This window comes from Diaphorobacter sp. MNS-0 (assembly GCF_019602835.1).
Taxonomy (GTDB): domain Bacteria; phylum Pseudomonadota; class Gammaproteobacteria; order Burkholderiales; family Burkholderiaceae_C; genus Diaphorobacter; species Diaphorobacter nitroreducens.
Genome location: NZ_CP080761.1, coordinates 55,475 through 111,883, shown reverse-complemented (window position 1 = coordinate 111,883; position 56,409 = coordinate 55,475). Strand labels below are relative to the sequence as shown.

Genomic DNA, 56,409 nt, shown 5'->3' with positions numbered 1-56,409 from the left:
CTACTTCCCCGCCGTGCTGGCCGACCTCACGGCGCGGGCGCAGTCGGACAACGTGGTGGCGCACGAAAGCACCCGCCTCTACGATGGCCAGTACGTGTGCGTGATGCGCGCGGACCACCCGCTGGCCGCCGTGCCGATGACGCTGGACCTGTACTGCGCCGCGCGCCACCTGCTGGTGAGCTTCTCGGGCAAGCCCTTCGGCTTCATCGACGGGGCATTGGCCGCGTTGGGACGTGAACGCCGCATCGTGCTTACCGTGAACCAGTTCTTCACCGCGGGACGGGTGGTGGCCACCACGGACCTGCTCACCGTGCTGCCGCGCCACTTCGTCGGCGTGGCCAGCGTGCGCGACGAACTGGTGTGGCGCCCGCTGCCCATGACGCTGCCGCCCGTGCACGTGGACGCACTGTGGCACCGCCGGCGCAACCACGACCCCGCCCACCGCTGGCTGCGCGAGGCGATTGCGCGCGCCGCGCGCAACACGCCCGCCCCCATCCACCGCCAGGATTGACCCCACCCACTCACCCATGAAGCTGCAACTGCTGTCCGACCTGCACCTGGAAGCCCACCCGCATTTCACCCCCAGCCCCGCCGTTGGCGCCGATGTCCTGGTGTTGGCCGGCGACATCGGCTCTTACCAGGCCGGCTCGCTGCTGTCGGACGACGACTTCGGCCTGGCGCGCTTCTCCCCTCTGCCGCAGTACGCCGGATGGCCCACGCCGGTGGTCTTCGTCCCTGGCAACCATGAATACGACACGCAGGACTTCGACGCCGCGCATGCGCGCCTGCGCCGCACCTGCGACCGGCTGGGGCTGATCTGGCTGGAGCGTGAGAGCATGGTGCTGCAGGGGGTCCGCTTCGTTGGAACGACGCTGTGGAGCGACTTCGACGCGCTGGCCGACCACGCGGGGATCACCGACCCGGGCCAGCGACTGCAGCGGCGCGAGAAGGCGTTCCGCGCGGCCAACTTCTATCTCTCCAAGACTGGCAGCACCCGCCAGGGTGTGCCCTTCCTGGCCGCCGAGGTGCGCGAACAGGCCCTGGTTTGCCAGGCCTGGCTACGCAACGCGCTCGCACAGCCCTTTGCGGGCACGACGGTGGCCGTCACGCACTTCGCGCCCAGTCTGCTCAGCGCCGACCCGCGCTACGGCCTGGTGCCGGGCACGGCGGGGTTTTGCAATGCGCTGGACGACTGCCTGCCCCACGCCCAGCTATGGCTGCACGGCCATCTGCATGCGCCCAGCGACTACCTGGTGCGCGGGGCCCGCGCGGACGGCGCGCCCTGGAGCTGCCGCATAGTGGCCAACCCGCTGGGCTATGCCCGCAAGGGGGAGCAGGCAACCTTTCAGCCGCACTGCGTGCTCACCGTATGATGCGTGCGGGCCCTGCGCCCGCCACCGCGTACCGCATCAAAAATATGACTGAAGTCAAGACAACAGGCGCCAGCGCGGATTAGTCTGATTTCTCGTTTCCGGAGCACTTCGAATGAACATCCTGCTTGCTGTCGACGGCAGCACCTACACCAAGAAAATGCTGGCCTACCTGGCCGCTCACGACGAGATGCTGGGCAGCTCGCACACCTACACGGCCATCACCGTGCAGCCCCAGTTGCCTCCCCGCGCGCGCGCCGCGCTCGGCAAGGAAGTCGTGGACAAGTACCACGCTGAGGAAGGCGAAAAGGTGCTGTCGCCCGTCGTGAAGTTCATGGCGCGTCATGGCGTGCAGCTCAAGACCATGACCAAGGTGGGCCCGGCGGGCGAGACCATCGCCAAGGTGGCCGAGTCCGGCAAGTACGACCTGATCGTCATGGGCACGCACGGCCACGGCTCGCTGGGCAAGCTGGTGATGGGCTCGGTCAGCACGCAGGTGCTGGCCAACTGCCAGGTGCCGGTACTGCTGGTGCGCTGATCAGGCCACCCGCATGGCGGGGCCGCTCGCCAGGCCGCTCAGGCAGGTGTCCGCGGCCCAGTCAATGATGCACTCGTCCGCATAGCCGCGGTCGCGCAGCATGCCGAGCATGGGATCGGCATTGCGCGCCAGCAGCGCACACAAGATCACATCGGGCGGCAACTCGCGCCGCAGCTGTCCCTGGGCCTGCGCCTCGACGATCCAGCCGAGGATGCAGGCATGCACCTCCTGCATCGATGCCCGGTAGGCGTCGCAGGCGCGCAGCGCCTGGGCCAGCGCGGAGTTGCGGCTGGGCAGCAGCGGCACCTCGTCGGCCAGTTGCAACTGCAGCGTCCAGCACAGCAGCGCGTGCAGGCGCTGCATGGCGCCCAGTTCGGCCGGCAGCGCCGCCAGAAAGCGCTGCAGGCGCTCCACCACATGCACCATGGCGGCCGAGCACAGGTCGTCCTTGCCGGCAAAGTGTTTGTACAGGCTGGCCTTGGCAATGCCCACGGCCGCGGCGACCTCGTCAACGGTCATGGTCTCGAAGCCTTTTTCGCCCAGCAGGCGGCTCGCGGCCTCCACGATGGCATCCTCACGCGCCCGGAGCATCTGCTCCTTGAAGGACGGACGGGGCGGCTGCAACGTGTTCATGCGGGCGATGTTAGCGAGCCTTCACCCCACGCAGGCCGATAACCCTAAAGACCCCCATCCGCGTGTGCCGTCAGGCCGACAGGCACTGCGCCGCCGCGCTGGTGAGCGCATCGGCCAGCGCATCCAGCACTTCCGACTCCAGGTTCCATGAGTGCCAGTACAGCTGGATGGGCAGCGTATGGCCTGGCGCCAGGTCCACCAGCCGGCCCTGCTGCAGCCAGGGGCGCGCGAGCAGCTCGGGCACCACGCTCACGCCCCAGCCCGCGGCCACGGCGCGCACCTGGCCCTCCGAGCTGGGCACGAACACGCGGCTGAGAGACACGCGTTTCAGGCCAAAGGTGCGCGTGACGAACTCGGCCTGCATATCGTCCTTGCGGTTGAACGAGACGAAAGGCACGTCGCGGAAGTTGTGCGCCGTGAGCCCTTGCGGCAGTTGTCGGCGCGCCAGCTCTGGCGCGGCCACGGCGACGTACTGCATCGCGCCCAGGGGCACCATGCGGCAGCCGCGCAGCGCGCTCTTCAACGTCGTCACGCAGCCCATGACCTGGCCCGAGCGCAGCCACTCCTGCGTGAAGTCCTGGTCGTCGGCAATGATCTCCAGCGGCAGGCGCTGGCGCACCAGGTCGCCGAGCGCGTCCACCGCCCAGGTGGCGATGCTGTCGGCGTTGATGGCGATGGCGATGCGCTCTTCCTCGCGGCCGCCGCCGCGCCCGCTGGGCATGAGGTCCTGCAGATCGCGCTCCAGGTCGGCGCGCAGCAGGCGCAACTGCTTGGTGTGCTTGAGCAACAACTGCCCGGCCGAGGTGGGCTTGAGCGGCCGGCTGCGCACGATGAGCACCGAGCCCACCTGCGCCTCCAGCGCACGCAGGCGCTGCGACACGGCGGACTGGGTGATGTTCAGGCGGCGCGCGGCGCGCTCGAAACCGCCCTCTTCGACGATGGCGGCCAGGCATTCCAATGCGGCGGGGTCAAATGTGCTCACGGTCGGTATCCATTAGTCATTCTGATGAATTCCGAAGAAGTTTAATCACGCTTTTGTTTTTCATTGGGCCGCAGCACACTGCGCGCCATGAAAACCATCGTCCTGGGCGCCGGCATCATCGGCATTAGCACCGCCTGGCATCTGCGCGAGCGCGGGCATGAAGTCACTGTGGTCGACCGCCAGCCCGACGCGGCGCTGGAGACCAGTTTTGCCAACGCGGCGCAGATCTCGGTGAGCTACTGTGAGCCCTGGGCCAACCGCGAGGCGCCATGGAAGGCCCTCAAGTGGATGTTCGACAAGGAAGCGCCGCTGCTGTTTCGCCCCCAGCTCGACTGGGAGCAATGGCGCTGGTGCCTGAAGTTCCTGGCGCAGTGCAACGACACGGCCTTCGCACGCAACGTGCAGCAGATCGTGGCGCTGGGCGCTTACAGCCATGCCGCACTCAAAGAGCTGGTGCGCGTCACAGGCATCGAGTACCACCGGCTGGAACGCGGCATCGCGCACTTCTACACCGACCAGAAGTCCTTTGACGACGCGGCCCACGCCGTGGAACTGATGCGCCGCTTCGGCGTGCAGCGGCGCGTGGTCAGTCGCGACGAGCTGCTCGCCATCGAGCCGGCCTTCCGCGCTTACGGCGACCGCATCACCGGCGGCACCTACACCAGCACCGACGAGAGCGGCGACGCGCGCGTATTCACCCAGGCACTGGCCCGCCGCTGCACCGAGCGCGGCGTGCAGTTCCTCTACGGTCACGACGTGCTGCGCCTGAACCGCTCCGGCGACGCTATTGAATCAATAGCTATTCGCGCTCGCCAGGAAAGCGCTACAGGCCAAAAAGACCAAATACTGAAAGCCGATGCCGTGGTCGTTGCATGCGGCAGCTACAGCGCACCGCTGCTGCGGGGCGTGGGCGTGCACCTGCCCATCTACCCCGGCAAGGGCTATAGCGCCACGTTCCCGCTGCTCAAACCGGAGGGCGCGCCCATGGTTTCCACCATCGACGATGGCAAGAAGATCGCCATGAGCCGCCTGGGCAACGTGCTGCGCGTGGCCGGCACCATCGAGCTGGGCGGCTACGACCTGTCGCTGGACAGCCCTGTGGCGCGCGCGCGCTGCCACATGCTGTCGCGCCGCATTGAGACCATCCTGCCCGGCGTGTGCGACACGCGCACGCCCGAGGAAGGCGGAGATCCGCAGTACTGGACCGGCCTGCGCCCCGCCACGCCCACCAACATCCCGTTCATCGGCCGTACGCCGCTGCACGGCCTGTGGGTGAACGCCGGCCACGGCACGCTGGGCTGGACGCATGGCGCCGGCTCGGGCAAGGCGATGGCCGAGCTGCTGAGCGGCGAGCGGCCAGCCATGGACTTCGCCTTTCTGGGCGACGACACGCCCGCTGCCGCCTACGGGGCGCCGCGCCTGGCCTGAGCGGCTCGCACCTCAGCGTTTGCGCTGCACCAGCAGGTTGCGCTTGGCATCCTCGGGGTAGGCGAAGGTCACCGCGCCGGCCTGCACCTTGCCCATCACCAGCATGTTGGGGGTGATGGCTTCTTTCTCCTCGGCCGAGAAGGGCCGCTCGTAGGTCGCCACCACGCCGTAATACACGCGCTGCAGGTTCTCCAGCGAATGCTTGAGGGCCGTGCCGTTGACCTGCCCGTCGCGGATGCCCAGCAGTGCATACATCAGCAGGTAGGCCGCGTCGTACCCTTGCGCCGCCGCCATCGGCACGGCCGGGCGGCCTTTGAAGGCGCGCGCGTAGGTGCTCAGGAACGAGGCGCGGCGTTCGTTGCTGGGCTCGGCGATGAAGGTCTGCGCCGTCAGCGCTCCCTCGGCGGCGTCCTTGCCGCCCTGGATGAAGAACGGGAACGACAGCGTCCAGCCGCCGACCTGCGGCACCTTCCAGCCCAGCTCCTTGCGACCTTGGGCAATGACAGCGTTCTCCGGCCCTACGGTGTAGCTGAAGATGACCTGTGCGCCCGCATCGCGCGCGGCCTGCAACTGGGGCGCCAGGCTCTTCACGCCCAGAGGGAAGTTGGTCGCGTACACGGGCGTGAGCTGGTGCGCGGCGAGCGCCGCTTCCACGTCCTTGCGCCCGGCCTGGCCGTAGCCCGTGTCGTCGGCAAAGAGGGCCACGCGCGTCCAGCCGCGGCGCAGGATGTCCTCCACCACGAAGGGCGCCTGGATGTTGTCGGGGGCCGAGGTGCGGAAGATGAAGCTCTGCGCCGCCGGATAGGTGCGTGTCACAGGGGTGCCCGTGGCGCACGGCACGATCAAGGGCAGCTTCGCCTGCTGGAACACGTCCAGCGATTTCATCGCCACGCCGGTGTTGCAAAAGCCCAGGGCCGCCACCACGCCTTCTCTGGCCAGTTCCTGCGAGCGTTGACGGCCGGTGTCGGGCGAGCCCTGGTCGTCCTTGACCACCAGCTCCACAGGCCGGCCCAGGTAGCCGCCCACGGCGTTGAACTGCTCCACCGCGAGCTGGATGCCCTGCAGCATGGGCGTGCCGAAGTCCGACGACGGCCCCGAAAAGGGGCCGATGACCCCCACCTTCACGGGCTGGGCGCCCGCCATGCCCGCCAACGCCCACAGCGCCAGCGCCAGCGCCCCTGCCCAGTGTCTGGGTCTCATGGCCATCATCGCGTCTCCGCAATGTTGTGAAAAACACTCCAGCCTAACCAAAAGCGCGGGCGCGCGATGTGGTTTATTGCGCAGCGGTGCGCGGTCGCGGTCAGGGGCGGGTAAGCGATTTGCGGTGAGGGACCGCGCACGCGTTCAGTGCAGCACTGGCGCCGGGCCGGCCAGGAAGTCCAGCAGCGCCGCCTCGAAACCCTCGGGGTCTTCAAGCTGCGGCCAGTGGCCCACGCCGGGCAGCAGCACGGCACGCGCATCGGGCAGCACATGGGCCAGGGCGAGCAGTGCCTCGGGCGGAGTGCAGCGGTCGTGCTCACCCCCGATGAGCAGCGCGGGCACCTGCAGGCGCACAAGTTCCGGCGCACGCCGCGCGAAAGCCGTCAGGGCCTCCAACGCACGGCGGTAGGTGGCGGGCGGCACGCGGCCCATGGCGTGCCGTGCAAGCTGCAGCCCCTCGGGCAGCGCGCCGGGGCCGGCGTCGCGCGCCACGGTAGGGTCGGCCAGCCGGGCCATGTCCCGTCCATCGTCCAGGCCCGCAAGGCGCGGCGCCACCCACACGGCGGTGGCGGCCTCGTCCAGCGCCGGGCCGCCGGCACACAGCACCAGCCGCCGCACGCGCAGCGGTGCCCGCACGGCGATCTCCAGCGCCAGCATCGCCCCCAGGCCGTGGCCGACCAGCACCACCTGCTCGCACCGCAGGGCATCGAGCAACAGCAGCGCACGCTGGGCCAGGCCCTTGAAGTTGTAGGGCTCCACCGGCGCACTGCCGCCATAGCCCGGCATGTCCCATGCCACGGCGCGATAGCCCGCGGCGGCCAGGGTTTCCAGCGTCGGGGCAAAGCCCAGGTGATCGCTATCGGCATCGTGCAGCAGCAACACGGTAGGGCCGGAGCCGAGCAGGGAAAAGCGTGGAAGAAGAGACATCGCAGGGTCCAGGGCCGCAGGGCATGCGCGCTGCAGGCGCGCAGGTGCAGACTGATAATAGCCCTCCCATTGCCCTACGCGGCGCGCCCAAGGCGCCGCCCCCCTTCGTGAACAGCCGCCTGCCCCACCCGCCCTCCAGCCAACCTCCCGTCTTCACGCCACGCGAGTTCCGCGACGCGCTGGGCATGTTCGCCACAGGCGTGACCATCGTCACGGCGCGCGGGGAAGGCGGCGCGCTGATCGGCATGACGGCAAACTCGTTCAACTCGGTGTCGCTGGAGCCGCCGCTGGTGCTGTGGAGCCTGGGGCACAAGACGTCGTCGCTGCCCGCTTTTTCCCGTGCCACGCACTACGCCATCAATGTGCTGACGGTGGAACAGCGCGCCCTGGCCGAGCAGTTCGCCACGCGCGGCATAGACCGCTTCGCCGGCGTGGCCTACCGCCTGGGACTGAGCGGCGTGCCGGTGCTGGACGGCGCGGCGGCCGTGTTCGAGTGCTTCAACCGCAGCCAGTACGTGGAGGGCGACCACACGATCTTCGTCGGCCAGGTGGAGCGCTGCAGCCACCGGGAAGGCGCCTCGCCCCTGCTGTACCACGGGGGGGTGTTCTACACGGAGCATCCGCTGGGAAGCCTTTCGGCCACCGTAGCCCGCCCGATGGAGAAATAGCCGCCCCGGCTTGCGCCGGAGCGCGGGCACGCCCGGCCGCTTCGGGGCTGGGCGGAACGGGCCGGATATCTGCCCGTTACTTGGCTGTCGCCTCGGGCAGTTCGATCTTCACTTCCAGCACTTCCAGGTCGTCCTGGCGCTCGAAGTGGACCTTCAGGTCGTCGGCGTTGATCTTCACGTACTTGGAGATCACCGCCACCAGCTCGCGCTGCAGCGCGGGCAGATAGTCGGGCTGGCCGGCGCTGCGGCCGCTGCGCTCATGCGCCAGGATGATCTGCAGGCGCTCCTTGGCCACCGAGGCCGTCTTTTTCTTCTCGCCTAGCAGGAAGGACAGCAGGGACATCTCGCTTACCTCCCGCCGAAGATGCGCTTGAAGAAGCCGGGCTTGGCCGCCTCGATGAAACGCAGGGGCTTGTCCTCGCCCAGGAAGCGCGCAACCACGTCCTTGTAGGCCTCGGACACATCGGTGCCCGACAGGTGGATGGCGGGCAGGCCCTGGTTGGAGGCCTGCAGCACGCTCTCGGACTCGGGGATCACGCCGATGAGCTTGATGCGCAGGATGTCCTGGATGTCCTCCAGGCTCAGCATCTGGCCGTCTTCCACACGATGGGGGTTGTAGCGCGTGATCAGCAGGTGTTCCTTGACGGGCTCGCCGCCTTCGATGGCGCGCTTGGTCTTGCTGCTGAGCATGCCCAGGATGCGGTCGGAGTCGCGCACGCTGGAGACTTCGGGGTTGGTGACCAGCAGCGCCTCGTCGGCGAAGTGCATGGCCATCAGCGCACCGCTTTCGATGCCGGCGGGCGAGTCGCAGACGATGTAGTCAAAGCCCATGTCGGCGAGGTCCTTGAGCACCTTGCCCACGCCGTCCTGCGTGAGCGCGTCCTTGTCGCGCGTCTGGCTGGCGGCCAGCACGAACAGGTTCTCGCACTGCTTGTCCTTGATGAGGGCCTGGTTCAGGTTGGCCTCGCCCTGGATCACGTTGATCAGGTCATACACCACGCGGCGCTCGCAGCCCATGATGAGGTCCAGGTTGCGCAGGCCGACGTCAAAGTCGATGACGGCGGTCTTGTGGCCGGCGAGCGCCAGGCCCGATGCGAAGGCGGCACTGGTGGTGGTCTTGCCCACGCCCCCCTTGCCGGAGGTCACGACGACGATTTTGGCCATGTTCTGAGAGGTCCTTGCGTTGCGGTCTGTGGAGTAAGAAAGGGTGGGGACAGTCACAGCGGCTCGATGAGCAGCTTCTCACCGTCCAGCCGCACCTGGGCCGGCTTGCCGCGCACGTTGTCGGGCAGCTCGGTCTCGGTGGTGCGGTAGATGCCTGCCACGGAGACCAGTTGCGGCTCCATGCAGGTGCTGAAAATCCGGGCGCTGGTGTCGCCGCGCGCGCCGGCGATGGCGCGCCCGCGCAGCGGTGCGTACACGTGGATGTTGCCGTCGGCGATCACCTCGGCGCCAAAGCTGACCACGGCCATCACCACCAGGTCCGAGCCGCGGGCATACACCTGCTGGCCCGAGCGCAGCGGCTTGTCCACCACCACGGTCCCCGGCGCCGGCGCGGGCACGGGGACCTCGCGCACGACCTCCACCTCGCGGATGACCTCGTGGACCACCTCGCGGGGAGTGCTCTCACGCGGCGCCTGCATGCGGGGGGGCGGCGCGTCGGGGGCGGCAATCAGGCCCGCGTCGTGCGCGTCCTGCCTCTGCGCGCTGCTGCCGCCGCGCACGGCCACGGGCTGCGTACGATGGCTGCGCAGCGTCTTGACCAGCGCGGCGAAGTCGATGGGCTGCGGCTCGTCCTGCACGGCCGAGAGGTCGATCAGCACCGGGTCGTTGTCGAAAAATTCGGGGTCGTCGGCCCTGCGGGCGGCCAGCTCGGCGGCGATGCTGGCCACGTCGGTGGTCTTGAGCACCATGGCCACCACGGGCAGCTGGGCACTCTTGAGGTCTAGGTGGGTGCGGGCCTGGCCCGCCGTATCAACGGCCATGAAGCGGTTCGGATGGGAAAAAAGACGCCGCGCACGGGCGCCGCCTCGAAGCCGCAAAGTGTACCTGCGCTGCGCCGCTGCCACCGTATCAGGACGTGCGGCGAACCCAGGCGCACCCCAGGCCTGGGCCGCCGCGGATCTGGCTTCGCCAGTCCACCGGCTGCGCCCCCCTTCCCGCCGCGCAGCGCGGCGAGAGAAGGGGAAAGGCGCGCCAGCGCCGCGGGGGGATGCTCAGAACTTCGGAATGCGGATGCGGCTGATCATCAGCGAGCCCGACAGCGCGAACAGCAGCACCAGCGGGTGCAGCGTGAAGCCGCCGATCGTCACCGACCCCAGCCACAGCTGGCCGCGCACCGCGCCCACGCTGGCGGCCACGGCCATCAGGCCCACGAGCACGATGGAGGTGGGGATCGGCGTGCCCTCGAAGTACTTGACCTTGCCCGACGGGCCCTCGGCCAGCGTTTCGGCCGTGATGTTGAAGCGCGCCAGGCGCGACACGCCGCAGGCCACGAAAAAGGCCAGCACCACGCGTTCGTACAGCCCCTGCATGCCGCAGGCGTAGGCGATGATGGCGGGCGCCACGCCGAAGGAGATCACGTCGGCCAGCGAATCCAGCTCGCGCCCCATGGCCGAGCTTTTCTGCCGCCAGCGCGCGATGCGCCCGTCCAGCACGTCAAACACCAGCGCCGCCAGCACCAGCGCACAGGCGAAGTACACATGGCGCACGTCCGACGTTTCCAGATAGGTCATCGACGAGAACAGTGCCCCGACGCCGCACACCGCGTTGCCCAGCGTGAACCAGTCCGCGAGGTGGAACTCGCGGATCATCGAAAAGCGTTTGTGGGGAGAAGCCATGGCGGCATTATCGAACGGCCGCCGGGCCTTTCCTTGTCCGCCGATGGCTGATTCGGTCTACTGGAAACGCGGGGCGCGCTTCTCGATGAAGGCGGTGACCGCCTCGCGGTGGTCGGCCGTCTTGTGGGCGATGGCCTGGTAGCCGGCGGAGATCTCCAGCAGCGAGGCCAGCGAGGCGTGCTCGCCCTCGCGCAGCAGCCGCTTGGTCATGCGCATCACGGCGCCAGGGTTGGCGGCGATTTTTGCTGCCAGCGCACGCGCGGTGGGCAGGAGCTGGTCGGCCGGCACCACGCGGCTCACCAGGCCGCAGGCCAGGGCCTCCTGGGCGCTGATGGCCTCGCCGGTGAAAGCCATCTCGGACGCCTTGGCCATGCCCACGGCCCGCGGCAGCAGCCAGGCGCCGCCGTCGCCGGGCACGATACCCACGCGCACGAAGCTCTCGGCAAAGGTGGCGTTCTCGGCCGCGATGCGGATGTCGCACATGCAGGTCAGGTCCAGCCCCGCGCCGATGGCCGGGCCGTTGACGGCGCAGATCACCGGCACGTCGAGCTGGTACAGCGCGTTGGGGATCTGCTGGATGCCCTGGCGGTATTCCTCGCGGATCAGGTCGGGCGTGAGCGCATCGTCGAAGAAGCGCTGCATGTCCTTGACGTTGCCGCCCGAGCTGAAGATGGGCCCGGCGCCGGTGAGGATCAGCACCTTCACGCTGGCGTCCTTGCGCACGGTGTCGCACAGCTGCACGAACTCCTGCACGGCCGTGTTGCCGGTGAGCGCATTGCGCGTCTCGGGCTGATTCATGGTGGCGGTCAGGATGCCGCCGTCGCGTTCAATGGTCAGGAAGGCCATGGTGTCTCTCCGTAGTCAAAAATAGGAGCTTCCAGCGCACATTACTGCTTGATTTCAACATGAAAACACATTGAATTCCTTGATTGATATGCGCAAACAGCTATGGTTTTCAGAGCGCCATTTCCACATCGGTGATGCGGCGCACGAGGTCCAGCGTCAGCCCGCCGTGCGCCAGCAGCGCCTCGCCGGCCACGCCGTGCCAGTAAGACTCGCTGCCGGCCGTCTGGCGCCAGGCGTGCAGGCGGCGGGTAAACAGCTGCAGGTCGTATTCCGCGGTGAAGCCGATGGCGCCGTGGATGGCATGGGCGAACTCGGCCACAGCCAATGCGGCCTCGCTGCAGCGCGCCTTGGCGGTGGCCACACGCAGCCGGTCGGGCAGCACACCGGCGCCGTTGCAGCCCAGCTGCGCAGCCATGCGCGCGGCGAACACATGCTCGCTCATCACCGCCAGCTGGTGCTGGATGGCCTGGAACTTGCCGATGGGGCGGCCGAACTGCTGGCGCTCGTTGGCGTACTGCAGGGTGCGGCGGAACACGTCGCCCAACGCGCCGGCCATCTGCGGGGCCACCACGGCGGCCTGCAGGGTGCGTGCGTCTTGCGCGGCGTCCACCGGCACCCCGGGCGCGGCCTCCACCTGGGCAGCAGACCAGGCCAGGGCGGCATCCAGCGCCAGCGCCTGGGGCGCAGCCTGCGCATCGGCCGTGGCCAGCAGGTGCCAGGCGCTGCCAGCCTGCACCAGCACATGATCGGCCACCTGGCCGCCGCGCACCAGGGCGCAGCGCACGCCGCCATCCGGCAGCTGCTCGCCACGCGCCAGCGTGATACTGCCGGCGGGGCGAGCCACGCCGCCCTGGGCCAGCAGCGCGCGCGCCACCATGGTCTCGCCCAGCGGCAGCGGCAGCGCATGCGCGCCGCATTGCTCCAGCACGCCGAACACCTGTGTCAGCCCCAGCCCGGCGCCGCCGTCGTCCTCGGGCAACAGCGCGTCGGCCAGCCCCGTGGCCTCCAGTTGCGCCCACAGCAGCTGCGTCGCAGGCGCGGCGCGCCCGCCGGATTCGATGGCGCGCACCACCGGGGGGGTGCACTGGTCGGCCAGCACCTGGCGGGCCGCGTCGGCAAACAGATCGTTGTCTTGGCTCATGTCGTGGCTCCGTTTCAGCGCAGGCCCAGGCCCCGGGCGATCATCCCGCGCAGGATGTCGCGCGTGCCGCCGCGCAAAGAGAACGAGGGCGAGGCCTCGGTCACGTATTTCAGGGTCATCAGCAGCTCCACGGGCACGTCTTCCGCCTCGCGCGCAAACAGGTCGTCGGCGATGGCTGCGGGAATCATCTGCTCCAGCGTGGTGCCCAGCTCCTTGACCAGGGCGGCCTCCACGACGGGGCTGGCGCCCTGCACCAGCTTTTCCTGCACGGCCACCGACATGGCGCGCAGCGGTGCCAGCTGCGTGAGGACCTTGCCCGCCAGGCGCACCGCCGATTCGCTGCGGCCCTGGGGCGTGCGCACGTAGTCGAGCCACTGGTCGAACAGCACGATGGAGGAGAACAGGCGCTCGGGCCCGCTGCGCTCGAAGGCGAGTTCCGCCGTCACCTGCTCCCAGCCCTGGCCCTCGGCGCCGATGAGGGCATCCGGGCCCAACTGCACGTTGTCGAAGAACACCTCGCAGAAGTGGCTGTCGCCCGAGAGGTCTTCGATGGGGCGCACGGTCACGCCGGGCAGCGACAGGTCGACGATCACCTGCGACAGGCCCTTGTGGCGGTCTTCCGCCGTGCCCGAGGTGCGTACCAGCGCAATCATGTACTGGCAGTGATGGGCGTTGGTGGTCCAGATCTTCTGGCCGTTGAGCACAAAGCCCTGGTCGTTGGGCACGGCGCGCGTCTTCACGCTGGCCAGGTCGGAGCCGGAATTGGGCTCGCTCATGCCGATGCAGAAGAACGCCTCGCCCTTGCACACGCGCGGAAGGTAAAACTGCTTCTGCGCCTCGGTGCCGTATTTCAGGATCAGCGGCGCGCTCTGGCGGTCGGCGATCCAGTGCGAGCCCACGGGGGCGCCGCAGTTCAGGTATTCCTCGACCAGCACGTAGCGCGCGAACGCGCTGCGCCCGCCGCCGCCGTATTCGCGCGGCAGCGTGATGCCGATCCAACCGCGCTCGCCCAGCCGGCGGCTCAGCTGTGTGCTGTAGCCGCCCCACGAACGTGCCCGCACATGCGCGGGCAGGTCGCGCACCGCCTCTGCGAGGAAGGCGCGCACTTCGGCGCGCAGCGCCTCATCTTCCGGCGGAATGCGCGTGAGCGCGAGTGAATCCAGAACCGACATGGCCTATGCCCTTTTTCCTTGCTTAATCCAGCGATACGCCGGTGCTCTTGACCACTGACGCCCAGCGCGCCAGCTCCTTTTCGATATATGCGCCGTACTCGGCCGGCGTGGATCCCAGCGGCTCGGTGCCCTGGATGCGCAGCTTCTCCAGCACCGTGGGGTTCTTGAGCGCCTGCAGAAAGGCCTGGTTCAAGCGCTCGATGATGGGCGCGGGCGTGCCGGCCGGCACCATCACGCCCTGCCACGCGCCGGCCTCGAAGCCGTTCATGCCGCTTTCGGCCAGCGTGGGCGCTTCAGGGAAGTTGGGCAAGCGCTTGGCCGTGGAGACGGCCAGCAGGCGCAGCTTGCCGTCCTTGATGAAGGGGGCGACGGAGTTGATCGTGTCCGTCATGAAATGGATTTGCCCGGCCACCAGGTCGACGTCGGCCGGTGCGCTGCCCTTGTAGGGCACGTGCGTGGCCGCGATGCCGTAGTGCTGCGTGACCTGGAAGGCCGTGAGGTGCGTGACGTTGCCATTGCCCGCCGAGCCGTACGACAGCTTTCCGGGGTTCTTCTTGGCATAGTCCACGAGCTCGGCCACAGTCTTCACAGGCAGCTGCGGGTTGACCACCAGGCCCAGGGGCACCACTGCGGTGAGCGCGACAGGCGCGAGGTCCTTGCGCAGGTCGTAGCTCATCTTCTTGTAGAGCGCGGGGCTGAGCGCGAGGGAGGAGGTGTTGTAGAGCACCGTGTAGCCGTCGGGCGCGGCCTTGGCGACGAAGGCGTTGCCGATGTTGCCATTGGCGCCGGGCTTGTTGTCCACCACAACCGACTGACCGAGCTGCTCGCCCACGGCCTGCGCCAGCACGCGCGCCACCATGTCGGTGGGACCGCCGGGCGGGAACGGCACGACGAGCGTGATGGGCTTGTCCGGCCAGGCTGCGTGCGCGGCGCCGGCCAGAAGGGCTGCGCCGGCCAGTACGGCCAGGCGGCGGGTGATGCGAGCAGTCATGGGTGTCTCCTTCTTTGTGGTGAAAATCGGCTCTAACCCTTGCGCAGCAAGCGCAAGCAGCTATGTTTCATGTAGCTTCACGGCCGGCGAGCAGGCGCGTGGCCGTGTACTCCATCACCGGCTCGCCGCGCTGGTTGGTCACCGTGATGAGCGAGGTGACCACGGCGCGGTTGTTCTTGGAGGTGGGGCGGATGTCGGTCACTTCGACCACGGCGCCAATGCTGTCGCCCACGACGACGGGCGCGAGGATCTTCTGGCGCAGCTCCAGCATGGCCAGGCCCGTGCCCTGGATCATGCTTTGCAGGATGAAGCCTTCGATGAAGGTGTAGGTCAGCGCGCCCGGCACCGGGCGGCCCTGGATGGCGCCGCCCTCGTAGCCTTCCTCAATGAAGATGGCCTCCAGCATGCCGGTGGTGCTGATGAAGTTCACCAGGTCGGCCTCGGTGATGGTGCGGCGGAAGGTGCGCCAGCGCAGGCCCACCTTGAGGTCTTGCCAGTACAGGCCCTGGCCCATGCGGGGAATGTCTTGGTTCATGCGGTGCTCGGTTCGGAAGGTTGCAGGGCAGCAAGCTGGGCGTCGTCCAGGCCGGCGGCGCGCAGCAGCTCCTCGGTATGCTGACCCAGGCGCGGCGGCATGCCGATGGGCACCTGCGCGCCGTCGAAGCGCACGGACGAGCGCGGAAAGCGCACCTCGCCCATGGCCGGGTCGCGCACGGTGGCAAAGAACCCTGTGGCCACCAGGTGCGGGTCCTGCGGCAGCTCGTCCATGCGCGCCACGGGCGCGGCGGGAATCTCCAGCTGCGCGCAGGTGCGCAGCCAGTGCTGCGTGTCGTGCCGGGCCACATGCTCGCTCAGGATCTCCAGCAGCTCGGCGATGTGGCGCGTGCGGCTGGCCTGGTTGGCAAAGCGCGGATCGTCGGCCAGCTGCGGCTGCCCCACGGCGCTGAAAAAGCGGCGCCAGTGCGCGTCGGTGTAAGGCATCATGCAGACATGCCCATCCAGCGTCCTGTAGGGCTTGCGCCAGGGCGCCATCACGCGCGGGTAGCCTGCGCCGCTGAGCTTCGGCGTGAAGTGCATGCCGTAGAAATGCTCGACCAGGTTGAAGCCCACCATGGTCTCGAACATGGGAATTTCCACAAAGCTACCCTGTCCCGTGCGCTCGCGCGCGAACAGCGCCGCCAGGATGGCGTGTGCCGCCACCAGCGCGCAGGTCTTGTCCGCGGCGATGGTGGGCAGGTAGCGCGATTCGCCCGTCTGGCGCTGCATGAGATCGGCCAGGCCGCTCATGCCCTGGATCACGTCGTCGTAGGCCGGCAGGCCGGCGTAGGGGCCGTCCTCGGCAAAGCCGTGCAGCCCGGCGAACACCAGGCGCGGGTAGCGCGCGCGCAGCTGCTCGGGCGCCAGCCCCAGCTTGCCGAGCTTTTGCGGGCGCATGCTGTGCATGAACACGTCGGCCGTGGCCAGCAGCGCGTGCAGGGCCTGCTGCGCGGCAGGCTGCTTCAGGTCCAGCACCACGCTTTTCTTGCTGCGGTTGCAGCCCATGAACACGGCCGCCATGCCGGGCTCCACGGCGGGACCGGTGTGGCGCGTGGAGTCGCCCGCGGGCGGCTCGATCTTGATGACCTCGGCGCCGTAGTCGGCCAGCACCTGGCTCGCCAGCGGGCCGAACACCACGCTGGAGAGGTCGAGCACGCGCACGCCGGCCAGCGGTCCTTGGAAGCCGCTCATGCCACCACCCCCTGCGCGCGCAGCGCATCGATGGCCTCGGGCGCCAGGCCCAAGTGTTCGCGCAGCACGGTGTCGGTGTGCTGGCCGAGCTGCGGCGGGGTGTGGCGATAGGTGACCGGCGTGTCCGACAGGCGCATGGGGCTGGCCACCAGCGGCACGGCGCCGGCGCGCGGATGCTCCATGCGGATCTGCAAGCCACGCGCGCGCACCTGCGGATCTTCGAAGACCTCGCGCACGGTGTTGATGGGCCCGCACGGCACGGCGTGCTGCTCCAGCAGCGCGATCCAGTCGCGCGTCGTGCGCGTCGCCGTCACCTCGCGGATCAGCGGAATCAGCGCATCGCGGTGCGCGATGCGCGCGGCGTTGGTGGCAAAGCGCGCATCCTGCGCCCAGCCGAGCTGGCCCGCGGCGTGGCACAAGCGCGCGAACTGCCCGTCGTTGCCCACGGCCAGGATCATGTGGCCGTCCTGCGTGGGGAAGTCCTGATACGGCACGGTGTTGGGGTGGGCGTTGCCCATGCGCGGCGGCACCTGGTTGCCGTACAGGTAGTTCATGCCCTGGTTGGCCAGGCACGCCACGCCCACGTCCAGCAGCGCCAGGTCGATGTGCTGGCCGCGGCCGGTGTGCTCGCGCGCCTGCAGCGCGGCCAGGATGGCGGTGCTGGCGTACAGGCCGGTGAGGATGTCGGTGAGCGCCACGCCCACCTTCATCGGGCCGCCGCCGTCCTCGCCGTCGGGGCGGCCGGTGACGCTCATCAGCCCGCCCATGCCCTGGATCAGGAAGTCGTAGCCGGCGCGGTGCGCATACGGCCCGCTCTGCCCGAAGCCGGTGATGGAGCAGTACACCAGGCGCGGGTTGAGCGCGCTCAGCGAGGCATAGTCCAGCCCGTACTGCGCCAGACCGCCTGTCTTGAAGTTCTCCACCAGCACGTCGCACTGCTGCGCCAGGCGCCGCACCAGCTCCTGCCCTTCGGGGCGGGTGAAGTCGATGGTCACCGACTGCTTGTTGCGGTTGGTGCACATGTAGTAGGCCGACTCGCCCGTGGGCTGGCCGGCGGGGTCGGTCACGTAGGGCGGGCCCCAGGCGCGCGTGTCGTCGCCGCTGCCGGGGCGCTCCACCTTGATGACCTCGGCGCCCAGGTCACCCAGCGTCTGGGCGGCCCAGGGGCCGGCCAGCACGCGCGACAGGTCCAGCACCTTCACGTGCTGCAGCGCGCCGGGTTGCAGGGCGGCCGACGAGGTCATTGCAGCGGCACCTTGGCCTGGGTGACGATGCGCTTCCACAGCGCGATCTCGTTCTTCTGGAACTCGTGCATCTGGGCGGGTCCGCCGGTCATGGGCGTGGCGCCCAGGCGCTCGTAAAAGGCGCGGGTCTCATCCATCTTGGAGATGGTGGTGAACAGCTCGGCCAGCTTGGCGGTCTCGGCCGGGGGTGTCTTGCTGCTGACCATCGCGCCCACCCAGGTGTAGGCCTCGAAGCCGGGCAGGCCAGCCTCGCTGGCGGTGGGCACGTCGGGCGAGGTGGCCACGCGCTTGTCCGCCGCCACGGCCAGCACCTTGACGCGCCCGCCCTTGGCCAGCTCCTGCACGGCCGTGACTTCGGCAAAGGCGTAGTCCACGGTGCCCGCCGCGAGGGCGGTCATGGTCTCGCCGGCGCCCTTGAACGGCACATGCACGGTCTGCACGCCGGCGCTGTCGTTGAGCAGCTCGCCCATGAGCTGGTAGCCGGCCGAGCCCGCGCCGAAGTTCACCTTGCCCGGGTGGGCCTTGGCATAGCTGACCAGCCCCTTGAGGTCGGCAAACGGCGCCTGCGGGGCCGTGGCCAGCATGGCGGGCGAACGCATCATCATGGTCAGCGGCGCAAAGTCCTTCACCGGGTCGTAGGGCAGCTCCTTGAACAGCGCCGCGTTCACCGCCAGCGTGGAGTTGCTGCCGATGAAGACGGTGTAGCCGTCGGCCGGGGCCGAGAGCACCTGCTTGACCGCGATAAAGCCGTTGGCGCCGGGCTTGTTCTCCACCACCACGGACTGGCCCGTGAGGTCCTGCAGCTTGCGCGCAAAGTAGCGCGCCGAGGTGTCGGTGCCGCTGCCGGGCCCGAAGGGCACGACGAACTTGAGGGTCTTGGACGGGAAGGCCTGCGCCTGCACGGCGGGCGCGAGGGTGGTGCCCAGGGCCACGAGGCTGGCGCCCGCGAGGGCGCGCAGGGTGGTTCTGCCGTGGAATGCCATGTGCAATGTCTCCTTGGAGTCTCTGCTCCGCTACGGTGCCCCGCAAAGGGGTCGGAGTTGGCACTCTAGGCAGCACCTTGCATGCTGTCTAATATTAAAAGTTTTGATTTCAATACTTTTTTCATATCGCATGAACCTCCGGCAACTCAGCCAGTTCGTCGCATTGGCGGAAACCGGCAACTTCCACCGCGCGGCCGAGCGCCTGCACATGGCGCAACCGCCCCTGTCGGTGTCCATCCGCAAGCTGGAGGAAGAACTCGGCAGCCCCCTGTTCGAGCGCACCACCACGGGCGTGGTGCTCACCCCGGCCGGCGAAGCCATGCTGGGCGACGCCCGCCGCGCGCTGTTCCACGCCCAGCAGTGCCGCCAGGCGGTGCAGGACGCGCGCGAGGGCGAAGGCGGGCTGCTGCGCCTGGGCATCATCGGCTCGGCCACCTATGCGCTGCTGCCGCAACTCATCCCCTCGCTGCGCCAGCGCTATCCGCAGATCGAGTTGGAGCTGAGCGAAGCCACGTCGTCCGAGATCCTGGAGGGGCTGGTGTCGCGGCGCTTCGATGCCGGCCTGCTGCGCTACCCGGTGCTGGACCCGTGCGGCTTCGAGCTGCTGCCGCTGGACCGCGACGACTTCGTGCTGGCCGTGGCCGAGAGCAGCCCGCTGGCGCAGCGCGACGCCATCGCGCTGGCCGAGGCCGCGCACGAGCCCTTCATCATGTACCCGCAGCACAAGGTGCCCAGCCTCTCGGCCCTGGCCATGATGCGCTGCCAGTTCTCTGGCTTTGCGCCGCGCGTGGCACAGGAGGCGATGCAGGTGCAGACCATCATGAGCCTGGTGGCCTCGGGCCTGGGCGTGGGCCTGGTGGCCAGCGTGGCGCGGCAGGTGGTGCCGCGCGGCGTGAAATGCCTGGCGCTCACCGACAACCCGCCGGGCTTTCACGTGGGCATTGCGCTGGCGCGCCTGGCCGGCGGCACCAGCCGCGTGGTGGAGCGCTTCACGGAGCACGCGCTGCGCTTTGCCAGCGTGCCGCGCGTGGAAGGAGAGAACTGGGACAAACCGGGCTGAACCGCCCGTCCATCAAGCGTGATTAGCTATCTTTTATGAAGCACCACCGGCCGCACGCCGCGCGGCAAAGTCCACGTACCACGCCAGGCAGCCGGGATTGGCCATCGCGTCCGGGTTGACCACCTTGTCCATCGGCTGGCCCAGCAGCAGCTTCTTGACGGGCAGCTCCTGCTTTTTGCCGCTCAGCGTGCGCGGCACCTCGGCCACCTGCACGATTTCGTCGGGCAGGAAGCGCGGGCTCAGGCTGGCGCGGATGGCGTCGTTGATCCGCGCGCGCAGGCCGTCGTCCAGCACCAGGCCGCTGCGCAGCACCACGAACAGCGGCATGTAGCTGGCGCGGCCCAGGTATTCCAGGTCCACCACCAGGCTGTCGAGCACCTCGGGCAGGGCCTCGACGGCGCTGTAGATCTCGCTCGTGCCCATGCGCAGGCCGTGGCGGTTGATGGTGGCGTCGCTGCGGCCGTAGATCACGCAGCCGGGGCGGGCGCTGGAGCCGATCTCGATCCAGTCGCCGTGGCGCCAGACGGCCCCGGCCTCGGGCCCCAGATCCCCGCCGCCGGGCCTGCGGCCATGGCCGGGCGGGTACATGTCGAAGTAGCTGGCGCGGTAGCGCGCGCCATCGGCGTCGCCCCACAGGAACAAGGGCATGGACGGGATGGGCTGGGTGCACACCAGCTCGCCCACGGCGTCCAGTACCGGGCGACCTCGTTCGTCCCAGGCCTCGACGGCTGCGCCCAGCATGCGGCACTGCATGCGCCCGGGCGTTTGCGGCAGCTCGCGATTGCCGCCGATGAAGGCGCCCGCGAAGTCGGTGCCGCCGGAGATGTTGCACCACCAGACCTGCGGCACGCCCGCGCTGGCCAGGAGTTGCGATCCCCACCGCTGCACTTCGGCAGGCAGCGGCGACCCCGTGGAGCCCAGCACACGGATCGCCGACAGATCGCCGCAGGCCGCAGGGGTGATCCCGGCCTTCATGCAGTGGCCGTAGAACGCGGCGCCAGCGCCGAAGAAGGTCACGCGCTCCTCGGCCGCCATGCGCCACAGCACCGCCCAGTCGGGCCGCTCCTTGTTGCCGCCGGGGTTGCCGTCGTAGAGCACGCAGGTGGTGCCGCCCAGCAGGCCGCCGACCTGGGCGTTCCACATGATCCAGCCGGTGGAGCTGTACCAGTGGTAGCGCTCGCCCAGGGAGTTGGGCGCGTAGCTGCAGCCGATGTCGTTGTGCAGCACCGCCAGCTGCAGCATCACCAGCATCATGCCGCCATGGCCGTGCACGATGGGCTTGGGCAGGCCGGTGGTGCCGCTGGAATAGACGATCCACAGCGGGTGGTCGAACGGCAGCCACGCCGGTTCAAAGGCCACAGTCTCTGCATCATTTCGGGCGATGACGCTTGCGTAGCAAGCGGTATCAGCTACTGTTTTTGAAGCATCCAGGTTGTTCACCAGCACCACGTGGCGCAGCGTAGGCAGTTGCGCGCGCAGCTCCGCCAGCACGTCGCAACGGTCGTGGTCGCGCCCCCCATAGGTGACGCCGTCCACGGCCAACAGCACCGTCGGTGCGATCTGGCGGAAGCGGTCCAGCACCGCGTGCGTGCCCATGTCGGGCGCGCACAGGCTCCACACCGCACCGATGCTGGCGCAGGCCAGGAAGGCGACGATAGTCTCGGGGATGTTGGGCAGGTAGGCTGCCACGCGATCGCCGGGCCGTACGCCTTGGGCCCTCATGTGCAGCGCCAGCGCCGCCACCTGCCGGCGCAGCGCGGGCCAGGACAGCTCGCGGCGCTCGCCGCGTTCGTTGCGGCCGATGAGGGCCGGCTGGCCCGCGGCCTGTGCGGCGTCCACATGGCGCAGCACCTGGCGCGCGTAGTTCACCTGCGCGCCGGGGAACCACTGCGCGCCGGGCATCACGTTCTTTGCGAGTACCGCGCTGTGCGGCGTGGGCGACTGCAGGTCGAAATAGTCCCAGACGCTCTGCCAGAAGGCGTCCAGATCGGTGGTGGACCAGCGCCAGAGCGCGTCGTAATCGTCAAAGCGCAGGCCGTGCTGCGCCTGCAGCCAATCCTGGTAGCGGCGTATCTGGGGCGCGTAAGGCGGGTGTGTTGGGGGGATGTTGTGGTGTGTCTCCATGCGCACAGCCTAGCGCGGTCGCTGCCTCCGTGCGCGCCACGCACGTGACAACTGGCCGGCCGCACCTCGCCGGTCGCACCTGGCCGGCGGCACCTCGCCGGCCGCACCTGGCCTCAGCGCCGCGGCTGCTCCGTCACGCTGGTGATGGCATAGCCCTTGTCGCGCAGCTGCCGTCCGGGCTCGGGAATACCAAGGTCGTTCCAGTGCGCCTGGGTTTCGTCCCGTTCCACGGCGCGGTGCTCGCAGTTCCAATCGGTATTGATGGCCTCCTGCGGTATGGGCTTGCCCTCGGGCACGGCCAGATGGGAATAACGCCCCTCGGCTTCGGATCGGCGGTAGATGTCCACGCGCATGTCGGGTCCTTTGCTTGCTGGTTGCAGGGTTCTCCACTGTAGTGAGACCATCGCCCGCCCGGCGTAGGAAGCGGCCGCATGGCCGCCGTGCTTGACGCAAGGCAAGATCGCCCCTTTCCGCCCTGCCGACAATTGCCCGCTGTTGCCACTGCCGGCGGCCTGTTTCTGAATCATGACAACACAAGACGTTTCCTCTCAGCGCAGCGACGTGCTCATCGTGGGTGCGGGGCCTGCCGGGCTGTCGCTGGCGGCCTCGCTGGCCCAGGCCGGCATGCAGGTCACGGTGCTGGAGCAGCAACCCGCTTCCACGCTGGCCGCGCCCCCGGCCGACGGGCGCGAGATCGCACTCACCCACCCCAGCGTGGCCACGCTGCAGCGCATCGGCAGCTGGCAGCGCCTGGCCGCGCACGAGGTCGGCCTGCTGCGCGAGGCGCAGGTGCACGACGGCCCCGTGGGCCAGCGCGGGGCCATGCAGCTGCACGCAGGCGGCAGCGGCGTCCAGCATCTGGGCTGGATCGTGCCCAACCACGCGCTGCGCCGCACGGCCTACGAAGTGGCCGCGCACACGCCCGGCGTACGACTGGTCACCGAGGCGCGCGTCACGCGCGTGGCCGTCACGCCCGCGCATGCCGAGCTGGAATACACCGACACCCGCAACCTCGACGCAGCGCCCCTGCGTCTGCAGGCCCCGCTGCTGGTGGCGGCCGACAGCCGCTTTTCCGCCACGCGGCGCCAGTTGGGCATTGGCGCGGCCATGCACGACTTCGGCCGCACGGTCATCGTCTGCCGCCTGCGCCATGAGCTGCCCCACCACGAGGTCGCGCACGAGTGCTTCGGCTACGAGCAGACGCTGGCGATCCTGCCGCTGCCGGGCGACCTGGTCGATGGCGCGCCGATGTGCTCGGCCGTGGTCACCACCGGCGCGGCGCATGCGCAGGAGCTGCTGGCACTGCCCCCTGAGGCATTCGCCGCACGCGTACAAGCCCAGTTCAAGGACCGCCTGGGCGCCATGCGGCTGGTGGGCGAGCGCCACGCCTACCCGCTGGTCGCCGTGTATGCGCACCGCTTCGCCGCCGCGCGCTGCGCGCTGCTGGGTGACGCGGCCGTCGGCATGCACCCGGTGACGGCGCACGGGTTCAACCTGGGGCTGGCGGGTGTGGACAGCCTCACGCGCACTCTCACCCAGGCACGCGAGCGCGGCGCGGACATCGGCGCCGCCAGCGTGCTGGAGGGTTACGCGCGCGGCCATCACCGCCACGCCTGGCCGCTGTACCAGGGCACGAATGCCATCGTGCGCCTGTACACCGACGACCGGCCGCTGCCCCGCCTGCTGCGCCAGGTGGTGCTGGCGGGCGCCAACCGGCTGCCGCCCCTCAAGGGCGCCATCGTGAGCCAGCTCACAGGCCGGCGCCCCGCCTGGCCCAGCGCCGCACCTTAGCGCGCACACCGTGATCCAACTGGAGGGGCAGGCGTTCGCTGCCTGTCCCGGCCTGCGTCCTGCGGCACACCCACCCATAATGGCCGCATGGACAACCTGTTGGACCATCTCAGCGAGACCGTCACCCGCGCACGCACCGTCGAAGAGCTCACCCGGCCGCTGCTGGAGCTGCTGGAAGACATCACCGGGTTCGAATCCACCTACCTCACGGTGGTGGACCTGGAGCGGGGTGTGCAACGTGTGCTGTACGCGCGCAACACGCGCCAGATGCAGATCCCCGAGGGACTGAGCGTGCCCTGGCACGACACGTTGTGCAAACGCGCGCTGGACGAGGGCCGACCCTTCACCGCCGACGTGGGGCAATGCTGGGGCGATTCGCAGGCCGCCGCCGCGCTGGGCATCCAGACCTACGCCAGCACACCGGTGCGCATGTCCGACGGCCAGCTCTATGGCACGCTCTGCGCCGCCAGCGACGAGCGCCAGGAGCTCACTTCACAGGCGCGCAATGCGCTGACGCTGTTCGCGCGGCTCATTGGCCAGCAGGTCGAGCGCGAGCAGCTGCTGCAGCAATTGCTGCAGGCCAATGCCCGGCTGGCGGCCTATGCGGCGACCGATGCCCTCACCGGCCTACCCAACCGCCGCGCGCTGCGCGAAATGCTGCACCAGCAACTGGCGCAAGGCGCGCGCCAGGGCACGGCAGTGCTGATCGCCTTCATGGACCTGGACGGTTTCAAGGCGATCAACGACACCTATGGCCACGAGGTGGGCGACCTCTTCCTGGCCGACATGGCCGAGCGGCTGCGCGGCGCGGCGCGCGCGCAGGACTTCGTCGCACGCTACGGGGGCGATGAGTTCGTGGCCGTAGGCCCCGGCCCCGCGCCCGGCCCGGCGCTGGAGGCGGCCCGCCAGGGGTTCGGCCAGCGCCTGGCACAGGCCACGCGCGGGCGCTTTGGCGGGGCGGACGCCCCCATCGACTACGCCGGCGCCAGCGTGGGTGTGATCGCCGTGCTCCCCAACGGCATGACGGCCGACGAGGCGCTGCGCGAGGCCGACCGCGCCATGTACGCCGCCAAGAAGGCGCGCCGCGCCGTGCGCTGAACAAGCCCCCGCAGGGGCATGCGCGGCAGGGGGCCGGGATAATCCGCCGCTCTGCCAGCCCCCTCCACCCCTTTGCCCATGCCCGCAGCCCTGCCCCGCGTGCTGTCCGTCATCCCGCCGATGACGCAGCTCAACACGCCCTACCCCTCCACCGCCTACCTCACGGGCTTTCTGCGCTCGCGCGGCGTGCCGGCGTGGCAGGAGGACCTGGCGATCGCGCTGGTGTTGCGGCTGCTCTCGCGCGACGGTCTGGCGCAGGTCGCCGAAAGGGCGCGGGCCCTGCCCGCAAACGCGCAGAGCCCGGCGGTGCAGTTCTTTCTTGCACAGCAGGAGCGGTACCTGGCCACCATCGGCCCAGCCATGGCCTTTTTGCAGGGGCGCGACAGCACCCTCGCCCACCGCATCGTGGGCCGCCACTACCTGCCGGAAGGGCCGCGCTTCGCAGCGCTGGACGTGTACGAGGACGACGGCAGCGGCGACCCGCTGGGCTGGGCCTTCGGCGCCCTGGGCCTGACCGACAAGGCCAAGCATCTGGCCACGCTGTACCTCAACGACCTGGCGGACGTGCTGCAGGGCGCCGTGGACACGCGTTTCGAGTTTGTGCGATACGCCGAACAGCTCGCCGGCAGCCAGCCCACGTTCGACCCGCTGGCCGACCCGCTGGCCGACGCGCTGGCGCAGGCGCCGACCCTCGTGGACGAGGTGCTGCAGCAGCTCACCCATGAGGCCGTCGCGCGCCACCAACCCGGCGTGGTGCTGCTCTCGGTGCCCTTCCCGGGCTCGGTGTACGGCGCGTTTCGCATTGCCCAGGCCATCAAGGCACAGCACCCGCACATCGTCACCGTACTGGGCGGCGGCTTCGTCAACACCGAGCTGCGCGAGCTGGCCGACCCACGGGTGTTCGATTTTTTCGACTACGTGACGCTGGACGCCGGCGAGCGCCCGCTGCTCGCGCTGCTGGAGCACCTGCAAGGCCAGCGCGGGCGCCAGCGGCTGGTGCGCACCTTTGTGCGCAATGACGATGGTGCCGTGCAGTACGTCCACCTGGCGGAGCCCGACGTCGCCTTTGCCGAGATCGGCACGCCCACCTGGGACGGCCTGCCGCTTCAGCGCTATCTGTCGCTGCTGGACATGCTCAACCCCATGCACCGGCTGTGGAGCGACGGGCGCTGGAACAAGCTCACCGTGGCGCACGGCTGCTACTGGAAGAAGTGCAGCTTCTGCGACGTGAATCTGGACTACATCGGCCGCTACGAGGGCGCCAGCGCCCAGGTGCTGGCCGACCGCATCGCGGCCATCGTGGCCGAGACCGGGCAGACCGGTTTTCACTTCGTCGATGAAGCCGCGCCACCCAAGGCCCTCAAGGCGCTCGCGCAGGAGCTGATCGCGCGCGGCACCGGCATCTCCTGGTGGGGCAACGTGCGCTTTGAAAAGACCTTCACGCCCGAGCTGGCCGAGCTGCTGGCCGACGCGGGCTGCATCGCCATCTCGGGCGGGCTGGAGGTCGCCTCCGATCGGCTGCTGGGCCTGATGAAGAAGGGTGTCAGCGTGGACCAGGTGGCGCGCGTGACCCGCGCATTCAGCGACGCCGGCATCCTGGTGCACGCCTACCTGATGTACGGCTTTCCCACGCAAACCGTGCAGGACACGGTGGACGCGCTGGAGTACGTGCGCCAGCTGTTCGAGAACGGCTGCATCCAGAGCGGCTTCTTCCACCGCTTCGCCTGCACCGTGCACTCGCCCGTGGGCCGGAACCCCGCGGAATACGGCGTGACCCTGGCCCCGCTGCCGCCGGGCGGTTTTGCCAAGAACGATGTGGCGTTCATCGACCCCACGGGCGTGGACCACGACGCGCTGGGCGCCGGGCTGAAGAAAGCCATCTACAACTACATGCACGGCATCGGGCTGGAGCAGGACGTGCGCATGTGGTTCCCCTTCCACGTGCCCAAGACCACGGTGCGGCCAGGCCGCATCGCGCGCGCCCTGGCGGCGCGATAGCTATTGTTTTAATAGCCTCTCGCGCTTTCCCCGCAAAGCGTTGCGCTCACCGCGCGTACACTACATGCCCGGTATTTCTGAGCAACGAGGTGTCCTATGTGGTGGCAGCAGCAACGTTTTTCGGCACAAGGGCGCTGGCAGGCCATTGCAGAGCAGACGGCCGTGGTCGAAGTGGATGTCCAAGGCGCGGTGCGCGAAGTGAACGCGCGGTTTTGTGACCTGCTGGGCTACCAGCGTGCGGAATTGATCGGCCAGCCCCAAACGATTTTCTATCCACCGGAATACGTTGCCAGCCCTGCCTTTCAGGCCAATTGGCGGCGCCTGTGCGGCGGCGAATTCGTGCAAGGCACGGCGCAGCGCCGCTGCAAAAACGGCACCGTGGTCTGGGTGCAGGGCATGTTCTACCCCGTGCGCGATGCCCGCGGCCGGGTGGAGCGCATCGTGGGGCTGGTTTACGACGTGACCGCCACGCAGGAGCAGACGCAGCGCGCCCATGCCATCCTGGAGGCCATCGAACGCTCCATGGGAGTGATCGAGTTCGACCTGCAAGGCCATGTGCTGCGCGCCAACGACAACTTTCTGCACACCATGGGCTACACCCGCCAGAACCTGGTGGGCCAGCACCACCGCATCTTGTGCCCGCCCGCATTCGCGCAAAGCAGCGACTACCCACGCTTTTGGGACGATTTGCGCGCGGGCGTGTATTCCAAGGGCAAGATCGAGCGCGTCGATGCGCGGGGGCGCACGGTGTGGCTGGAGGCGACGTACAACCCGGTGCTCGACCCTGACGGCGTGGTGAGCCACATCGTCAAGTTCGCCACCGACATCACCGCGCGTGTGCAGCAGGCGCAGGCGCGCGAGCAGGGCGTGAACACGGCGTTTGCCGTGGCGCGGGAGACGCAGCAGCTCTCCGAAGAAGGCACGCAAACCATCGTCGACGCCACGGCGCGCATCCAGTCGATCGCCCAGCTGTTCGAGGACACCGCGGCCCGCGTGCAGGAACTCGGGCGCAAGACCGAGAGCATCGCCGCCAGCGTGCAGGGCATACGCCGCGTGGCCGACCAGACCAACCTGCTGGCCCTCAACGCGGCGGTGGAGGCCGCGCGCGCCGGCGTGGCCGGGCGCGGCTTTGCCGTGGTGGCCGAAGAGGTGCGCAAGCTCGCCGGCGACAGCCGCACCGCCACCAACGACATCCACCAGACCATCCAGGCCGTGCTGCAGGAGATGCGGGCGATGATCGACCACATCCAGGGCGGCGTGGCGGCGGTGGAGCAGGGTGCCCAGCTGTCACGCCAGGCGCGCGACGCCATCGAGCGCATCCGCGAGGACGCACACAAGGTGGTTGACGTGGTGCAGGAGCTGCACGCGCTCGAGACCGGCAAGCCGGGGCGCTGAGGGCCTGGCAAACCTGGGCCCCGTGACGGCAGAAAACGGCCCCGCCACGCTCGGCAGGCCGGCGGCGATGGGCCCGTCTGGCACCCCTGGGTGATAGCGCACTCCGGCACACTCCTGATTTGATAGCTGTTTGCGCTTGCCACACAAGCGCCAGAGGCCCATCCAACCTCTAAAATCAGCGCTTTCACACAAGGAGAGCCCCATGGCCCTTTTGCAATGGAATGAGCGCCCGGCGCAGGTGCTGCAGGGTGGCGGCGTGATCGGACCGGATGAGCGGCTGCCCTGGGCGCAGACCGGGCTGATGGGCATCCAGCACGTCATCGCCATGTTCGGCGCCACGGTGCTGGCGCCCATCCTGATGGGGTTCGACCCCAACGTGGCGGTGCTGATGAGCGGCATCGGCACGCTGATCTTCTTCCTCATCACCGGTGGCAAGGTCCCGAGCTACCTGGGCTCGTCGTTCGCCTTCATCGGCGTGGTGATCGCGGCCACGGCCTATGCAGGCAAGGGCCCCAACGCCAACATCGGCGTGGCGCTGGGCGGCATCATCGCCTGCGGCCTGGTGTACACGCTGGTGGGCGTAGTGGTGCACCTGGTGGGCACGGGCTGGATCGAGCGCTTCATGCCCCCGGTGGTCACCGGCGCGGTGGTGGCCGTGATCGGGCTGAACCTGGCCGGCATCCCCATCAAGAACATGGCGGCCAACAACTTCGAGGCCTGGATGCAGGCCCTGACCTTCGTGTGCGTGGCGCTGGTGGCGGTATTCACCAGCGGCATGCTGCAGCGCCTGCTGATCCTGGTGGGACTGATCATCGCCAGCCTGCTGTACGCGCTGCTGACCAACGGCATGGGCCTGGGCAAGCCGATCGACGTATCGGGCATCGCCAACGCCGCCTGGTTTGGCCTGCCGCAGTTCCACGCGCCCGTGTTCAGCGCGCCCGCCATGCTGCTGATCGTGCCGGTGGTCATCATCCTGGTGGCCGAGAACCTGGGCCACATCAAGGCCGTGACGGCCATGACCGGCAAGAACCTGGACCAGTACATGGGCCGCGCCTTCATCGGCGACGGCGTGGCGACGATGGTGAGCGGCGCGGTCGGCGGCACGGGCGTGACGACGTACGCCGAGAACATCGGCGTGATGGCCGCCACGCGCATCTACTCCACGGCGGTGTTCCTGGTCGCGGCGCTGCTGGCGGTGCTGCTGGGCTTCTCGCCCAAGTTCGGCGCGCTGATCCAGGCGATCCCGCTGCCGGTCATGGGCGGCGTGTCCATCGTGGTGTTCGGCCTGATTGCGATTGCCGGCGCCAAGATCTGGGTGGACAACCGGGTGGACTTCTCGCAGAACAAGAACCTCATCGTGGCGGCAATCACGCTGATCCTGGGCACGGGCGAATTCACGCTGAAGTTCGGCGACTTCGCGCTGGGCGGCATCGGCACCGCGACCTTCGGCGCCATCGTGCTGTACGCGGCCCTGAACCGCGGCAAGTAAGGCTGGGCGGAAGCGCCCAGGCGCGCTCCCGTATCCATAGCTGCCAGCGATTACCCTGAAAGGATTCAAGGCGCTTTCCGCCTTGAAAATCAATCGTAACAAGCGCCAGCAGCTCTTTTTTTAGTAGCAAACCGATCACCGCCGCAACAGCGACCACACCATCTCGATGCCCGCGGTGAGCAGGTCGAACTCGTCGCTGCGCGTGCCCTCCAGCCGTTCGCGCTGGCGCGCACGCTCCTCCCGCGCACGGTTGCGCTCCAGCGCCACCAGCGCATCGGCCAGGGCGTCGGGCGAGGCGGCGTCCGCCGGCGCGGCCTGGCGGGCGGCGCTGCCGTGGCGCGCCAGGGCCTTGTCGACCGCCTGCGGGTCCAGCAGCGACAGGGCCGAGCGGCAGTAGGGGCAGGCGTGGTCGTGGCGAATGTCCACCGTGCCGCCGCAGCTTGTGCAGTTGATGGTGCCCACACGCTCGGCCAGCGCCTCGATCTCCATCGTGGACAGGTGCCGCACGAAGCCCTTCTCGACCATGAACGAGCCAAAGGTCGAAAAGCGCCCGTGGCGCGCCGCGCAGCGGTAGGTGACGTAGCGCCCGCCCTGCGCCACGTCGTAGCCCTTGGCCAGCGCCTGGCTGCAGCGCGGGCAGCGCAGCCGGTCGGCCAGAGGGTGGTGCGCGTCGCCTCGGTGCTGGTGCAGCAGCTCGAACAGCTCCAGCACGGCCGCCGGCGCCAGGCGCGTGTTCTCCTGCGGGTCGAACCACATGCCCTGGCAGGCAAAGCACAGGTCCAGCTCCAGCGTGCCTCCGGTGCTGGCGGCAAAGCGCCGGATCTCGGTGGGCTGGCGGCACGAGGGGCAAAGCGGCGTGAACGGCATGGTGGACGCGATCGTACTGCCTGCCCGGCCGGTGCCGCGACGCGGCCGCGCCTGCGCGGGCGGCCTGCGTCAGCGCGGTGTAAGGCCAGGGTTATCCCTAGCCGCGCAAGGAGCCGCTGCTAAGATTTACGCTCTTTTTTGCGCCCCGCGCCAGCTGCCCGCCAGGCCTGCACGGGGCGCTTGTCCGTCTGGAGTTAGCGTGTCCACCTCGTCGTCCCCCCGTATCCAGCACCCCGGTCTGGCCCAGAAAATCATGAGCGCGGCCGAAGCCGCGGCCCTGATCCCGGCCGGCGCCAATATCGGCATGAGCGGCTTCACCGGCGCGGGCTATCCCAAGCAGGTGCCCCAGGCGCTGGCCGCGCGCATCGAGGCCGAGCATGCAGCAGGCCGGCCGTTCCAGGTCAACGTGTGGACGGGCGCCTCCACCGCGCCCGAGCTGGACGGCGCGCTGGCCAAGGTGAACGGCATCCACCAGCGCCTGCCGTTCCAGTCGGACCCGATCTGCCGCGACAAGATCAACGCGGGCGAGGTGCACTACCTGGACATCCACCTCTCGCACGTGGCGCAGCATGCGTGGTTCGGCTTCCTGGGCCCCATGCAGGTGGCTGTGGTGGAGGTGCTGGGTATCCTGCCCGACGGCCGGCTGATCCCCTCGTCCGCCGTGGGCAACAACAAGACCTGGCTGGAGATCGCCGACCAGGTGATCCTGGAGGTGAACGCGCTGCCCCCGATCGAGATGGAGGGCATGCACGACATCTACTACGGCACGGCCATCCCGCCGCGCCGCCAGCCTATCCACCTGACGCAGGCCACCGAGCGCATCGGCGAGCCCTACCTGCGCGTGGACCCGTCCAAGGTGATCGCGGTGGTCCAGACGCACCAGCGCGACCGCGACACGGCCTTCGCCAAGCCCGACGCAGTCTCCAACCAGATCGCCGCGCACATCATCGACTTCCTGGCCCACGAGGTGAAGGTGGGCCGCCTGCCCAAGAACATGCTGCCGCTGCAGTCGGGCGTGGGCAACGTGGCCAACGCGGTGCTGGCCGGGCTGCTGGACGGCCCGTTCGACGAACTGCTGGGCTTCACCGAGGTGCTGCAGGACGGCATGCTGGAGCTGATCAAGCGCGGCAAGATGACCGCGGCGTCGGCCACCGCGATCTCGCTGAGCAGCGAGGCGCTGAAGGACTTCAACGAACACATCGCCTTCTACCGCGACCGCATCGTGCTGCGCCCGCAGGAGATCAGCAACCACCCCGAGCTGGTGCGGCGCCTGGGCGTGATCGCCATGAACGCCATGATCGAGGCCGACATCTACGGCAACATCAATTCCACGCACGTGATGGGCTCGGCCATGATGAACGGCATCGGCGGCTCGGGCGACTATGCGCGCAACGGCTACCTGTCGTTCTTCGTCACGCCCTCGGTGGCCAAGGGCGGCAAGGTGAGCTGCATCGTGCCCATGGTCTCGCACGTGGACCACACCGAGCACGACACGCAGATCATCGTCACCGAGCAGGGCCTGGCCGACCTGCGCGGCCTGTCGCCGCGCCAGCGCGCGCAGGTCATCATCGACAAGTGTGCGCACCCGGACTTCCGCCCGCTGCTGCAGGACTATTTCGACCGCGCGCGCAGCAAGGGCGCGCAGCACACGCCCCACATCCTGGGCGAGGCCTTGTCATGGCACGAGCGCTGCCTGGCCACGGGCAGCATGCTGCCCTGAGGGCCCAGCCGTCCCTGGCGTCCCGGGGCCTACAGAAAGAACGGAGAACTGGCGCGCCCCAGGCAAGGGCCTGGACCGGCGGCGCCGCCCCATGGCCGTGGGGTGCGCCTCCTGCCCGCATCGCGCAGCAAATGCGAGAGCGGGACTGCGGGGCGCACTAGCTGCCTGCGCAGGCTGGGCGGTCCCGAAGGGCTGCCGCCTTGGGCAGCTGCACCGAGGCGCGAAGCGCCTCAGCGGTGCCGTGTTCAGGCGATGAAGCGGCCCGTGCTGCCCAGCACGCCCAGGTCGATGAAGCGCGAGCCCACGTAGGGCGCCTGGCCGCTGTAGTCCACCACGAAGCCGCCCAGGTCCAGGTTGCGGATACCCGCCAGCGCCGCGCGCAGCTTGGGCTGGGTCACGTCCTTGCCGGCACGGTCCAGGCCTTCGATGAGCACGCGCGCGTTCACGTAGGCCTCCAGGCTGCCTTGCGAGAACTCGCTCTTGCCCTGCGCGCGCATGGCGGACTGGTAGTCGCGCACCAGCTGCAGCTTGGCGCGGTTGGGGTCGGGCACGATCATGGACAGCGCGAGGCCGCTGCCGTCCTCGCCCAGCTGGCCCAGGCTGGCGCTGGGCAGCGTCACGCTCAGGCCGGCCATGAGCACGCCGGGCGATTCCTTCTTGATGCCGCGCACCAGGCCCACGGACACCGTGCCCGCGGTCGCCAGCAGCACGGCCGAGGGGCGCGCCGCGGCCACGGCCTGCAGCACCTGCGGCAGGTTCTTGCCGTCGGTGGCCACGGCCACCTGCACGGCGGGCTTCATGTTCAGTGCCGCCAGGGCGCGCGTGGCGTCCTCCAGCATTTCGCGGCCGTAGCCGTTGTCCAGGTACACCACGCCGATGCCCTTCAGGCCCATGCCCGCCAGTCGCTGGATGAGGCGCTGCACCTCGTCGGTGTAGCTGGCGCGCACATGGAACACGTTGCGCGTGGTCTTGCGCAGCGACGACGCGCCCGTGATCGGCGCCACGTAGGGAATACCGGCCTCTTCCACCAGCGGCACGATGGCCGCGTTGTTGGGCGTGCCCACGCACGACAGCAGCGCCAGTGCGCTGCCCTGGCCGATGATCTGCTTGACGTTGGCCAGCGTGCGCTCGGGGTCATAGGCGTCGTCCACCATCTGCAGCTGCAGCGTGCGCCCATGCACACCGCCGCGCGCGTTGGCCTGCGCGAAAGCAGCGCCCGCGCCCAGCTGGATGTCGGTGCCAAAGCCCAGCAATGGGCCGCTCATGGCGGCCGAGCAGCCGATCGAGAGGGCCTTGGCGGACACGCCTGGCGCGTCCTGCGCACGGGCCGTGAGCACGAAGGCCGGCGCGGCCGCGAGGGCGGCGGCCCGGCCGGCTTGGAGGACAAACTGGCGGCGTTGCATGGTCAAAGGAATGTGTGGGTTGGATGGGAAGGCTGCCCCGCGGCGCCCCGGCCCGCTGGTGGGCCGCACAAAGCACTGCGCACGGGAAACGGATATGCTCCAAACGAGCAAACCGGTCGATTCTGGGCGTGTGGAGGTTGCAACTTCCGCCACCGAGCCCACCAATCGTGCCAAAGCCCGGAGCCGCTGCCGGGCGCAGCCCTGATGTGAGACCCCTCAGACCATGTCCCTCTGGAAAAAACCCACCACCCTCGCGCTGATCACCGCCTCCAGCGCCAACACCGCCGTGAGCCACCTAGGCATCGAGTTCACCGAAGTCGGCGACGACTTCCTGCGCGCGCGCGTGCCCGTGGACGAGCGCACGCGCCAGCCCTTCGGCCTGCTGCACGGCGGCGTGAGCGTGGTGCTGGCCGAGACACTGGGCTCGGTGGGCGCCTACCACGCCAGCCCCGAGGGCTGGCTGGCCGTGGGCCTGGACATCAACGCCAACCACCTGCGCGCCGCCAGGAGCGGATGGGTCACGGGCACGGCCCGGCCGGTGCACATCGGCAAGACCACACAGGTCTGGCAGATCGACATGGTGAACGACGCGGGCGAGCTGACCTGCGTGTCGCGCATCACCATGGCGATGCTGGCGCCGAAATAAAGGCATCCCTGAGGCGCTGCGCGCCTGGGTGCAGCCGCCAGAGGCGGCCGCTCTTTGGGGGATGTCCAAGCCTGCGCAGGCAAGCTCGGAGCCGCGCACCTCAGCCCATTCTCTCGCGCTGCGCGGGGGAAGGGGGACGTCGCCAGGGGCTGGTCAAAGCCCTCTCCACGGCGTCTGCTGAGGTGGCCTGCTCCGCGGACTTCGGAAGAGGCAGCGTGGCGAGGGATCGCGCGCCGGCACCGTTCCGGGCCGCAGTGGGACAATGGGTCCAATCGGGGTGTAGCGCCTGATGGATAAGCGCGAGCAGCTACTTTTTTAATAGCAACACCACCCCACTCGCGCCCAAAGACAGCGCCTGCGGCCTGCGCTGCGGCTTTCGGAAGGTTGGAGCGGGGTGATGGATTGCGCGCCGGCGCACCTGCCGCGTTGCGGAGACTTATGCGCCCCATCGTGCCGCAGCACTTGACCAGTCTGCGCTGGCAGCTACTTATTCAGTAGCATCGTTCTGGCGTGCCAGGCGCTCGCTCTTCCAGTAGACCTCGCTGCCGCCGTCCATGCGGTTGAGCGCGCGCGAGAGCACGAACAGCAGGTCGGACAGACGGTTCAGGTACTGGCGCGGCGCGGCGCGCATGGTCTCGTGCTGCTGCAGCGCCACCACGGCGCGCTCGGCACGGCGGGCCACCGTGCGGCACACATGGGCCTGGCAGGCGGCGCGCGTACCCGCGGGCAGGATGAATTCCAGCAGCCGCGGCAGCTCGGCGTTGTAGCGCGCGAGCGCGTTGTCCAGCTGCAGCAGCGCATCGTCCTTGAGCAGCTCGTAGCCGGGCATGGACAGCTCGCCGCCCAGGTTGAACAGCTGGTGCTGCACGTCGATCAGCAGCTCGCGCATGTCCGCGGGCAGCGGCTCGCACAGCAGCAGGCCGATGTGGGAGTTGAGCTCGTCCACGTCGCCCATGGCCTGCGGGCGGCCGCTGGCCTTGGACACGCGGGTGTTGTCGCCCAGGCCCGTGGACCCGTCGTCGCCGGTGCGCGTGGCGATTTGTGTCAGTCTGTTTCCCATGGCGCGTTTCCTCCTCATTCGGGGCCGGGGCGACGATTGTGCGTTACATCCGCCGGGCCATTGTGGAGACGGGCAACAGCGGGCAAAAGTGCTGGCTGCGGCATCCATGCTGCGGTGCAATGAAGGCCTGTTCAACTTCCACCGGAGCCGAATCGATGCCTCACACACCGCAACGACGCACCCTCCCCTCCTTCGATGCCCGCAGCGTGATGCTGTTTGCGGCGCTGACCGTGGGCGGTGCGGCGGCGCAGGCCCAGACGCCCAGCGCCCCCTCCGCACAACCGCAGTACCAGACGGGGCCGGGCCCAGCCACAACGCAGCCCAAAGCGACCTTTGGCGGCAGCAGCACGGCCACGCCCAGCGACAGCAGCGCCAGCGCCAGCGCCTTTGAACGCGCCGATGCCAACCGCGACGGCCAGCTGAGCAGCGCCGAGGCGGGCCAGCTACCCGCCATCGCCAACCGCTTCCAGGCGCTGGACAAGGACAAGAACGGCAGTCTGTCCCGCACCGAATTCGAGGCCGGCAGCCGGTCTTGACGCTTAAAGGGACGGGCATGGTCAAGCATTGATTACGCACCCTTCGAGCGCAACGCCGTACCCGTCCTGGGCGGCCCGTCTGGGCGACCCCGTCCTCTCGGGCCGCCACCACCCCCCGCCTGCACTGTCCTCCAGGGTGCGGGCGGGGTTTTTCCATGGATATACGGCTACCCCAGCGAGGCTTGGCAACGCCGCGAATGGCCCTTTTTGATCGCAACCCGGAGGGAACGGAGTGAAAACCGCGCCATTCGTCGTTGCCCTCCTAGCCAAGGCCCCGGCCTTGGCGTCGTCACGCGCCTAGATTGGCGCGGTTTTCACGCCATTCGCACTGGCAAAAATAGTGTGAACAGGCCCTAGATCGGCCTTTCGCCACAGGCCGACCATGGTGGACTCTCAACACGCGGCCCGCAGGCCGCAGCCCGGACTTCTAGAATGGCCGCCACCCACGCGCCTTGAAGGAAGCCCGCCATGAACGCCCCCGCGACCACCGCCCATCTGCAACCCCTGACCACGCCGCGCCCCGTGCCGCAGGCGATGCTGGACGCGCTGGCCGCACGCTTTGGCGCGCAGTACTCGGCGGCGCAGGCGGTGTGCGAGCAGCACGGGCGCGACGAGGGCTCGCTACAGGCGCCCCCGCCGGCGGCCGTGGTCTTTGCCGAGAGCACGCAGGACGTGCAGGACGCCGTGCGCCTGGCCGCGCAGTATGGCGTGCCAGTGATCCCCTACGGCGCGGGCTCGTCGCTCGAAGGGCACCTGCTGGCCGTCCAGGGCGGCATCAGCATCGACATGGGCCGCATGAACCGGGTGCTGTCCGTTGACGCCGACGACCTCACCGTGACCGTGCAGCCCGGCATCACGCGCAAGCAGCTCAATGAGGCGATCAAGGACACGGGCCTGTTCTTCCCCATCGACCCGGGCGCCGACGCCAGCATCGGCGGCATGGCCGCCACGCGCGCCAGCGGCACCAACGCCGTGCGCTACGGCACCATGCGCGAGAACGTGCTGGCGCTGGAGGTGGTCACCGCCCGTGGCGAGGTGATCCGCACCGGCACGCGCGCTAAGAAAAGCAGCGCCGGCTACGACCTCACGCGCCTGATGGTGGGCAGCGAGGGCACGCTGGGCCTGTTCACCGAGGTCACCGTGCGCCTGTACCCGCTGCCCGAGGCGGTGAGCGCGGCGATCTGCTCGTTTCCCACCATCGAGGCCGCCGTGCGCACGGTGATCCAGACCATCCAGCTCGGTGTGCCGATCGCGCGCGTGGAGCTCATCGACGCCAACAGCGTGCGCATGGTCAACGCCCACAGCAAGCTCCGTCTGCGCGAGGAGCCGCTGCTGCTGATGGAATTCCACGGCTCGCCCGCCGGCGTGCAGGAACAGGCCGAGGTGGTGCAGGACATTGCGCGCGAATGGGACGGCAACGCGTTTGAATGGGCCACCACGCCCGAGGAGCGCACGCGCCTGTGGACCGCGCGGCACAACGCCTACTTTGCCGCCGTACAGAGCCGCCCCGGCTGCAAGGCCATCAGCACCGACACCTGCGTGCCCATCAGCCGCCTGGCCGACTGCCTGCTCGACTCCGTGGCCGAGGCCGACGCGAGCGGCATCCCCTACTTCCTGGTGGGCCACGTGGGCGACGGCAACTTCCACTTCGGCTACCTGCTGGACCCGGCCGTCCCCGCCGAGCGCGAGACAGCCGAGCGGCTCAACCACCAGCTCGTGGCGCGCGCGCTGCGCCTGGGCGGCACCTGCACCGGCGAGCACGGCGTGGGCGTGCACAAGATGGGCTTTCTGGTGGACGAGGCCGGCGAAGGCGCGGTGGAGATGATGCGCGCCATCAAGCGCGCGCTGGACCCGCAGAACATCCTCAATCCGGGCAAGATCTTCGCGCTGTAGTTCTACTGGCGTCCATCACCCCCGTACATCGTTGCGCTTTGACAAACTCCGTTACGCGTCGACAATAAAAAAGCCTGACAGGTTTCCCTGCCAGGCTTTTGGGTACGGACGGGGTCTTGCGACCCCTCCTTATTGCAGCAACGGCTCTCACCCCGGATAACCACAATCGGAGCAGAGTATAGCAAGGGAGATCTCATGGCGCAGTACGTGTTTGGACTGGACATCGGCATTGCCTCGGTCGGTTGGGCTGTGCTGGATGCGCAACGCATTGTCGATCTCGGTGTGCGCTGCTTCGATAAAGCCGAAACCGCCAAGGAAGGCGACCCGCTTAACCTGACACGGCGCCAAGCGCGCCTATTGCGCCGCCGCCTGTACCGCCGCGCATGGCGCCTGACGCAAGTAGCACGGCTGCTCAAGCGCGAAGGCCTTATTGCCGACGCCAAACTGTTTGCGCAAAGCCCATCATTTACCGACAGCGCCTGGGAACTGCGCCGCCAGGGGCTCGATCGTCTGCTCACGCCGCTGGAATGGGCTCGCGTGATCTACCACCTTTGCAAGCACCGAGGCTTTCACTGGACAAGCAAGGCCGAAGAAGCCAAGGCTGACAGCGATGCCGAGGGTGGACGGGTCAAAAAGGGGCTGAAGGATACGGCGGCACGGATGAGGGAGAAAGGCTATCGCAGCGCCGCCGAAATGGTGCTGGCCGAATTCCCCGGTGCGCAGCGTAACAAGGGCGGACAGTACGACAAAGCCCTTTCGCGCGTGCTGCTGGGTGAAGAACTGGCGCTACTGTTCGCCACTCAGCGACGCCTAGGCAATCCTCACGCCAGCGAGCGTTTCGAGGCGCTCATCCTTGGAAATGGCATTAGCCGCAGCGGTCTGTTCTGGCAGCAAAAACCTGCACTGGCAGGGGCCGATCTGCTCAAGATGTTGGGCAATTGTACGTTTGAAAAGGACGAGTACCGGGCCGCCAAGGCCAGCTTTTCCGCCGAACGCCATGTGTGGTTGACCCGGCTTAACAACCTGCGCATCGTGGTCGATGGCCGCTCGCGACCTTTGAACGAAGCCGAGCGCCAAACCGTTCTGTCGCTGCCCTATCAAATCGAGAGTTTCAAATACAAAACGCTGAAAGGCGTCCTCGTCAAAGCAGGCCTGTGGAGCGATGACCTGCGCTTTGGCGGCCTGGCCTACCCCAGCCGCGCGCAGGCCGAAGGAGAGAAGGCAAAGGATCCTGAAGATCAGATCCTCGTCAAGCTGCCCGCGTGGCACGAACTGCGCAAAGCATTCAAAGAGCAGCAATCCCTGTGGCTTCGCATCAGCACGCCTGCCCTTGAGGGAAACCCCGATTTGCTGGATCGGATTGCCACAGTGCTCAGTATTTACAAGGATGGTGCCGAAGTGGAACAGCAACTGCGCCAGTTGCCCCTGCCCGAGCCGGACACTTGCATCACGGTGTTGGAAAAAATCAGCTTTGACAAATTCTCCAGCCTGTCGCTCAAAGCCCTGCGCCGCATCGTGCCGCTCATGGAAGCCGGTGCCCGCTACGACGAAGCTGTGGCGCAGATTCCGGAGTACGGCCACCATAGCCAGCGCCTCAGCGCCGATGCAGCCAAGCGCCTGTACCTGCCACCGTTCTATGAAGCACAGCGAAAGTACGGCAAGAACGATCGCGTGGGCTCGATGCAGTTTAGGGAGGACGCCAACATCCCGCGCAATCCTGTGGTGCTGCGTGCACTCAACCAGGCCCGCAAGGTGGTCAACGCCCTGGTTCGCGAGTACGGCAGCCCCATGGCCGTGCACATCGAGATGGCACGCGATCTGTCACGCCCACTGGATGAACGCAACAAAGTCAAGAAAGCGCAAGAGGAGTTTCGCGACCGCAACGAAAAGGCCCGCACCGACTTTGAAAGGGATTTTGGCTACCAGCCCAAGGCGTCGGCGTTCGAAAAATGGATGCTATACCGCGAGCAACTGGGTCAGTGCGCCTACAGCCAGCACGCGCTCGACATACAGCGTGTGCTGGACGACCCCAACTACTCCCAGGTGGACCATGCCCTGCCCTATTCGCGCAGCTACGACGACAGCAAGAACAACAAGGTGCTGGTGCTCACGCGCGAGAACCAGAACAAGGGCAACCGCACTGCGTTTGAATACCTCACGAGCTTCCCGGGCGGCGAAGAGGGCGAGCGCTGGCGTGCCTTCGTGGCCTGGGTGCAGGGCAACAAGGCCTATCGCATGGCCAAGCGCAGCCGGCTGCTGCGCAAAAACTATGGCCCCGAGGAATCCAGCGGCTTCATCGACCGCAACCTCAACGACACGCGCTACATCTGCAAGTTCTTCAAGAACTATGTGGAAGAGCACCTGCAACTGACACCCCGCGCGGACGGAGAAACCAACCGCCGCTGCGTGGTCGTCAACGGACAGCTCACATCCTTTTTGCGCGCCCGCTGGGGGCTGACCAAAGTGCGTTCAGACAGCGACCGCCACCACGCCCTCGACGCTGCCGTGGTGGCAGCCTGCACGCACGGCATGGTCAAGGCGCTGGCCGACTATGCGCGCCACAAGGAATTGGAGTTTTTGCAGGAAGGCTTTCCAGACCCCGCAACCGGCGAAATCCTCAACCCTGCCGCTTTTGACCGCGCACGGCGGCACTTCCCCGAACCGTGGGCGCATTTTCGCCACGAGTTGCAGGCGCGGCTGTTCATCGACGACGTGGCCGCGCTGCGCGAAGACATGCAGCGCCTGGGCACCTACACCGAAGAAGATCTCAACCATCTGCGGACCTTGTTCGTCTCACGTGCACCGCAACGGCGCAATGGCGGCGCCGTCCATAAAGAGACCATTTACGCCCAGCCAGAGCGGCTGCTTGCCCACCCAGAGACCAAAGGCAGCGTCATCGAGAAGGTGGCGCTGACCAGCCTCAAGCTCCAGGACCTGGATACGCTCGTCGAACCCCATCGCAACGAACGGTTGTATGCCGCCATACGCCAGCGTCTGGAAGCCCACGGGGGCAAGGCTGAAAAGGCCTTTGGTCCCGGCAACCCGCTGCACAAACCGGACAAGAACGGACTGCCCACCGGCCCCCTGGTGCACAGCGTCAAGCGGGTGGTCAAGCAAACGGGCATTCCCATCCGGGGCGGGCTGGCCAAGAACGACAGCATGTTGCGTGTGGATATCTTCACCAAGGCGGGCAAATTCCATCTGGTGCCGGTGTATGTGCATCACCGGGTGACAGGGTTGCCGAATCGGGCCATCGTGGCGTTCAAGGATGAAGACGGATGGACACTGATTGATGACAGCTTTGCATTCTTGTTTTCGGTATATCCGAATGACTTCGTCAAAGTCACACTCAAGAAGGAAGCTTTTCAGGGCTATTACTCCAGCACCAATCGCTCTACTGCTGCAGTGAACTTGTGGGCACACGATCGAAACATTGCAACAGGCAAGGACGGTCTTTACCAAAGCATCGGTGTCAAAACAGCCCTGTCCTTGGAAAAATTTAACGTCGATGTGCTGGGTCGCATCTACCCCGCCCCGCCGGAGGTGCGCCGTGGTCTGGCGTAGCGTGGTCATCAACCGGCCCGCTCGCCTGAAGCGCGAGCATTTCGCGCTAGTGGTGGAGCAAGAGCAAAGCGCGCGCGTACCCTTCGAGGACATTGCGGTCATCGTGCTCAACCATCGCGAAATCACCCTGACTCACCCCGTGCTCTCGGCCTGCGCCGATTACGGTATTGGCCTGTACAGCACGGGCGACAACCACCAACCGAATGGCGTGTTTCTGCCCTTTCTGCCGCACAGCCGCGCCACACGCATGCAGCGCCTGCAACTCGGTCTGGACAAACCCAGCACCAAACGCGCCTGGGCTCGCATCGTGCAGGCCAAGCTCCAGAACCAGGCCCGCTGCATGGAACTGACCGGCACCACGGGCGCCGAACGGCTGGCCTCGTACGCGCGGCGCGTGCGCTCGGGCGACGGCGGCAACCTGGAAGCGCAAGCCAGCGCATATTACTTTCCGCAGGTGTTTGGCCGAAGCTTTCATCGCAGCCAGACCGGCTGGGTGAATGCCGCGCTCGACTACGGCTACGCCGTCATGCGCGGTGCCTGCGCGCGGGCGCTGGTGCAGCACGGCATGCTGCCCAGCCTGGGACTGTTTCACAGTAGCGAGCAAAACGCCTTCAACCTGGCCGACGATCTGATCGAGCCCTACCGCCCCATTGTCGATTTGCATGTGGCGCAACAACATGTCCGGACGACGGATACCGACCTGCAACCCGCCGACAAGGCCGCGCTGGTGGGGCTGTTGAATGTGGACGTCGCCATGCCGCGCGGGCAAATGAGCGTGCTGGCATCCATCGAGCAGGCAGCCGAATCGCTGGCGCGGCTGTACGACGGCGGTAGCGAGCAAGTGCTGGAGCTCCCCGGCCTGATCGGCCTGCGCCAGCACGTCTTCGAGATGTAGCGGCGCGCACGCACCACCATGGGCCAGGACACGAGGCGATTCATGCGCATGTTGGTGTTCTTCGATCTGCCCGTGGTCACTAAGGCCGAGCGGCACGCCTACACCGTGTTCCGCCGCTTTCTGCTGAACGATGGCTACGACATGATCCAGTTCTCGATCTATGGCCGCATCCTCAACGGCAACGATGCCGTGCAAAAACACATGCAGCGCCTGCTGGCCAACCTACCACCCGAAGGCTCGGTGCGCGTTCTTACGGTGACGGAAAAGCAGTTTGCAAGCATGAAACTGCTGGTCGGCATGCCGCTGTTTCAGGAAAAAAAGGTCTCGGCCAATCAAATGGCACTGTTCTGAAACCGATTTTTGGAGAACGAAAACCCGCGCTCCGCCAAGCGGGGCGCGGGTTTCGAGGGGGCCGAGTGTAGCTATCCGGGGTGAGAGAGGGAGCTACAACCGGTTGCGGAGGCCAGATCCAGCGTCTTTGAGTGTAGCTATCCGGGGTGAGAGAGGGAGCTACAACCTTTTGGACGTGGACTTCAACGATCCGGTTAGTGTAGCTATCCGGGGTGAGAGAGGGAGCTACAACCGCCCGCGAATGCGCCCGATAGCTGCACCAAGTGTAGCTATCCGGGGTGAGAGAGGGAGCTACAACTACATTCAGGCGCTCCTGCCACTCGCGCTCAGTGTAGCTATCCGGGGTGAGAGAGGGAGCTACAACTGGGTGGATCACCGCATCGGCAATGTCCCCAGTGTAGCTATCCGGGGTGAGAGAGGGAGCTACAACGTCCGCGTAGAGCTTATTCAGTCGGTTTTTAGTGTAGCTATCCGGGGTGAGAGAGGGAGCTACAACCCTCTCCAGTTGACTCATCTGCATAGGGGGCAGTGTAGCTATCCGGGGTGAGAGAGGGAGCTACAACCATGCGGACGTTCCATTGCGCTGCCGCGTTAGTGTAGCTATCCGGGGTGAGAGAGGGAGCTACAACCTCTTCCGCGAGGGCTCCGGCAATGGCGGGAGTGTAGCTATCCGGGGTGAGAGAGGGAGCTACAACCGATCTATCAGGAGAAACAGTCCGCTGTCAAGTGTAGCTATCCGGGGTGAGAGAGGGAGCTACAACTTGTGGGGTGTCATCAACACGAGTGAGGAGAGTGTAGCTATCCGGGGTGAGAGAGGGAGCTACAACCTGCCCTGAAAGCGGCGCTGCGCGAGGATGCAGTGTAGCTATCCGGGGTGAGAGAGGGAGCTACAACTCAGCTGCTTTTGATGCTTTCATGGGCCGGAGTGTAGCTATCCGGGGTGAGAGAGGGAGCTACAACGTGCGCACTGGCGGCGGTGCTACTGGCACCAGTGTAGCTATCCGGGGTGAGAGAGGGAGCTACAACCCAGCAGCATGAGTTCGGTTTCTAGCTTTAAGTGTAGCTATCCGGGGTGAGAGAGGGAGCTACAACTATTGGCCCTCGTGCCCTTCTTCTAGGAGCAGTGTAGCTATCCGGGGTGAGAGAGGGAGCTACAACTTCCTGGTGCAGCTCCATGAGCTGGCGCGCAGTGTAGCTATCCGGGGTGAGAGAGGGAGCTACAACCTCCAGCGCAATCGGGTGGAGCCATGCGCGAGTGTAGCTATCCGGGGTGAGAGAGGGAGCTACAACCTGCGGAATCGTGGTTCGACTCCATGACTAAGTGTAGCTATCCGGGGTGAGAGAGGGAGCTACAACTGCCATTATTCCGCCCGCTTTTCATCAATGAGTGTAGCTATCCGGGGTGAGAGAGGGAGCTACAACGGCATGCCGGATAAGTACATCCGCAAAGTGAGTGTAGCTATCCGGGGTGAGAGAGGGAGCTACAACTCTGAAAACTGCATCCAAATCGACCGTCACAGTGTAGCTATCCGGGGTGAGAGAGGGAGCTACAACTTCACATCCTGCCGGCCCTCCAGCGTGGTCAGTGTAGCTATCCGGGGTGAGAGAGGGAGCTACAACCTATTCGCCGCTGGGTGTTGTGGCCTGCGTAGTGTAGCTATCCGGGGTGAGAGAGGGAGCTACAACACGGTCGTAGGTGTGCATCCACACCGTTTGAGTGTAGCTATCCGGGGTGAGAGAGGGAGCTACAACCTCATCGGTGACAAGGCCTGTGGCCATCACAGTGTAGCTATCCGGGGTGAGAGAGGGAGCTACAACTCAACGCTGGCGGCGATGGCGGTGCCTGTTAGTGTAGCTATCCGGGGTGAGAGAGGGAGCTACAACGCCGTACTTGTAGTAGTCGACCATCTTGCCAGTGTAGCTATCCGGGGTGAGAGAGGGAGCTACAACAAACCACCTCTACGGTGTTGTCGGCTTCGTAGTGTAGCTATCCGGGGTGAGAGAGGGAGCTACAACAATTCCTCAAGCACAGTCAGCTTGGCTTTTAGTGTAGCTATCCGGGGTGAGAGAGGGAGCTACAACAGCGCGAAGTGACAGCCGCGCGCAGGCGCAAGTGTAGCTATCCGGGGTGAGAGAGGGAGCTACAACCATAGAGGACACCGGGAATATTCGCGCGCGAGTGTAGCTATCCGGGGTGAGAGAGGGAGCTACAACGCTGAAGTTGGACATGCGCTCTTCGAGCAGAGTGTAGCTATCCGGGGTGAGAGAGGGAGCTACAACGATTTTTCAGCATTGTCCTGCCTGAGTCCAAGTGTAGCTATCCGGGGTGAGAGAGGGAGCTACAACGCACCCCACTGACGGACGGGCAGAGGGCGGAGTGTAGCTATCCGGGGTGAGAGAGGGAGCTACAACGTAGAACGGTTTGATGAACTTCATTTGGTTAGTGTAGCTATCCGGGGTGAGAGAGGGAGCTACAACCCGTCAGCGCATCTATGCGGAGCTGGTTGGAGTGTAGCTATCCGGGGTGAGAGAGGGAGCTACAACCATTGCTGGGGCTTTGTCGCACGTCCTTTGAGTGTAGCTATCCGGGGTGAGAGAGGGAGCTACAACGCTTGTGGCCGATCATCAAGACCGTATAGAAGTGTAGCTATCCGGGGTGAGAGAGGGTAAGCGCACGGTCATCCCACCCTTGAGGGCGGCGGCGTAAGCGGCAACGATGGTGTCCACCAAACCAGATAGGTGGACACCATGACCGAAGCCCAGAACAAGACCCGTCGGCGCCACAGCGCCGAGCTCAAGCAGCAGATCCTGGCCGAGTGCGCCCAGCCCGGTGCATCGGTGGCCAGCGTGGCGCTCTCGCACGGCATCAACGCCAACGTCGTGCACAAATGGCGCCGACTGGCCCATGCCCCCAGCACAGATATGCAAGTTCCCACCTTCGTGCCGGTGACGCTGCCTGCGCCCAGCTGTGCGCCGGCCCCAGACATCCGCATCGAGTTGCGCCGTGGCGCTACCAGCATCTCGCTGACCTGGCCGGTCTGCGCGGCCGAGCACTGCGCGGCCTGGATGCGGGACCTGCTCAAGTGATCCGCATCGACGCCCTGTGGCTGGCTACCGAGCCGCTGGACATGCGTGCCGGCACAGACACCGCGCTGGCCCGTGTGGTGGCCGTCTTCGGTGCTGCGCGTCCGCATCACGCCTACCTGTTTGCCAACCGGAGAGCCAGCCGCATGAAGGTGTTGGTGCACGACGGCATTGGGGTGTGGCTGGCGGCGCGGCGCCTGAACAGCGGCAAGTTCGTCTGGCCGCGTGACGGTGCGTTGACCACCACGCTCAGCCGCTCGCAGTTCGACGCTCTGGTGCTCGGGTTGCCTTGGCAGCGCCTGGGCGATGGTGGCCTCATCACCGTGCTCTGAATCTGATCGCTGACATGCGGCCTGCCAATCGGTGCATGTGCCAATGGCGTGGCGTTACCGGCGCTGGCACAGTCATGCCCATGGTCGTAGAGCCGCAATCCCTGGATAGTCTGAGTCCCGAGCAATTGCGCTCGGCGCTGCTGTCCATGCTGCAAGCCGCTGCTGCCAAGGACCAGGAGCTTGCCTTCAAGCAGACCCTCATCGACAAGCTCACGCACGAGAACGCGCTCTTGAAGCGCATGAAGTTCGCCGCCCAATCAGAGCGCTTCAGCCCTGAGCAGAAGAGCCTGCTCGACGACGAGATCGAAGCGGACCTGGCGGCCGTGGCCAGCGAGATCGACGCGCTGGCGCAGACGCAAGCACCGGCCACCCCCGAGAAGAGACAGGCCAAGCGGATGCCCTTGCCGGCGCACCTGCCACGCCGCGAGATCCGCCACGAACCCACGTCCACCACGTGCGCGTGTGGCTGCCAGATGAAACGCGTGGGCGAGGACGTGGCCGAGAAGCTGGACTATGTGCCCGGCGTCTTCAGTGTCGAGCGCCACATCCGCGGCAAGTGGGCCTGCGCCCGGTGCGAGACCATTCAACAAGCGCCGGTCGAGGCGCACGTCATCGACAAAGGTATCCCCACCACCGGCCTGCTGGCCCAGGTGCTGGTGGGCAAGTACGCCGATCACCTGCCGCTGTACCGGCAGGAGGCGATCTTCGGCCGCGCTGGCCTGGCCATCCCTCGCTCGACCCTGGCGCAGTGGGTGGGCACCTGCGGGGTGCGGCTGCAGCCGCTGGTCGATGCCCTGAAGACCGAGATCCTCAGCCACCGGGTGCTACACGCCGATGAGACGCCGGTGGCCATGCTCAAGCCCGGCGATGGCAAGACGCACCGCGCCTACCTCTGGGCCTATGCGCCGGGGGCCTTCGAGAGCATCAAGGCTGTGGTCTACGACTTCTGCGAATCCCGCTCGGGCGAACACGCCCGGCGCTTCCTGGGCCACGGCACCGACAAGGCCTGGAAGGGCTGCCTGACCTGCGACGACTTCAGCGGCTACAAGGCCTTGATCGCCAGCGGCGTGACCGAGGTGGGCTGTCTGGCCCATGCCCGGCGCAAGTTCTTCGACCTGCACGCGGCCAACCAGAGCCAGATCGCCGAGTTCGCCCTGCAGCAGTTCGCCCGGGTCTATGAGATCGAGCGGGACGTCAAAGAGCTGGACACCGAGCAACGGCAAGCCGTTCGGCAGCAGCAGACCCGGCCGATCCTGGACGCTCTTAACGAGTGGATGACGCTGCAACGGCGCCAGGTGCCCGACGGATCAGCAACCGCCAAGGCGCTGGACTACAGCCTGCGGCGCTGGGATGCGCTGACCCGATTCGTGGATGACGGACAACTGCCGGTCGACAACAACTGGATCGAGAACCAGATCCGGCCCATTGCCATCGGTCGTAACAACTGGCTGTTTGCCGGCAGCCTGCGTGCGGGCCAGCGAGCGGCCGCCGTCATGAGCCTGATCCAGTCGGCCCGTATGAACGGGCACGACCCGTATGCCTACCTCAAGGACGTGCTCACGCGACTGCCCACGCACAAGGCCAGCCGCATCGTCGAGCTCCTGCCACACCGCTGGAAACCCGCCGACGCCTGATCACCGGCCTCGGTAGGCCTGGGTTTGCCGGACGCTTACGAGAGAGGGAGCTACAACAACCTTGAAGTGCTTGTAGAGCTTGGTCATAGTGTAGCTATCCGGGGTGAGAGAGGGAGCTACAACCCACCTGACACCGTCACCGACAACGCAGTGAAGTGTAGCTATCCGGGGTGAGAGAGGGAGCTACAACAGTGCGGAACGGTACACGACCGCGACGTTAAGTGTAGCTATCCGGGGTGAGAGAGGGAGCTACAACGGTCATCCACTACGCCCAGCTCGCGCTGGAAGTGTAGCTATCCGGGGTGAGAGAGGGAGCTACAACCAGTGGCATTGATGTGCGCCGCGCCCACTGAGTGTAGCTATCCGGGGTGAGAGAGGGAGCTACAACCTTCGAACACGCGGCGGTTCAGACGCCCCCAGTGTAGCTATCCGGGGTGAGAGAGGGAGCTACAACTTGGCGGCGCCAGTGACGTACGTCAGCATGAGTGTAGCTATCCGGGGTGAGAGAGGGAGCTACAACCTCATGGTGCGTATGTCGCCTGATTTGTTGAGTGTAGCTATCCGGGGTGAGAGAGGGAGCTACAACTAGAGCGGCTCTGCCCATTCGTCACCGTCTAGTGTAGCTATCCGGGGTGAGAGAGGGAGCTACAACGATACCGCTGCTGGCGGCGCTGCCTTCGTTAGTGTAGCTATCCGGGGTGAGAGAGGGAGCTACAACCCATCCCACGGCTTGGCACTCTCGGCGAACAGTGTAGCTATCCGGGGTGAGAGAGGGAGCTACAACTGGCGCTGCCATTGCGATTGCGGTGGCACAAGTGTAGCTATCCGGGGTGAGAGAGGGAGCTACAACAGGGTTGCAGCACCTCCTTCGTGCCCGGTGAGTGTAGCTATCCGGGGTGAGAGAGGGAGCTACAACTGCCTGGGTCGCAGAGCTACAGCAGCGCGGAGTGTAGCTATCCGGGGTGAGAGAGGGAGCTACAACGGAGGTGTCGCCGTGATTTCCGGTCTCTACAGTGTAGCTATCCGGGGTGAGAGAGGGAGCTACAACCCTGGCATCGGAGTACGCACGCCCCGTTCGAGTGTAGCTATCCGGGGTGAGAGAGGGAGCTACAACAGTCGTTCGCATGCCCGTTATTGCGGGCGGAGTGTAGCTATCCGGGGTGAGAGAGGGAGCTACAACCCGTGCCATAGCAGGCTGCACCGACCTGAAAGTGTAGCTATCCGGGGTGAGAGAGGGAGCTACAACTGCAGAGCTATGGGAGCGCACTGATGGCCAAGTGTAGCTATCCGGGGTGAGAGAGGGAGCTACAACAGGAGAACTCGCCCTAAATTTCCACAGCCCAGTGTAGCTATCCGGGGTGAGAGAGGGAGCTACAACTGTCAAAGGGAGGAAGGGGCAGAAAGCATCAGTGTAGCTATCCGGGGTGAGAGAGGGAGCTACAACGGCTTGGGACTGGGCCGACTTCACGCCGTGAGTGTAGCTATCCGGGGTGAGAGAGGGAGCTACAACACGTCTCGATCTGTGAAGTCAAGATGGGAAAGTGTAGCTATCCGGGGTGAGAGAGGGAGCTACAACTGGGTTCTGGTGCGGGGCTGTGTTGTGGTCAGTGTAGCTATCCGGGGTGAGAGAGGGAGCTACAACCCCTGCGGCCTCGCGGTCGTTGCGCAGCACAGTGTAGCTATCCGGGGTGAGAGAGGGAGCTACAACAAGTTCTGCCCTGGCACGAAAAACCCGGTCAGTGTAGCTATCCGGGGTGAGAGAGGGAGCTACAACCCCTGCGGCCTCGCGGTCGTTGCGCAGCACAGTGTAGCTATCCGGGGTGAGAGAGGGAGCTATGACCGTATTCAAGCGGGATAAACCCGCCTGAATACGGTCAGCGCTTCGCGCACGTCGATCAAGAAGAAAGCAGCGCAGTGACCACAACGAACTCTGCCTTGAGCAGCCAGTCTCTGTCGCGCCACCATCAGCAACCGTTGACTGCTTCCTATTTGGCCGCATCGTCGATGCCCCACCCACACGCAGCTGCGCTTGTGCTTTACCGCGAGGCTTGCTCCCGCTGGTGTACGGCCACGCAAGGCGCACGCCCTGCGGGACTCTGGCGTAACGACTCAGCCCCCGAACAGCTTGTTGGCCGTCTCGGCCACCAGACGGCCCTGGAAGCGTGCGCCGTCCAGCTCGGTCGCGCTGGGCTGGCGCTGGCCCTGGCCGCCGGCGATGGTGGTCGCACCGTAGGGGGCGCCGCCCACCACTTCGTCCAGCGTCATCTGGCCCTGGAAGCTGTAGGGCAGCCCCACGATCACCATGCCGAAGTGCAGCAGGTTGGTGATGATGGAAAACAGCGTCGTCTCCTGCCCGCCGTGCTGCGTGGCGGTGGAGGTGAACGCCGCGCCCACCTTGCCGTTGAGGGCGCCGCGCGCCCACAGGCCGCCCGCCTGGTCGAGGAAGCTGCCCATCTGCGAGGGCATGCGGCCAAAGCGCGTGGGCGCGCCGACGATGATCGCGTCGTAGTTTTCCAGCTCGGCCACGGTGGCGACGGGTGCGGACTGGTCCAGCTTGAAGTGCGCGGACCGGGCGATCTCCTGCGGCACCGTTTCGGGCACGCGCTTCACGTCCACCGTGGCACCGGCAGAGCGCGCGCCTTCGGCGACGGCCTGCGCCATGGTTTCGAGATGGCCGTAAGTCGAGTAGTAGAGAACGAGTACCTTGGACATGACTTTCCCTTTTCAAGAACGCTTGTGCAGCCACAAGCAGCATGGCAGGCAGCGCGCGCAGCACCCCGCCGCCTTCATGGGCCAGCACACGGTGGCACCCCGCTCCAGCAGGCTCCACCGGCACTGGTTCGATCTCACTTAACCACCCCGGTCCTGCGCCGCGCGGTGCGCGCGCACCCGGGCAGCCAGGCAGCGCACGTAGTCATCGCGGATGCCCAAGAGGTCGAGTTGGCACGCCAGCTGGTCCAGGTAGTCGCGGTTGCTGCCCACGCTGCCCTGCGCGCTGGCGATGATGGCCGCGGTGTCGTCCAGCGACAGCCCGCCGCGGTGCAGCGGGTGCGCGGTGTTGGCGGACAGCACCAGCGCCCGCACACCGCCCTGCGGCGTGTGCAGCGGTTGAAAGCCCGGGCAGTAGCTGCCGTGGATCATTTCGCGCCGCCACAGCATGCGCGACTCCCGCTCCAGCAGCGCCTGCGGAATGCGGAATGCCAACCCCTCGCAGTCACCCACGCCGCGCTGCAACGTGAGCACCAGCCCCGGGCTGTCGGGTGTGCCGCGGCCGATCGTGGTGGCCAGCGCGAAGCGGCGCGCATGGTCCGCGAGCCGGGCGCGGCGCACCTCGTCAAAGTGGATGGCGGGGTTCCACATCAGCGAGCCGTAGGCAAACACCCAGAGGTCGCACCCCTCGCTCTGCGCCAGCACGGCCTGGCGTGAGCGCTCGACCACGTCATCGGGCAGCCGCCAGTCGGCGGACAGGCCCTGCTGGCGCGCCTGCGCATCCCAGGCGGCGAGCACCTCGTCGGTCAGGCGCAGCCCGCTGGCCTGGGGCGGCGTGAGCCGTCCTTGCAGTTGGGGGAGGTGCCTGAAGGCGTGGGGTTCCATGGTTGGGGTCGAAGCAGAACCGGGGGAAGGAGCGGGTCCGTACGCTGGAGAACGGCGCGGCGGCGCGCCGCTCTTCACTGCGGTTCACTGTATTTCGTATCCACCGCTTGATCAATGGGCCAGAGCGCATCACACCGTCCTGCATAACGGCCGAATGCAGGCTGCGACGAACGCTTGCCGCCCCGCGCCCAGCGGCAGGGGAACCGCCAAGCCGGTATGCGCGGCGCAGGGCTTGCCCTGGAGGGCGCGCCATCGCTCCTGTTTCAATAGCTGTTAGCGCTTGCTACGTAAGCGCTGGAAGCCCCCGGCACCTATCACGCAGCCTGCGCCTGGCGCCGTGCCACGCCACCGCCCACCAGTGCCGCCGAGACCACACTCAGCACCAGCGCCAGGGCCGAACCGTAGAAGATGTCGGCGGTCTGCCCGCGGTCCAGCAGCACGCCAAACAACGGCGCCGCGACGGAAAAGCCCAGGTCCAGCCCCGAATACACCGTGCCGTACACGCGGCCCGTGGCGCCGGGGGGCGCGGCGCGCTTGATGAGCATGTCGCGCGACGGGCCGGCAATGCCCACGCCCATGCCCGCCAGCGCCGCCACGGCCAGCGCCACCGTGCCGGGCAGTGCGCCCAGCCCCACCAGCACCAGCAGCGCGGCGGAGGCCATCAGGCAGATGCTGATGGTCTTTTCCAGCCGCACCACGCGGCCCACGAGGAAGCCCCCTATCACCATGCCCACGGCGCTGCACAGCATGTAGCCCGTGACCACCATGGAGGTCAGCGACAGCGGCATGTCGTACATCCGCTGCAGCGCCGGGGCGGCAAAGCTCTGGATGGCGCTGAGCGAGCAGGTGCTCCAGAAGAAGAACGAGAAGCACAGCCACACGGCCGGCAGCTTGAGGAAGGCCATGGGGTGTTCCTGCGCGTGCGCGCTGCCCGTGGCGCCCTTGGCCGGCGCATGCGCCCAGGCGCCCTGGCGATCGTCCAGCGCGTCGCGGTTCCACACCATGACGGCCAGCACCACCAGCGCCAGCGCACCGCCGCTCAGGCAGGCCATGCGCCAGGATCCCGTGGCCGTGGCGATACCCGCCATGAACAGCGGCGCGGTGGCCCAGCCCAGGTTGCCCGAGATGCCGTGCACCGAGAAGCCGTGGCCCAGCCGCGCGGGCGACACGCGCTTGTTGAGGATGGTGAAGTCCACCGGGTGGAACGGCGCATTGCCCAGGCCCGCCAGCACCGACGCCACCACCAGGCCGAGGTAGCCGCTGGCGCTGCCCGCGGTGAGGCCCGCCAGCGCAAAGCTGGCCAGCGCGGCGAACAGCACCGGGCGTGCGCCCACGCGGTCCACCAGGAAGCCCGACAGCGCCTGGCCCACTCCGGAAACCACGAAGAACACCGAGACCAGCAGCCCCAGTTCGGAATAGCTGTAGCCGAACTCCGCGATCAGGAAAGGAAACAGCGGCGGCAGCAGCAGGTGAAAGAAGTGCGAGGAGCCGTGCGCAAGGCCGATCAGGCCAATGGTGCGCGCGTCCTGGCGCAGGGTGGGGACAGCAGTCGTCATGGGCATGATCTTAGGCAAGGCAGTCGCGGCCGATATACGATAGTCGGCCAATTGCTGTCGTGATCATGCCAAGCCCGTCCCTTCCCCGCCCTGCCCCGCCGCCTGCCGAGCCCGCCGCGGCCAGCACCGCCGGCCGCGCCGCGCGGCCGGCGCGCGTGCTGTCGTATGTGGAGTCGCTCACGCCGCACCTGTTCGTGCCCAGCCGGGAGCGCCCCGTGCGCGCCAAGCACCGCGAACTGCGCGCCGACACACAGGTGCGCCCGCACAGCCATCCCTGGGCGCAGGTGGCCATCTCCACCACGGGCGTGCTGCGCCTGACGGTGCCGCGCGGCACCTACATCGTGCCGCCCTCGCGCGCGCTGTGGATCCCCCCGGGCGTGGAGCACGCCGTGACCATGGTGGAAGACGCCGACCTGCGCACGCTGTACTTCTACCAGCCGCCCGGGCGCTGCGGCCCCGCCGTCGCGCGCGCGCAGGAAGAGCCCTGGCGCCAGTGCCGCGTGCTGGATGTGTCCGAGCTGCTGCGCGCCGTGGTGCGCGAGATGCCCACCGACCCCGACGACGGCGCCCCACCGCCGCCCGAGCTGCTGCACCGCGAGCGCCACCTGAGCGCGCTGATCCTGGACGAGTTGCGCCGTGCCAGCAGCGTGCGCCTGGGCGTGGACCTGCCGCGCGACAAGCGCCTGCGCCACCTGTGCGAGGCGGTGCTGGCCGATCCCACGCGCCACGACACGCTGGCCGACTGGGCGCGCGACACCGGCGCCAGCCCGCGCACGGTGGCGCGCCTCTTTCGCCAGGAGCTGGGCAGCACCTTCACGCAGTGGCGCCAGCAGGTGATCCTGGCGCGGGCCGTGGCGCTGGCCGCGGGGCGCAAGCCCATCAACCAGATCGCGGCGGAACTGGGCTACAACAGCCCCAGTGCCTTCAGCGCCATGGTGCGGCGGGCCGTGGGGCTGGCGCCGGGGCGCTTCCTGGGGTCGCCGTAGATCTCAAGGCAAATAGGGCTCCAGCGCTTATCCCATAAGCGCAAGCAGCTCTTTTTTCAGGAGCACTACGCAGACAGCATGCCCGTGGCGGCGGCCAGCCGGGCCAGCGTCCAGCCCCGGCCCAGCAGCAGGCGGCGCGTGGCCAGGGCTTCCTGCACGCGCGCATCCACCTGGCGGCCCAGGTAGCGCGGGGTCTTGTGCTGCAGGCAGACATAGCCCTGTGGGTAATCACGCCCCAGGCGCTGCCACAGCGCGTGGGCCCCTGCGGACTGGCGCGCGCCGGACACCAGGCACTGCCCGCCGTCCAGCGCCCAGCGGTACACGGCCGTGGCAAGGCCCCGGCGCTGGTAGGCGGGCGCGTAGCGCGAATGCGGCGCGCGCAGGTGGCGGTCGGCGCGGCGGTTCAGTTCGACGAGGCGGTTGAAGACCGTGGTGCCCGCCAGGCACTGGCGCAGCGGGTCTTCGATGTAGACGTACAGCTCGCCATCGGCCACGCGGCTGCGCACGAAAAGGCCGGGGTGCCCCGGCAGGGGCGTGGAGGGCAGGCCATGCAGGGCGTCACCGGGAGAGTGCAGCCGCTGGTGCAGGGCCGAGAGTTCCTGCTCGATCGTGGCGTCGGGCGGGTCCACGTCGATGCGCAGCTCGGCGGGCTGCGCGAGGCGGCGCGCCTGGCGCCGGGAGACATCAAGAAAGGAGGAAAAAACGCCAGAAGCGTCGGGGGCGGGCGGCGGCTTGGGCCACGCCAGCCATGACGACCAGAACGGCGGCAGGGACAGGTACATGGAACTGCGGCAATAACAATGCGGCGCGCATGCTAGGCCACCGCGCGCCTGAAGGCCAGCCCCGCCGGCGATACCGCACCCCGCGGGTGCGATACCGTGCCGTTCTTGGTGTTTTCGGGCTATGGCCCGTGCAAGAAAAGCGCTGGCAGCTATGAATAACGAAGCACTTTCCCCATAAAGCGCCCACGAAAAAGCGGCCCGAAGGCCGCTTGCTTGCCGGGGGCCAAGCCCCTTGCGCCCCGCTCAGCGCGACAGCGCGCCGGCCGTGGCCGAGTCCAGGCGGCCGGTGACGGGCAGGCCCTGGGCCTGCTGGAACTCGCGCAGCGCACGCGCCGTCTTGGGACCGGCGGAGCCGTCGGGCGTGCCCACGTTGTAGCCCATGGCGTTCAGGCGTTCCTGCGCCTCGCGCACCGACATGGCCGCGCCCGCGCGGGTCTGCGAGGGAGCCGCGCCGCCATCCACGCCCAGGCGGCCGCCGCCGCCCAGGCCCTGGCCCTGCACCGACTGCGCCTTGTAGCTGCGCAGCGCCACAACCATTTGGTTGTAGGCATCCATGAACGCAGCGGTGATCACCTTGCCTTGCGCGGTGTTCTGGTAGCCCCCCAGGCCACCGCCGGCCGAGCCGCCGAACAGGCTTCCGAAGCCGGCAAAGTCGCTCTTGGAGGCGCTGCCTTCGGAGGCCGCCACCTGCACGCCCGAGCGGTTGTCCACCAGGGTCAGCATGGCGCTGGCCTCGCGCGTCTTCAGGCCGCCGCCGACGGCCGCCAGCGCACGGCCGCTGCCGCCGCCGATCAGGCCGCCCAGCACGCCGCCGATGGCGCCTGCGTCGTTGTTCGAGAAGATGATCTCGGGCGACAAGCCGTAGTCGGACGCCACCATCTGGCCCCGGCCAAAGTTGCTGCCGCCGCGCATCTCGCCGGAGCCCATGAGCTGGCGCTCGCGGTCCATGGCGCGCATGCCGGCTGCGCCGCGCTCCACCACGATGAAGCAGTTGGACTGCTGGATCAGAAGGCGCAGCAGGTTGGCCGTGGGGGGCAGCTTGTACTCGTTGCGCAGGATGGTGTACCAGCCGGCGTCCTGGTTCTCGACCAGCGACACGGTGCCCAGGGGCGACTGGCAGCGCTCCAGCTGGCCGCTCTCGTTGGCGGCGCTGCCGCCGGCGGCAGCGCCGGTGGCCACGGTCTTGGACTCGGCGCTGCCCATCCGCATGTTGGTGGTTTCGCAGCCGGTCAGGGCCAGGGCGGCGCAGGCGGCCGCCAGCAGCGTCAGTGGTTTACGGGACATAGCTTTCCTTCCTCTCTCTCTTTTCTTGCATTCCGGGGTGTGTGGACACGTCTCAACCGAGGCGTTGCGGTCTGCGCACCCGGTACGGGACCGGCGTGGCCGACGTGAATGCAAAGTCATACCGATTCGGCAGTTTTTGCAACCGATGTTTGCAAGTTGTTTCGTTTTAGTGTGGCGCAGCACCGTCCCCCGGCAAAGGCAATTGGTAGATCCACACCGCATGGCCGGCGAAGGAATCCAGCCGCGCGCTGGGGCACACGCCCGGCACGGCGAACGCCAGACTCACGAGCCAGTTGCCCGGCGCCATCTCCGCGCGGGCCTTCGCGGCCACACGGGCCATGCTCTCGGGCCGCTGGAACACGTACACAAGGTCGTAACCGCCCCAGTCTGCGGCCCAGAGGTCACCGCGCCGCACGCGCGCCCAGGGGCAGCGCAGCCGGCACAGCAACGCCAAAGGTCCGCTCCACTCCAGGCCGTGCAGCCGCGCCTGCGGATAGGCCGCGCGCAGGGCCTTGAGGCCATCGCCCAGGCCGCAGCCGGCGTCCAGCACGGCAGCACCCGCGGGCAGCGGCGCGG

At 67.5% G+C, this 56,409-nt stretch carries 49 protein-coding genes and 2 CRISPR repeat arrays (2 of these 51 only partly in view); of the genes, 22 read left to right on the top strand and 27 right to left on the bottom strand.

Translation table 11 applies throughout. The annotated features are described in order from the left end of the window. From K2L43_RS00495 to K2L43_RS00485, 3 genes are all read left to right on the top strand, one after another. A protein-coding gene (locus K2L43_RS00495) for a LysR family transcriptional regulator (protein WP_220638265.1) crosses the window boundary here: on the top strand, nt 1-511 show its 3' portion. The gene continues 461 nt to the left of window position 1, outside the view; only the last 511 of its 972 coding nucleotides appear in the window; its start codon lies off the left edge, out of view; the stop codon is at nt 509-511. A 16-nt stretch (nt 512-527) separates the two neighbouring features. Continuing rightward, nucleotides 528-1,373 carry a metallophosphoesterase gene (locus K2L43_RS00490; protein WP_220638264.1) on the top strand — a complete coding sequence of 282 codons (846 nt, stop codon included), beginning with the start codon at nt 528-530 and terminating at the stop codon, nt 1,371-1,373. 112 nt (nt 1,374-1,485) lie between these two features. Then, nucleotides 1,486-1,908 carry a universal stress protein gene (locus K2L43_RS00485; RefSeq protein ID WP_103736928.1) on the top strand — a complete coding sequence of 141 codons (423 nt, stop codon included), beginning with the start codon at nt 1,486-1,488 and terminating at the stop codon, nt 1,906-1,908. Here the strand turns inward: K2L43_RS00485 and K2L43_RS00480 are convergent, their stop codons facing one another. Further along, a complete protein-coding gene (locus K2L43_RS00480; RefSeq protein ID WP_011803543.1) occupies nt 1,909-2,541 on the bottom strand; it encodes a TetR/AcrR family transcriptional regulator in 633 nt (210 codons plus the stop codon). It abuts the gene before it with no gap. A 70-nt stretch (nt 2,542-2,611) separates the two neighbouring features. Continuing rightward, nucleotides 2,612-3,523: a LysR family transcriptional regulator ArgP gene (locus tag K2L43_RS00475; protein WP_220638263.1), complete on the bottom strand. Its 912-nt coding sequence runs from the start codon at nt 3,521-3,523 to the stop codon at nt 2,612-2,614. A gap of 87 nt (nt 3,524-3,610) precedes the next feature. Here K2L43_RS00475 and K2L43_RS00470 point away from each other — a divergent pair, with 87 nt between their 5' ends. Beyond that, nucleotides 3,611-4,951, top strand: coding sequence for a D-amino acid dehydrogenase (locus K2L43_RS00470; protein WP_220638262.1), 1,341 nt, complete (start codon nt 3,611-3,613; stop codon nt 4,949-4,951). A gap of 12 nt (nt 4,952-4,963) precedes the next feature. Here the strand turns inward: K2L43_RS00470 and K2L43_RS00465 are convergent, their stop codons facing one another. Then, nucleotides 4,964-6,160, bottom strand: a complete 1,197-nt coding sequence (locus K2L43_RS00465) for an ABC transporter substrate-binding protein (RefSeq protein WP_220638261.1) — start codon at nt 6,158-6,160, stop codon at nt 4,964-4,966. A 135-nt stretch (nt 6,161-6,295) separates the two neighbouring features. Continuing rightward, on the bottom strand, nt 6,296-7,078 hold the full coding sequence (locus tag K2L43_RS00460; protein ID WP_220638260.1) for an alpha/beta fold hydrolase: 783 nt from the start codon (nt 7,076-7,078) through the stop codon (nt 6,296-6,298). Nucleotides 7,079-7,185: 107 nt separating this feature from the next. Between K2L43_RS00460 and K2L43_RS00455 the strand changes: the two genes are divergently transcribed. Further along, nucleotides 7,186-7,746 carry a flavin reductase family protein gene (locus tag K2L43_RS00455; protein ID WP_172205065.1) on the top strand — a complete coding sequence of 187 codons (561 nt, stop codon included), beginning with the start codon at nt 7,186-7,188 and terminating at the stop codon, nt 7,744-7,746. A 76-nt stretch (nt 7,747-7,822) separates the two neighbouring features. Here K2L43_RS00455 and minE read toward each other — a convergent pair whose 3' ends face one another. From minE to K2L43_RS00395, 12 genes are all read right to left on the bottom strand, one after another. Next, the gene (gene minE / locus K2L43_RS00450) at nt 7,823-8,089 is read right to left on the bottom strand and encodes a cell division topological specificity factor MinE (RefSeq protein ID WP_011803537.1); all 267 of its coding nucleotides are present in this window, start codon (nt 8,087-8,089) and stop codon (nt 7,823-7,825) included. A gap of 5 nt (nt 8,090-8,094) precedes the next feature. After that, complete coding sequence (minD, locus tag K2L43_RS00445) at nt 8,095-8,910, bottom strand: septum site-determining protein MinD (RefSeq protein WP_011803536.1); 816 nt, start codon at nt 8,908-8,910, stop codon at nt 8,095-8,097. A 53-nt stretch (nt 8,911-8,963) separates the two neighbouring features. Beyond that, nucleotides 8,964-9,731: a septum site-determining protein MinC gene (minC, locus tag K2L43_RS00440; RefSeq protein WP_220638259.1), complete on the bottom strand. Its 768-nt coding sequence runs from the start codon at nt 9,729-9,731 to the stop codon at nt 8,964-8,966. Between the two features lie 231 nt (nt 9,732-9,962). Beyond that, nucleotides 9,963-10,586, bottom strand: coding sequence for a CDP-diacylglycerol--serine O-phosphatidyltransferase (gene pssA / locus K2L43_RS00435; protein ID WP_220638258.1), 624 nt, complete (start codon nt 10,584-10,586; stop codon nt 9,963-9,965). A gap of 57 nt (nt 10,587-10,643) precedes the next feature. Continuing rightward, entirely contained in the window at nt 10,644-11,432 is a 789-nt protein-coding gene (locus tag K2L43_RS00430; protein WP_220638257.1) for a crotonase/enoyl-CoA hydratase family protein, read from the bottom strand. 109 nt (nt 11,433-11,541) lie between these two features. Beyond that, nucleotides 11,542-12,573 carry an acyl-CoA dehydrogenase family protein gene (locus K2L43_RS00425; RefSeq protein WP_220638256.1) on the bottom strand — a complete coding sequence of 344 codons (1,032 nt, stop codon included), beginning with the start codon at nt 12,571-12,573 and terminating at the stop codon, nt 11,542-11,544. Between the two features lie 14 nt (nt 12,574-12,587). Continuing rightward, complete coding sequence (locus K2L43_RS00420; protein ID WP_011803531.1) at nt 12,588-13,745, bottom strand: acyl-CoA dehydrogenase family protein; 1,158 nt, start codon at nt 13,743-13,745, stop codon at nt 12,588-12,590. Between the two features lie 22 nt (nt 13,746-13,767). After that, nucleotides 13,768-14,736 carry a tripartite tricarboxylate transporter substrate binding protein gene (locus tag K2L43_RS00415; RefSeq protein ID WP_220638255.1) on the bottom strand — a complete coding sequence of 323 codons (969 nt, stop codon included), beginning with the start codon at nt 14,734-14,736 and terminating at the stop codon, nt 13,768-13,770. 67 nt (nt 14,737-14,803) lie between these two features. Further along, nucleotides 14,804-15,271 carry a MaoC family dehydratase gene (locus tag K2L43_RS00410; protein ID WP_011803529.1) on the bottom strand — a complete coding sequence of 156 codons (468 nt, stop codon included), beginning with the start codon at nt 15,269-15,271 and terminating at the stop codon, nt 14,804-14,806. Then, nucleotides 15,268-16,464 (bottom strand): CaiB/BaiF CoA-transferase family protein, encoded by a 1,197-nt coding sequence (locus K2L43_RS00405; RefSeq protein WP_011803528.1) that lies wholly within the window; start codon nt 16,462-16,464, stop codon nt 15,268-15,270. The genes K2L43_RS00410 and K2L43_RS00405 overlap by 4 nt, the downstream gene beginning before the upstream one ends. Beyond that, a complete protein-coding gene (locus K2L43_RS00400; RefSeq protein WP_220638254.1) occupies nt 16,461-17,708 on the bottom strand; it encodes a CaiB/BaiF CoA-transferase family protein in 1,248 nt (415 codons plus the stop codon). The genes K2L43_RS00405 and K2L43_RS00400 overlap by 4 nt, the downstream gene beginning before the upstream one ends. Continuing rightward, nucleotides 17,705-18,691, bottom strand: a complete 987-nt coding sequence (locus K2L43_RS00395; RefSeq protein ID WP_220638253.1) for a tripartite tricarboxylate transporter substrate binding protein — start codon at nt 18,689-18,691, stop codon at nt 17,705-17,707. The genes K2L43_RS00400 and K2L43_RS00395 overlap by 4 nt, the downstream gene beginning before the upstream one ends. A gap of 130 nt (nt 18,692-18,821) precedes the next feature. Here K2L43_RS00395 and K2L43_RS00390 point away from each other — a divergent pair, with 130 nt between their 5' ends. Continuing rightward, on the top strand, nt 18,822-19,751 hold the full coding sequence (locus K2L43_RS00390) for a LysR family transcriptional regulator (RefSeq protein ID WP_220638252.1): 930 nt from the start codon (nt 18,822-18,824) through the stop codon (nt 19,749-19,751). A 33-nt stretch (nt 19,752-19,784) separates the two neighbouring features. On the opposite strand, the gene K2L43_RS00385 is transcribed toward K2L43_RS00390, so the two are convergent. Together K2L43_RS00385 and K2L43_RS00380 are read right to left on the bottom strand one after the other, a co-directional pair. Further along, entirely contained in the window at nt 19,785-21,875 is a 2,091-nt protein-coding gene (locus K2L43_RS00385; protein ID WP_220638251.1) for an acetoacetate--CoA ligase, read from the bottom strand. 113 nt (nt 21,876-21,988) lie between these two features. Then, on the bottom strand, nt 21,989-22,228 hold the full coding sequence (locus K2L43_RS00380) for a DUF6139 family protein (RefSeq protein WP_012655189.1): 240 nt from the start codon (nt 22,226-22,228) through the stop codon (nt 21,989-21,991). A 172-nt stretch (nt 22,229-22,400) separates the two neighbouring features. Between K2L43_RS00380 and ubiM the strand changes: the two genes are divergently transcribed. The 5 genes from ubiM to K2L43_RS00355 all read left to right on the top strand — a co-directional run bounded on the left by ubiM (nt 22,401) and on the right by K2L43_RS00355 (nt 29,646). Then, a complete protein-coding gene (gene ubiM / locus K2L43_RS00375) occupies nt 22,401-23,666 on the top strand; it encodes a 5-demethoxyubiquinol-8 5-hydroxylase UbiM (RefSeq protein ID WP_220638250.1) in 1,266 nt (421 codons plus the stop codon). An 87-nt stretch (nt 23,667-23,753) separates the two neighbouring features. Then, on the top strand, nt 23,754-24,764 hold the full coding sequence (locus K2L43_RS00370) for a sensor domain-containing diguanylate cyclase (protein ID WP_220638249.1): 1,011 nt from the start codon (nt 23,754-23,756) through the stop codon (nt 24,762-24,764). A gap of 78 nt (nt 24,765-24,842) precedes the next feature. Next, nucleotides 24,843-26,762 carry a radical SAM protein gene (locus K2L43_RS00365; RefSeq protein ID WP_220638248.1) on the top strand — a complete coding sequence of 640 codons (1,920 nt, stop codon included), beginning with the start codon at nt 24,843-24,845 and terminating at the stop codon, nt 26,760-26,762. A 96-nt stretch (nt 26,763-26,858) separates the two neighbouring features. Continuing rightward, complete coding sequence (locus tag K2L43_RS00360) at nt 26,859-28,157, top strand: PAS domain S-box protein (protein WP_220638247.1); 1,299 nt, start codon at nt 26,859-26,861, stop codon at nt 28,155-28,157. 202 nt (nt 28,158-28,359) lie between these two features. After that, nucleotides 28,360-29,646, top strand: coding sequence for a solute carrier family 23 protein (locus K2L43_RS00355; RefSeq protein WP_011803519.1), 1,287 nt, complete (start codon nt 28,360-28,362; stop codon nt 29,644-29,646). A 135-nt stretch (nt 29,647-29,781) separates the two neighbouring features. Here K2L43_RS00355 and K2L43_RS00350 read toward each other — a convergent pair whose 3' ends face one another. Continuing rightward, nucleotides 29,782-30,513, bottom strand: coding sequence for a zf-TFIIB domain-containing protein (locus K2L43_RS00350; protein WP_088887972.1), 732 nt, complete (start codon nt 30,511-30,513; stop codon nt 29,782-29,784). A gap of 199 nt (nt 30,514-30,712) precedes the next feature. Here K2L43_RS00350 and K2L43_RS00345 point away from each other — a divergent pair, with 199 nt between their 5' ends. Next, nucleotides 30,713-32,233, top strand: a complete 1,521-nt coding sequence (locus tag K2L43_RS00345) for an acetyl-CoA hydrolase/transferase family protein (RefSeq protein ID WP_255580503.1) — start codon at nt 30,713-30,715, stop codon at nt 32,231-32,233. Nucleotides 32,234-32,478: 245 nt separating this feature from the next. Here the strand turns inward: K2L43_RS00345 and K2L43_RS00340 are convergent, their stop codons facing one another. Next, nucleotides 32,479-33,636, bottom strand: coding sequence for an ABC transporter substrate-binding protein (locus K2L43_RS00340; protein WP_220638246.1), 1,158 nt, complete (start codon nt 33,634-33,636; stop codon nt 32,479-32,481). A gap of 223 nt (nt 33,637-33,859) precedes the next feature. On the opposite strand from K2L43_RS00340, the gene K2L43_RS00335 reads away from it, so the two are divergent. Continuing rightward, on the top strand, nt 33,860-34,282 hold the full coding sequence (locus K2L43_RS00335; RefSeq protein ID WP_011803515.1) for a hotdog fold thioesterase: 423 nt from the start codon (nt 33,860-33,862) through the stop codon (nt 34,280-34,282). Between the two features lie 487 nt (nt 34,283-34,769). Here K2L43_RS00335 and K2L43_RS00330 read toward each other — a convergent pair whose 3' ends face one another. Further along, a complete protein-coding gene (locus K2L43_RS00330; protein WP_012655179.1) occupies nt 34,770-35,342 on the bottom strand; it encodes a cob(I)yrinic acid a,c-diamide adenosyltransferase in 573 nt (190 codons plus the stop codon). Nucleotides 35,343-35,497: 155 nt separating this feature from the next. Between K2L43_RS00330 and K2L43_RS00325 the strand changes: the two genes are divergently transcribed. The 8 genes from K2L43_RS00325 to K2L43_RS00290 all read left to right on the top strand — a co-directional run bounded on the left by K2L43_RS00325 (nt 35,498) and on the right by K2L43_RS00290 (nt 47,631). Then, on the top strand, nt 35,498-35,878 hold the full coding sequence (locus tag K2L43_RS00325) for a calcium-binding protein (RefSeq protein ID WP_011803513.1): 381 nt from the start codon (nt 35,498-35,500) through the stop codon (nt 35,876-35,878). A gap of 468 nt (nt 35,879-36,346) precedes the next feature. Further along, a complete protein-coding gene (locus K2L43_RS00320; protein WP_123675402.1) occupies nt 36,347-37,771 on the top strand; it encodes an FAD-binding oxidoreductase in 1,425 nt (474 codons plus the stop codon). A gap of 195 nt (nt 37,772-37,966) precedes the next feature. After that, nucleotides 37,967-41,335, top strand: a complete 3,369-nt coding sequence (cas9, locus tag K2L43_RS00315) for a type II CRISPR RNA-guided endonuclease Cas9 (protein WP_220638245.1) — start codon at nt 37,967-37,969, stop codon at nt 41,333-41,335. After that, the gene (gene cas1, locus K2L43_RS00310; protein ID WP_172205013.1) at nt 41,322-42,230 is read left to right on the top strand and encodes a type II CRISPR-associated endonuclease Cas1; all 909 of its coding nucleotides are present in this window, start codon (nt 41,322-41,324) and stop codon (nt 42,228-42,230) included. The genes cas9 and cas1 overlap by 14 nt, the downstream gene beginning before the upstream one ends. Before the next feature lie 42 nt (nt 42,231-42,272). After that, the gene (gene cas2, locus K2L43_RS00305; RefSeq protein ID WP_172205010.1) at nt 42,273-42,581 is read left to right on the top strand and encodes a CRISPR-associated endonuclease Cas2; all 309 of its coding nucleotides are present in this window, start codon (nt 42,273-42,275) and stop codon (nt 42,579-42,581) included. A 64-nt stretch (nt 42,582-42,645) separates the two neighbouring features. Continuing rightward, nucleotides 42,646-45,257: a CRISPR direct-repeat array (repeat unit 36 nt; unit sequence AGTGTAGCTATCCGGGGTGAGAGAGGGAGCTACAAC). A gap of 72 nt (nt 45,258-45,329) precedes the next feature. Further along, entirely contained in the window at nt 45,330-45,668 is a 339-nt protein-coding gene (locus K2L43_RS00300; protein ID WP_015912731.1) for a transposase, read from the top strand. Then, nucleotides 45,665-45,997, top strand: a complete 333-nt coding sequence (gene tnpB / locus K2L43_RS00295; protein ID WP_015912732.1) for an IS66 family insertion sequence element accessory protein TnpB — start codon at nt 45,665-45,667, stop codon at nt 45,995-45,997. Before K2L43_RS00300 ends, tnpB begins: the two co-directional genes overlap by 4 nt. A gap of 80 nt (nt 45,998-46,077) precedes the next feature. Beyond that, on the top strand, nt 46,078-47,631 hold the full coding sequence (locus K2L43_RS00290) for an IS66 family transposase (protein WP_015913892.1): 1,554 nt from the start codon (nt 46,078-46,080) through the stop codon (nt 47,629-47,631). Nucleotides 47,632-47,652: 21 nt separating this feature from the next. Beyond that, nucleotides 47,653-49,471: a CRISPR direct-repeat array (repeat unit 36 nt; unit sequence AGTGTAGCTATCCGGGGTGAGAGAGGGAGCTACAAC). Nucleotides 49,472-49,740: 269 nt separating this feature from the next. Here K2L43_RS00290 and wrbA read toward each other — a convergent pair. From wrbA to K2L43_RS00275, 3 genes are all read right to left on the bottom strand, one after another. Continuing rightward, nucleotides 49,741-50,343, bottom strand: coding sequence for an NAD(P)H:quinone oxidoreductase (gene wrbA / locus K2L43_RS00285; protein ID WP_172204993.1), 603 nt, complete (start codon nt 50,341-50,343; stop codon nt 49,741-49,743). Nucleotides 50,344-50,481: 138 nt separating this feature from the next. After that, entirely contained in the window at nt 50,482-51,225 is a 744-nt protein-coding gene (locus tag K2L43_RS00280) for a gamma-glutamylcyclotransferase (RefSeq protein WP_019373988.1), read from the bottom strand. Between the two features lie 314 nt (nt 51,226-51,539). Then, nucleotides 51,540-52,787, bottom strand: a complete 1,248-nt coding sequence (locus K2L43_RS00275; RefSeq protein ID WP_019373989.1) for an MFS transporter — start codon at nt 52,785-52,787, stop codon at nt 51,540-51,542. Between the two features lie 59 nt (nt 52,788-52,846). Between K2L43_RS00275 and K2L43_RS00270 the strand changes: the two genes are divergently transcribed. Beyond that, nucleotides 52,847-53,767, top strand: a complete 921-nt coding sequence (locus tag K2L43_RS00270) for a helix-turn-helix domain-containing protein (RefSeq protein WP_255580502.1) — start codon at nt 52,847-52,849, stop codon at nt 53,765-53,767. 65 nt (nt 53,768-53,832) lie between these two features. Here the strand turns inward: K2L43_RS00270 and K2L43_RS00265 are convergent, their stop codons facing one another. The 3 genes from K2L43_RS00265 to K2L43_RS00255 all read right to left on the bottom strand — a co-directional run. Next, nucleotides 53,833-54,549, bottom strand: a complete 717-nt coding sequence (locus K2L43_RS00265) for an N-acetyltransferase (RefSeq protein ID WP_012655169.1) — start codon at nt 54,547-54,549, stop codon at nt 53,833-53,835. Nucleotides 54,550-54,792: 243 nt separating this feature from the next. Further along, nucleotides 54,793-55,833, bottom strand: coding sequence for a peptidoglycan-binding domain-containing protein (locus tag K2L43_RS00260; RefSeq protein WP_220638244.1), 1,041 nt, complete (start codon nt 55,831-55,833; stop codon nt 54,793-54,795). A 166-nt stretch (nt 55,834-55,999) separates the two neighbouring features. Next, nucleotides 56,000-56,409, bottom strand: partial view of a trans-aconitate 2-methyltransferase gene (locus tag K2L43_RS00255; RefSeq protein ID WP_110012162.1) — the 3' portion only. It continues 388 nt past the right edge of the window; only the last 410 of its 798 coding nucleotides appear in the window; its start codon lies beyond the right edge, outside the window; its stop codon occupies nt 56,000-56,002.

Bases quoted from the DNA above. Each gene is read 5' to 3' on its own strand.
- K2L43_RS00355 (WP_011803519.1), top strand. From the start codon at position 28,360: ATGGCCCTTTTGCAATGGAATGAGCGCCCGGCGCAGGTGCTGCAGGGT.
- minD (WP_011803536.1), bottom strand. From the start codon at position 8,910: ATGGCCAAAATCGTCGTCGTGACCTCCGGCAAGGGGGGCGTGGGCAAG.
- K2L43_RS00275 (WP_019373989.1), bottom strand. From the start codon at position 52,787: ATGCCCATGACGACTGCTGTCCCCACCCTGCGCCAGGACGCGCGCACC.
- K2L43_RS00370 (WP_220638249.1), top strand. From the start codon at position 23,754: ATGGACAACCTGTTGGACCATCTCAGCGAGACCGTCACCCGCGCACGC.
- K2L43_RS00385 (WP_220638251.1), bottom strand. From the start codon at position 21,875: ATGGAGACACACCACAACATCCCCCCAACACACCCGCCTTACGCGCCC.
- cas2 (WP_172205010.1), top strand. From the start codon at position 42,273: ATGCGCATGTTGGTGTTCTTCGATCTGCCCGTGGTCACTAAGGCCGAG.
- K2L43_RS00460 (WP_220638260.1), bottom strand. From the start codon at position 7,078: ATGTCTCTTCTTCCACGCTTTTCCCTGCTCGGCTCCGGCCCTACCGTG.
- cas9 (WP_220638245.1), top strand. From the start codon at position 37,967: ATGGCGCAGTACGTGTTTGGACTGGACATCGGCATTGCCTCGGTCGGT.
- K2L43_RS00340 (WP_220638246.1), bottom strand. From the start codon at position 33,636: ATGCAACGCCGCCAGTTTGTCCTCCAAGCCGGCCGGGCCGCCGCCCTC.
- K2L43_RS00350 (WP_088887972.1), bottom strand. From the start codon at position 30,513: ATGCCGTTCACGCCGCTTTGCCCCTCGTGCCGCCAGCCCACCGAGATC.
- minC (WP_220638259.1), bottom strand. From the start codon at position 9,731: ATGGCCGTTGATACGGCGGGCCAGGCCCGCACCCACCTAGACCTCAAG.
- K2L43_RS00400 (WP_220638254.1), bottom strand. From the start codon at position 17,708: ATGACCTCGTCGGCCGCCCTGCAACCCGGCGCGCTGCAGCACGTGAAG.
- K2L43_RS00335 (WP_011803515.1), top strand. From the start codon at position 33,860: ATGTCCCTCTGGAAAAAACCCACCACCCTCGCGCTGATCACCGCCTCC.
- K2L43_RS00410 (WP_011803529.1), bottom strand. From the start codon at position 15,271: ATGAACCAAGACATTCCCCGCATGGGCCAGGGCCTGTACTGGCAAGAC.
- K2L43_RS00280 (WP_019373988.1), bottom strand. From the start codon at position 51,225: ATGGAACCCCACGCCTTCAGGCACCTCCCCCAACTGCAAGGACGGCTC.
- K2L43_RS00390 (WP_220638252.1), top strand. From the start codon at position 18,822: ATGAACCTCCGGCAACTCAGCCAGTTCGTCGCATTGGCGGAAACCGGC.
- K2L43_RS00425 (WP_220638256.1), bottom strand. From the start codon at position 12,573: ATGAGCCAAGACAACGATCTGTTTGCCGACGCGGCCCGCCAGGTGCTG.
- minE (WP_011803537.1), bottom strand. From the start codon at position 8,089: ATGTCCCTGCTGTCCTTCCTGCTAGGCGAGAAGAAAAAGACGGCCTCG.
- K2L43_RS00300 (WP_015912731.1), top strand. From the start codon at position 45,330: ATGACCGAAGCCCAGAACAAGACCCGTCGGCGCCACAGCGCCGAGCTC.
- K2L43_RS00485 (WP_103736928.1), top strand. From the start codon at position 1,486: ATGAACATCCTGCTTGCTGTCGACGGCAGCACCTACACCAAGAAAATG.
- K2L43_RS00360 (WP_220638247.1), top strand. From the start codon at position 26,859: ATGTGGTGGCAGCAGCAACGTTTTTCGGCACAAGGGCGCTGGCAGGCC.
- K2L43_RS00430 (WP_220638257.1), bottom strand. From the start codon at position 11,432: ATGGCCTTCCTGACCATTGAACGCGACGGCGGCATCCTGACCGCCACC.
- K2L43_RS00470 (WP_220638262.1), top strand. From the start codon at position 3,611: ATGAAAACCATCGTCCTGGGCGCCGGCATCATCGGCATTAGCACCGCC.
- K2L43_RS00405 (WP_011803528.1), bottom strand. From the start codon at position 16,464: ATGAGCGGCTTCCAAGGACCGCTGGCCGGCGTGCGCGTGCTCGACCTC.
- K2L43_RS00330 (WP_012655179.1), bottom strand. From the start codon at position 35,342: ATGGGAAACAGACTGACACAAATCGCCACGCGCACCGGCGACGACGGG.
- K2L43_RS00265 (WP_012655169.1), bottom strand. From the start codon at position 54,549: ATGTACCTGTCCCTGCCGCCGTTCTGGTCGTCATGGCTGGCGTGGCCC.
- K2L43_RS00465 (WP_220638261.1), bottom strand. From the start codon at position 6,160: ATGATGGCCATGAGACCCAGACACTGGGCAGGGGCGCTGGCGCTGGCG.
- K2L43_RS00415 (WP_220638255.1), bottom strand. From the start codon at position 14,736: ATGACTGCTCGCATCACCCGCCGCCTGGCCGTACTGGCCGGCGCAGCC.
- ubiM (WP_220638250.1), top strand. From the start codon at position 22,401: ATGACAACACAAGACGTTTCCTCTCAGCGCAGCGACGTGCTCATCGTG.
- K2L43_RS00380 (WP_012655189.1), bottom strand. From the start codon at position 22,228: ATGCGCGTGGACATCTACCGCCGATCCGAAGCCGAGGGGCGTTATTCC.
- K2L43_RS00480 (WP_011803543.1), bottom strand. From the start codon at position 2,541: ATGAACACGTTGCAGCCGCCCCGTCCGTCCTTCAAGGAGCAGATGCTC.
- K2L43_RS00320 (WP_123675402.1), top strand. From the start codon at position 36,347: ATGAACGCCCCCGCGACCACCGCCCATCTGCAACCCCTGACCACGCCG.
- pssA (WP_220638258.1), bottom strand. From the start codon at position 10,586: ATGGCTTCTCCCCACAAACGCTTTTCGATGATCCGCGAGTTCCACCTC.
- K2L43_RS00490 (WP_220638264.1), top strand. From the start codon at position 528: ATGAAGCTGCAACTGCTGTCCGACCTGCACCTGGAAGCCCACCCGCAT.
- K2L43_RS00290 (WP_015913892.1), top strand. From the start codon at position 46,078: ATGGTCGTAGAGCCGCAATCCCTGGATAGTCTGAGTCCCGAGCAATTG.
- K2L43_RS00260 (WP_220638244.1), bottom strand. From the start codon at position 55,833: ATGTCCCGTAAACCACTGACGCTGCTGGCGGCCGCCTGCGCCGCCCTG.
- wrbA (WP_172204993.1), bottom strand. From the start codon at position 50,343: ATGTCCAAGGTACTCGTTCTCTACTACTCGACTTACGGCCATCTCGAA.
- K2L43_RS00395 (WP_220638253.1), bottom strand. From the start codon at position 18,691: ATGGCATTCCACGGCAGAACCACCCTGCGCGCCCTCGCGGGCGCCAGC.
- K2L43_RS00365 (WP_220638248.1), top strand. From the start codon at position 24,843: ATGCCCGCAGCCCTGCCCCGCGTGCTGTCCGTCATCCCGCCGATGACG.
- K2L43_RS00420 (WP_011803531.1), bottom strand. From the start codon at position 13,745: ATGTCGGTTCTGGATTCACTCGCGCTCACGCGCATTCCGCCGGAAGAT.
- K2L43_RS00270 (WP_255580502.1), top strand. From the start codon at position 52,847: ATGCCAAGCCCGTCCCTTCCCCGCCCTGCCCCGCCGCCTGCCGAGCCC.
- K2L43_RS00325 (WP_011803513.1), top strand. From the start codon at position 35,498: ATGCCTCACACACCGCAACGACGCACCCTCCCCTCCTTCGATGCCCGC.